The organism is Streptomyces sp. NPDC005151 (assembly GCF_053599875.1).
Genome location: NZ_JBSFYR010000013.1, coordinates 57,672 through 114,363 on the forward strand (window position 1 = coordinate 57,672; position 56,692 = coordinate 114,363).

Annotated in this window: 50 protein-coding genes, 6 pseudogenes and 1 riboswitch; of the genes and pseudogenes, 42 read left to right on the forward strand and 14 right to left on the reverse strand. The window is 69.8% G+C overall.

Going from position 1 to position 56,692, the window contains the following annotated elements; translation table 11 throughout:
* The first annotated feature begins 5 nt into the window (after window positions 1-5).
* The gene (locus ACWD6R_RS10270) at window positions 6-836 is read left to right on the forward strand and encodes a S1 family peptidase (protein WP_451818302.1); all 831 of its coding nucleotides are present in this window, start codon (window positions 6-8) and stop codon (window positions 834-836) included.
* Window positions 837-942: 106 nt separating this feature from the next.
* Here ACWD6R_RS10270 and ACWD6R_RS10275 read toward each other — a convergent pair whose 3' ends face one another.
* Window positions 943-1,176: a DUF7455 domain-containing protein gene (locus ACWD6R_RS10275; RefSeq protein ID WP_037701300.1), complete on the reverse strand. Its 234-nt coding sequence runs from the start codon at window positions 1,174-1,176 to the stop codon at window positions 943-945.
* A gap of 443 nt (window positions 1,177-1,619) precedes the next feature.
* On the opposite strand from ACWD6R_RS10275, the gene ACWD6R_RS10280 reads away from it, so the two are divergent.
* The 6 genes and pseudogenes from ACWD6R_RS10280 (at window position 1,620) to ACWD6R_RS10305 (ending at window position 7,069) form a co-directional block, all read left to right on the forward strand.
* Complete coding sequence (locus ACWD6R_RS10280) at window positions 1,620-3,740, forward strand: DNA gyrase/topoisomerase IV subunit B (RefSeq protein WP_451818303.1); 2,121 nt, start codon at window positions 1,620-1,622, stop codon at window positions 3,738-3,740.
* A 131-nt stretch (window positions 3,741-3,871) separates the two neighbouring features.
* On the forward strand, window positions 3,872-4,390 hold the full coding sequence (locus ACWD6R_RS10285; RefSeq protein ID WP_451818304.1) for a DUF1453 domain-containing protein: 519 nt from the start codon (window positions 3,872-3,874) through the stop codon (window positions 4,388-4,390).
* Window positions 4,391-4,663: 273 nt separating this feature from the next.
* Complete coding sequence (locus ACWD6R_RS10290) at window positions 4,664-4,792, forward strand: hypothetical protein (protein ID WP_451818354.1); 129 nt, start codon at window positions 4,664-4,666, stop codon at window positions 4,790-4,792.
* Window positions 4,771-4,905 (forward strand): annotated as a pseudogene (locus ACWD6R_RS10295) (response regulator transcription factor); the annotation flags it as partial. The gene ACWD6R_RS10290 and the pseudogene ACWD6R_RS10295, both read left to right, overlap by 22 nt.
* Window positions 4,906-5,036: 131 nt before the next feature.
* Window positions 5,037-5,480, forward strand: a complete 444-nt coding sequence (locus ACWD6R_RS10300; protein ID WP_451818348.1) for a DUF485 domain-containing protein — start codon at window positions 5,037-5,039, stop codon at window positions 5,478-5,480.
* Window positions 5,477-7,069, forward strand: coding sequence for a solute symporter family protein (locus tag ACWD6R_RS10305; RefSeq protein ID WP_451818305.1), 1,593 nt, complete (start codon window positions 5,477-5,479; stop codon window positions 7,067-7,069). Before ACWD6R_RS10300 ends, ACWD6R_RS10305 begins: the two co-directional genes overlap by 4 nt.
* Window positions 7,070-7,163: 94 nt before the next feature.
* On the opposite strand, the gene ACWD6R_RS10310 is transcribed toward ACWD6R_RS10305, so the two are convergent.
* Window positions 7,164-7,841 carry a DUF7342 family protein gene (locus tag ACWD6R_RS10310; RefSeq protein WP_451818306.1) on the reverse strand — a complete coding sequence of 226 codons (678 nt, stop codon included), beginning with the start codon at window positions 7,839-7,841 and terminating at the stop codon, window positions 7,164-7,166.
* Window positions 7,838-9,508 carry an ATP-binding protein gene (locus ACWD6R_RS10315; RefSeq protein WP_451818307.1) on the reverse strand — a complete coding sequence of 557 codons (1,671 nt, stop codon included), beginning with the start codon at window positions 9,506-9,508 and terminating at the stop codon, window positions 7,838-7,840. The genes ACWD6R_RS10310 and ACWD6R_RS10315 overlap by 4 nt, the downstream gene beginning before the upstream one ends.
* A gap of 96 nt (window positions 9,509-9,604) precedes the next feature.
* On the opposite strand from ACWD6R_RS10315, the pseudogene ACWD6R_RS10320 reads away from it, so the two are divergent.
* The 3 genes and pseudogenes from ACWD6R_RS10320 to ACWD6R_RS10330 all read left to right on the forward strand — a co-directional run.
* A pseudogene (locus ACWD6R_RS10320) lies at window positions 9,605-10,044 on the forward strand (LacI family DNA-binding transcriptional regulator); the annotation flags it as partial.
* A gap of 88 nt (window positions 10,045-10,132) precedes the next feature.
* Window positions 10,133-10,293 (forward strand): annotated as a pseudogene (locus ACWD6R_RS10325) (GTP-binding protein); the annotation flags it as partial.
* The gene (locus ACWD6R_RS10330; RefSeq protein WP_451818355.1) at window positions 10,294-10,467 is read left to right on the forward strand and encodes a hypothetical protein; all 174 of its coding nucleotides are present in this window, start codon (window positions 10,294-10,296) and stop codon (window positions 10,465-10,467) included.
* Between the two features lie 37 nt (window positions 10,468-10,504).
* Here ACWD6R_RS10330 and ACWD6R_RS10335 read toward each other — a convergent pair whose 3' ends face one another.
* The gene (locus tag ACWD6R_RS10335; protein WP_451818308.1) at window positions 10,505-12,955 is read right to left on the reverse strand and encodes a DNA gyrase/topoisomerase IV subunit A; all 2,451 of its coding nucleotides are present in this window, start codon (window positions 12,953-12,955) and stop codon (window positions 10,505-10,507) included.
* A 213-nt stretch (window positions 12,956-13,168) separates the two neighbouring features.
* Here ACWD6R_RS10335 and ACWD6R_RS10340 point away from each other — a divergent pair, with 213 nt between their 5' ends.
* The 4 genes and pseudogenes from ACWD6R_RS10340 (at window position 13,169) to ACWD6R_RS10355 (ending at window position 18,082) form a co-directional block, all read left to right on the forward strand.
* Entirely contained in the window at window positions 13,169-14,545 is a 1,377-nt protein-coding gene (locus ACWD6R_RS10340; RefSeq protein ID WP_451818309.1) for a M16 family metallopeptidase, read from the forward strand.
* A gap of 26 nt (window positions 14,546-14,571) precedes the next feature.
* On the forward strand, window positions 14,572-15,954 hold the full coding sequence (locus ACWD6R_RS10345) for a M16 family metallopeptidase (RefSeq protein WP_451818349.1): 1,383 nt from the start codon (window positions 14,572-14,574) through the stop codon (window positions 15,952-15,954).
* 208 nt (window positions 15,955-16,162) lie between these two features.
* A riboswitch (cyclic di-AMP (ydaO/yuaA leader) is annotated at window positions 16,163-16,329 on the forward strand.
* 13 nt (window positions 16,330-16,342) lie between these two features.
* Window positions 16,343-17,149 carry a M23 family metallopeptidase gene (locus tag ACWD6R_RS10350; RefSeq protein WP_451818310.1) on the forward strand — a complete coding sequence of 269 codons (807 nt, stop codon included), beginning with the start codon at window positions 16,343-16,345 and terminating at the stop codon, window positions 17,147-17,149.
* 214 nt (window positions 17,150-17,363) lie between these two features.
* Window positions 17,364-18,082, forward strand: a pseudogene (locus tag ACWD6R_RS10355) (GntR family transcriptional regulator).
* Between the two features lie 194 nt (window positions 18,083-18,276).
* On the opposite strand, the gene ACWD6R_RS10360 reads toward ACWD6R_RS10355, so the two are convergent.
* Window positions 18,277-18,558 (reverse strand): HPr family phosphocarrier protein, encoded by a 282-nt coding sequence (locus ACWD6R_RS10360; protein WP_451818311.1) that lies wholly within the window; start codon window positions 18,556-18,558, stop codon window positions 18,277-18,279.
* Between the two features lie 171 nt (window positions 18,559-18,729).
* Here ACWD6R_RS10360 and ACWD6R_RS10365 point away from each other — a divergent pair, with 171 nt between their 5' ends.
* The 7 genes and pseudogenes from ACWD6R_RS10365 to ACWD6R_RS10395 all read left to right on the forward strand — a co-directional run bounded on the left by ACWD6R_RS10365 (window position 18,730) and on the right by ACWD6R_RS10395 (window position 26,434).
* A complete protein-coding gene (locus tag ACWD6R_RS10365) occupies window positions 18,730-21,684 on the forward strand; it encodes a bifunctional acetate--CoA ligase family protein/GNAT family N-acetyltransferase (RefSeq protein ID WP_451818312.1) in 2,955 nt (984 codons plus the stop codon).
* Window positions 21,685-21,758: 74 nt separating this feature from the next.
* On the forward strand, window positions 21,759-22,355 hold the full coding sequence (locus ACWD6R_RS10370; RefSeq protein WP_037701269.1) for a DUF5998 family protein: 597 nt from the start codon (window positions 21,759-21,761) through the stop codon (window positions 22,353-22,355).
* Complete coding sequence (locus tag ACWD6R_RS10375) at window positions 22,355-23,542, forward strand: alkaline phosphatase family protein (protein ID WP_451818313.1); 1,188 nt, start codon at window positions 22,355-22,357, stop codon at window positions 23,540-23,542. The genes ACWD6R_RS10370 and ACWD6R_RS10375 overlap by 1 nt, the downstream gene beginning before the upstream one ends.
* A 193-nt stretch (window positions 23,543-23,735) precedes the next feature.
* A complete protein-coding gene (locus ACWD6R_RS10380) occupies window positions 23,736-24,386 on the forward strand; it encodes a thymidine kinase (protein ID WP_451818314.1) in 651 nt (216 codons plus the stop codon).
* Between the two features lie 192 nt (window positions 24,387-24,578).
* Complete coding sequence (locus tag ACWD6R_RS10385) at window positions 24,579-24,971, forward strand: hypothetical protein (RefSeq protein WP_451818315.1); 393 nt, start codon at window positions 24,579-24,581, stop codon at window positions 24,969-24,971.
* A gap of 111 nt (window positions 24,972-25,082) precedes the next feature.
* Window positions 25,083-25,496: pseudogene (locus ACWD6R_RS10390) on the forward strand (DUF6879 family protein); the annotation flags it as partial.
* Window positions 25,493-26,434 (forward strand): helix-turn-helix domain-containing protein, encoded by a 942-nt coding sequence (locus ACWD6R_RS10395; RefSeq protein ID WP_451818316.1) that lies wholly within the window; start codon window positions 25,493-25,495, stop codon window positions 26,432-26,434. The pseudogene ACWD6R_RS10390 and the gene ACWD6R_RS10395, both read left to right, overlap by 4 nt.
* 518 nt (window positions 26,435-26,952) lie before the next feature.
* Here the strand turns inward: ACWD6R_RS10395 and ACWD6R_RS10400 are convergent.
* Complete coding sequence (locus ACWD6R_RS10400; RefSeq protein ID WP_127357125.1) at window positions 26,953-27,381, reverse strand: VOC family protein; 429 nt, start codon at window positions 27,379-27,381, stop codon at window positions 26,953-26,955.
* Between the two features lie 34 nt (window positions 27,382-27,415).
* Between ACWD6R_RS10400 and ACWD6R_RS10405 the strand changes: the two are divergent.
* Window positions 27,416-27,610, forward strand: a pseudogene (locus ACWD6R_RS10405) (thymidine kinase); the annotation flags it as partial.
* Window positions 27,611-27,915: 305 nt separating this feature from the next.
* Here the strand turns inward: ACWD6R_RS10405 and ACWD6R_RS10410 are convergent.
* On the reverse strand, window positions 27,916-28,692 hold the full coding sequence (locus ACWD6R_RS10410) for a VOC family protein (protein WP_451818317.1): 777 nt from the start codon (window positions 28,690-28,692) through the stop codon (window positions 27,916-27,918).
* Between the two features lie 233 nt (window positions 28,693-28,925).
* Between ACWD6R_RS10410 and ACWD6R_RS10415 the strand changes: the two genes are divergently transcribed.
* On the forward strand, window positions 28,926-29,753 hold the full coding sequence (locus ACWD6R_RS10415; protein ID WP_451818318.1) for a sulfurtransferase: 828 nt from the start codon (window positions 28,926-28,928) through the stop codon (window positions 29,751-29,753).
* Between the two features lie 100 nt (window positions 29,754-29,853).
* On the opposite strand, the gene sepH is transcribed toward ACWD6R_RS10415, so the two are convergent.
* The gene (gene sepH, locus ACWD6R_RS10420) at window positions 29,854-30,909 is read right to left on the reverse strand and encodes a septation protein SepH (RefSeq protein ID WP_451818319.1); all 1,056 of its coding nucleotides are present in this window, start codon (window positions 30,907-30,909) and stop codon (window positions 29,854-29,856) included.
* A 495-nt stretch (window positions 30,910-31,404) separates the two neighbouring features.
* Here sepH and ACWD6R_RS10425 point away from each other — a divergent pair, with 495 nt between their 5' ends.
* Window positions 31,405-32,526: a hypothetical protein gene (locus ACWD6R_RS10425; protein WP_451818320.1), complete on the forward strand. Its 1,122-nt coding sequence runs from the start codon at window positions 31,405-31,407 to the stop codon at window positions 32,524-32,526.
* Between the two features lie 16 nt (window positions 32,527-32,542).
* Here ACWD6R_RS10425 and ACWD6R_RS10430 read toward each other — a convergent pair whose 3' ends face one another.
* Both ACWD6R_RS10430 and ACWD6R_RS10435 read right to left on the reverse strand, forming a co-directional pair.
* Complete coding sequence (locus tag ACWD6R_RS10430; RefSeq protein WP_451818321.1) at window positions 32,543-33,865, reverse strand: D-arabinono-1,4-lactone oxidase; 1,323 nt, start codon at window positions 33,863-33,865, stop codon at window positions 32,543-32,545.
* Window positions 33,822-35,069, reverse strand: coding sequence for an MFS transporter (locus tag ACWD6R_RS10435; protein WP_451818350.1), 1,248 nt, complete (start codon window positions 35,067-35,069; stop codon window positions 33,822-33,824). Before ACWD6R_RS10435 ends, ACWD6R_RS10430 begins: the two co-directional genes overlap by 44 nt.
* 179 nt (window positions 35,070-35,248) lie before the next feature.
* On the opposite strand from ACWD6R_RS10435, the gene ACWD6R_RS10440 reads away from it, so the two are divergent.
* Entirely contained in the window at window positions 35,249-36,376 is a 1,128-nt protein-coding gene (locus ACWD6R_RS10440; protein WP_451818322.1) for a ferrochelatase, read from the forward strand.
* Window positions 36,377-36,418: 42 nt separating this feature from the next.
* On the forward strand, window positions 36,419-37,237 hold the full coding sequence (locus tag ACWD6R_RS10445) for an inositol monophosphatase family protein (protein ID WP_451818323.1): 819 nt from the start codon (window positions 36,419-36,421) through the stop codon (window positions 37,235-37,237).
* Between the two features lie 103 nt (window positions 37,238-37,340).
* Here the strand turns inward: ACWD6R_RS10445 and ACWD6R_RS10450 are convergent, their stop codons facing one another.
* On the reverse strand, window positions 37,341-37,514 hold the full coding sequence (locus ACWD6R_RS10450; protein WP_398949305.1) for a hypothetical protein: 174 nt from the start codon (window positions 37,512-37,514) through the stop codon (window positions 37,341-37,343).
* A gap of 357 nt (window positions 37,515-37,871) precedes the next feature.
* On the opposite strand from ACWD6R_RS10450, the gene ACWD6R_RS10455 reads away from it, so the two are divergent.
* The 4 genes from ACWD6R_RS10455 (at window position 37,872) to ACWD6R_RS10470 (ending at window position 41,463) form a co-directional block, all read left to right on the forward strand.
* Window positions 37,872-38,525: a response regulator transcription factor gene (locus ACWD6R_RS10455; RefSeq protein ID WP_358860390.1), complete on the forward strand. Its 654-nt coding sequence runs from the start codon at window positions 37,872-37,874 to the stop codon at window positions 38,523-38,525.
* A 6-nt stretch (window positions 38,526-38,531) separates the two neighbouring features.
* Entirely contained in the window at window positions 38,532-39,767 is a 1,236-nt protein-coding gene (locus tag ACWD6R_RS10460; protein WP_451818324.1) for a sensor histidine kinase, read from the forward strand.
* A 406-nt stretch (window positions 39,768-40,173) separates the two neighbouring features.
* Window positions 40,174-40,470 carry a DUF4193 domain-containing protein gene (locus ACWD6R_RS10465; RefSeq protein WP_003965732.1) on the forward strand — a complete coding sequence of 99 codons (297 nt, stop codon included), beginning with the start codon at window positions 40,174-40,176 and terminating at the stop codon, window positions 40,468-40,470.
* Window positions 40,471-40,482: 12 nt separating this feature from the next.
* Window positions 40,483-41,463, forward strand: a complete 981-nt coding sequence (locus tag ACWD6R_RS10470; RefSeq protein ID WP_451818325.1) for a hypothetical protein — start codon at window positions 40,483-40,485, stop codon at window positions 41,461-41,463.
* 240 nt (window positions 41,464-41,703) lie between these two features.
* Here the strand turns inward: ACWD6R_RS10470 and ACWD6R_RS10475 are convergent, their stop codons facing one another.
* Entirely contained in the window at window positions 41,704-42,162 is a 459-nt protein-coding gene (locus tag ACWD6R_RS10475; RefSeq protein ID WP_451818326.1) for a DUF3093 domain-containing protein, read from the reverse strand.
* A gap of 58 nt (window positions 42,163-42,220) precedes the next feature.
* Between ACWD6R_RS10475 and ACWD6R_RS10480 the strand changes: the two genes are divergently transcribed.
* The 12 genes from ACWD6R_RS10480 (at window position 42,221) to ACWD6R_RS10535 (ending at window position 55,210) form a co-directional block, all read left to right on the forward strand.
* On the forward strand, window positions 42,221-42,805 hold the full coding sequence (locus tag ACWD6R_RS10480) for a PaaI family thioesterase (RefSeq protein WP_366133744.1): 585 nt from the start codon (window positions 42,221-42,223) through the stop codon (window positions 42,803-42,805).
* Window positions 42,805-43,338 carry a dUTP diphosphatase gene (gene dut, locus ACWD6R_RS10485; protein WP_358860385.1) on the forward strand — a complete coding sequence of 178 codons (534 nt, stop codon included), beginning with the start codon at window positions 42,805-42,807 and terminating at the stop codon, window positions 43,336-43,338. Before ACWD6R_RS10480 ends, dut begins: the two co-directional genes overlap by 1 nt.
* Before the next feature lies 1 nt (window position 43,339).
* Window positions 43,340-44,113 carry a DUF3710 domain-containing protein gene (locus ACWD6R_RS10490; protein WP_406422453.1) on the forward strand — a complete coding sequence of 258 codons (774 nt, stop codon included), beginning with the start codon at window positions 43,340-43,342 and terminating at the stop codon, window positions 44,111-44,113.
* Window positions 44,114-44,482: 369 nt separating this feature from the next.
* Entirely contained in the window at window positions 44,483-44,572 is a 90-nt protein-coding gene (gene kdpF / locus ACWD6R_RS10495; protein ID WP_037701211.1) for a K(+)-transporting ATPase subunit F, read from the forward strand.
* A 7-nt stretch (window positions 44,573-44,579) separates the two neighbouring features.
* Complete coding sequence (kdpA, locus tag ACWD6R_RS10500; protein ID WP_451818327.1) at window positions 44,580-46,244, forward strand: potassium-transporting ATPase subunit KdpA; 1,665 nt, start codon at window positions 44,580-44,582, stop codon at window positions 46,242-46,244.
* Window positions 46,245-46,288: 44 nt separating this feature from the next.
* Window positions 46,289-48,385 carry a potassium-transporting ATPase subunit KdpB gene (gene kdpB, locus ACWD6R_RS10505; protein ID WP_451818351.1) on the forward strand — a complete coding sequence of 699 codons (2,097 nt, stop codon included), beginning with the start codon at window positions 46,289-46,291 and terminating at the stop codon, window positions 48,383-48,385.
* A gap of 32 nt (window positions 48,386-48,417) precedes the next feature.
* Window positions 48,418-49,086, forward strand: coding sequence for a potassium-transporting ATPase subunit C (locus ACWD6R_RS10510; protein WP_451818352.1), 669 nt, complete (start codon window positions 48,418-48,420; stop codon window positions 49,084-49,086).
* Between the two features lie 363 nt (window positions 49,087-49,449).
* Window positions 49,450-50,199: an ABC transporter ATP-binding protein gene (locus tag ACWD6R_RS10515; protein ID WP_451818328.1), complete on the forward strand. Its 750-nt coding sequence runs from the start codon at window positions 49,450-49,452 to the stop codon at window positions 50,197-50,199.
* A 207-nt stretch (window positions 50,200-50,406) separates the two neighbouring features.
* Entirely contained in the window at window positions 50,407-52,950 is a 2,544-nt protein-coding gene (locus tag ACWD6R_RS10520) for a DUF4118 domain-containing protein (protein ID WP_451818329.1), read from the forward strand.
* Window positions 52,951-53,003: 53 nt separating this feature from the next.
* Window positions 53,004-53,696 (forward strand): response regulator, encoded by a 693-nt coding sequence (locus ACWD6R_RS10525; protein ID WP_451818330.1) that lies wholly within the window; start codon window positions 53,004-53,006, stop codon window positions 53,694-53,696.
* Window positions 53,697-54,037: 341 nt separating this feature from the next.
* Entirely contained in the window at window positions 54,038-54,445 is a 408-nt protein-coding gene (locus ACWD6R_RS10530; RefSeq protein WP_451818331.1) for an OB-fold nucleic acid binding domain-containing protein, read from the forward strand.
* 3 nt (window positions 54,446-54,448) lie between these two features.
* On the forward strand, window positions 54,449-55,210 hold the full coding sequence (locus ACWD6R_RS10535) for a DUF3159 domain-containing protein (protein ID WP_451818332.1): 762 nt from the start codon (window positions 54,449-54,451) through the stop codon (window positions 55,208-55,210).
* 85 nt (window positions 55,211-55,295) lie between these two features.
* Here ACWD6R_RS10535 and ACWD6R_RS10540 read toward each other — a convergent pair whose 3' ends face one another.
* Both ACWD6R_RS10540 and ACWD6R_RS10545 read right to left on the reverse strand, forming a co-directional pair.
* The gene (locus tag ACWD6R_RS10540; protein ID WP_451818333.1) at window positions 55,296-55,973 is read right to left on the reverse strand and encodes a potassium channel family protein; all 678 of its coding nucleotides are present in this window, start codon (window positions 55,971-55,973) and stop codon (window positions 55,296-55,298) included.
* Entirely contained in the window at window positions 55,973-56,641 is a 669-nt protein-coding gene (locus ACWD6R_RS10545; RefSeq protein WP_358860377.1) for a potassium channel family protein, read from the reverse strand. Before ACWD6R_RS10545 ends, ACWD6R_RS10540 begins: the two co-directional genes overlap by 1 nt.
* Between the last annotated feature and the right edge of the window lie 51 nt (window positions 56,642-56,692).

A 56,692-nucleotide genomic window follows, 5' to 3' on the forward strand; every position in this document is an offset into this window, starting at 1 on the left:
TACGCATGTCCCGTACCGTCGTCCGCGCCATGACCGGGCCGCTCGCCCTGGTTGCCGCGGCAGCCGTGATATCGCTCGGGTCCCCGGTTCCGGCGGCTGCCGACAGCATCGTCATCGGTGGGCAGCCGGCACATGTCAAGGACAGTCCGTGGGTCGTGGCACTGTCCAGCCGTAACCGATTCGGAGGTACCCGTGCGGGCCAGTTCTGCGGTGCCGTGCTGGTAGGGCCGACGAAGGTGCTGACCGCCGCCCACTGTTTGGGCCGGGAGGCGCTCGGCACCGACGTGGGCCAGGTGCGCGACCTGCGGATCATTGCCGGGCGGGATGAACTGACCGGCTCCGGCGGCCGGGAGGTCGCGGTCAAGGGGACATGGATCAACCCGGGGTACGACCCCACCACCAACTCCGGCGATCTGGCGGTGCTCACCCTGGCCGACGCGCTCCCAGGAGAGAGCGTGATCCCGATGGCCACAGCCGGTGACCAGGCCGATGAGCCGGGTAGCGCAGCCCTCGTCTACGGCTGGGGGGACATCTCCGGGAACGGTGACTACGTGACGTCGCTCCGCTCCGCCCAGGTGAGTGTTCTGCCGGACAGCACGTGCCAGCGGGTCTACCCGGGCGGCGGAGGCGCCGCGTACGAGGCCTCGACGATGCTCTGCGCGGGCGAACAGCGGGGCGGGCACGACGCATGCCAGGGGGACAGCGGAGGGCCGCTGGTGGCCGGTGGGCGGCTCATCGGCCTGGTGTCCTGGGGGAATGGCTGTGGGGTCGCGGGCAGCCCCGGCGTCTACACGAGGATCTCCGCGGCGGCGAGCTGGATGACAGGCAGTAGCTGACCGGCGCCGCTCCGTAGGTACGAGAACGGGCGGCTCCCCCCTCGGTGGGGGAGCCGCCCGTCGGCCGGTACGGAGCCGGACCCTGGCTCGTCGTGGATGCGAGGTGTCAGTGTTGTTCCTCTTCGACGGCATTGGCCTGCACGGCCGTCAGTCGGTCCGTCTCATCCTGTATTTCCGCGGCGATCTTCTTGAGTTCCGGCTCGAACTTGCGACCGTGGTGGGCGCAGAAGAGCAGTTCACCGCCGCTGATCAGGACGACGCGCAGATATGCCTGGGCGCCGCAACGGTCACAGCGGTCTGCTGCGGTCAGCGGGCTCGCGGGGGTCAGAACAGTAGTCACGTCGCCTCTTCTCTAGCTCGACGAGCTGTCGTACCAGGGTCAACATCCAACCAGGCCGAAAACGTTCCCGCTCGTGGCTTTTCTTCGAAACTTCTTCTCAAGATGGCTGTCTGTTGCCGGTTAGCGGCGAATGTGCCGTATTGCGTAGCGCTACGGTTTCGCGTTGCTTGTATTGGTCGGTCGGTCGGTCCGTCCGGCCGGCTTGCCGGTTTGTTCATGAGGACGTGCCCGGAGCCTAAATGGTTCATGCCTCGAAGGGAACGTGATGTGCGCGTCACTCCAACGAGGGATCGAACGCGTATGCGAGGCTGGTCTAGTGTGAGCATTCCCCGAGGGTGGCGGTACAACCGCTCTACCAGGCCTCGGTACGCTCTCAGCGGCAACCGAAGCCAAGCCCGTTACCCACCTGGACCCCAAATGAAATTCAGCGAGGAGCGAACCGCGTGACCGCCGATACGTCCGTGCCGTCCACTGCGCTGCTGACCGGAGCAGACCGAGACGGCTCCAACTACACCGCGCGGCACCTTCTCGTACTGGAGGGGCTTGAGGCGGTCCGCAAGCGCCCCGGGATGTACATCGGGTCGACCGACAGCCGTGGCCTCATGCACTGCCTCTGGGAGATCATCGACAACTCCGTCGACGAGGCCCTCGGCGGTTACTGCGACCACATCGAGGTCATCCTCCACGAGGACAACTCCGTCGAGGTCCGGGACAACGGCCGGGGCATCCCCGTCGACGTGGAGCCCAAGACCGGACTGTCCGGCGTCGAGGTCGTCATGACCAAGCTGCACGCCGGCGGCAAGTTCGGCGGCGGCTCGTACGCCGCGTCCGGTGGTCTGCACGGTGTGGGAGCCTCCGTGGTCAACGCGCTCTCGGCCCGCCTCGACGTCGAGGTCGACCGCAACAGCGCGACCCACTCGATCAGCTTCCGGCGCGGGGTGCCGGGCATCTTCACCGAGAAGGGGCCGGACAGCCCGTTCGACCCGGCCAACGGCCTCCGCAAGGGGAAGCGGGTCCCGAAGACGCGCACCGGCACCAGGGTGCGCTACTGGGCCGACCGGCAGATCTTCCTCAAGGACGCCAAGCTCGGCCTGGAGCCGCTCTACCAGCGGGCCCGGCAGACGGCATTCCTTGTCCCCGGACTCACGATCGTCGTACGCGACGAACGCGGTCTCGACGGTGAGGGCAAGACCGAGGAGACGTTCCGCTTCGACGGCGGAATCAGTGAATTCTGCGAGTACCTCGCCCAGGACAAGGCCGTCTGCGACGTGCTGCGGCTCACCGGGCAGGGCACCTTCAAGGAGACCGTGCCGGTCCTGGACGAGCGCGGGCACATGACGGCGACCGAGGTCACGCGTGAGCTGGCTGTCGACATCGCCATGCGCTGGGGCACGGGATACGACACCAACCTCAAGTCCTTCGTCAACATCATTGCCACCCCCAAGGGCGGCACACATGTGACCGGGTTCGAACGCTCCGTGACCAAGACGGTCAACGAGGTGCTCCGCTCCGCGAAGCTCCTGCGGGTCGCCGAGGACGACATCGTCAAGGACGACGCCCTGGAGGGCCTCACCGCAGTCGTCACCGTACGGCTGGCGGAGCCGCAGTTCGAGGGCCAGACCAAGGAGGTCCTCGGCACCTCGGCGGCCAACCGGATCGTCGCCAATGTCGTCGCCAAGGAGCTCAAGGCATTCCTCACCTCCACCAAGCGTGATGCCAAGGCGCAGGCCAGGGCGGTCCTGGACAAGGCGGTCGCCGCAGCGCGCACCCGCATCGCGGCCCGGCAGCACAAGGACGCGCAGCGCCGCAAGACGGCGCTGGAGTCCTCCTCGCTGCCCGCCAAGCTCGCGGACTGCCGCAGCGACGACGTGGACCGCAGCGAGCTCTTCATCGTGGAGGGGGACTCCGCGCTCGGCACGGCCAAGCTCGCCCGGAACAGTGAGTTCCAGGCGTTGCTGCCGATCCGGGGCAAGATCCTCAATGTCCAGAAGGCGTCCGTCTCGGACATGCTGAAGAACGCCGAGTGCGGCGCGATCATCCAGGTCATAGGGGCCGGGTCCGGGCGGACCTTCGACATCGACGCCGCCCGCTACGGCAAGATCGTCCTTCTGGTGGACGCCGATGTCGACGGTGCGCACATCCGCATCCTGCTGCTCACGCTCTTCCAGCGGTACATGCGGCCCATGGTCGAGGCGGGACGCGTCTTCGCCGCCGTGCCCCCGCTCCACCGGATCGAGCTGGTCCAGCCGAAGAAGGGCCAGGACAAGTACATCTACACGTACTCCGACGGCGAGCTGCGCCAGACGCTGCTGGAGCTGCAGCGCAAGCACGTCCGGTACAAGGACTCGATCCAGCGGTACAAGGGGCTGGGCGAGATGGACGCCGACCAGCTGGCCGAGACCACGATGGATCCGCGCCACCGCACATTGCGGCGGATCAACATCGGCGACCTCGAATCCTCCGAGCAGGTCTTCGATCTGCTGATGGGCAACGAGGTCGCGCCCCGCAAGGAATTCATCACCAGCTCGGCGGCCACACTGGACCGCTCGCGCATCGACGTGTGACCGGCAGCCGCCGTCTCCACCCGTGGGTGGAGACGGCGGCTCCACCCACGATCAACCCCTGAGCCGATCCTCTGACCTGGCATTTTCCGTAGCGTCGAAGGTGTTGAACCTTTCCGCACTTCGGAGGCGCCATGTCAGGGCTCATCAATGTCCTGGTGATCATTGCCGTCATCGCGCTTGTCGTGGTCCGCCAGTGCTCGGCACGACGGATCTCGGAAGACCGGCGCTGGTGGGTCCTGCCCGGCATTCTCATCTTCATGTCCCTGCACGAACCCGGCCTGACGGACCCGCGCCACGAAGCGCTGTCCGTGGTGGTCCTCGGCGCCGAACTGCTGGTCGGGCTGGTCATCGGCGTCGGCTGGGGCTGGACGACCCGGCTGTGGCGCGAGTCGGGCGGATCGCTGTGGAGCAGGGGCACCAAGGCCACCGTCCTGGTCTGGACGGGAGGTCTGGCGCTGAGAGCTGCGCTGTACGGGACGGCCGTGCTCATGGGCATACGTCAGGGCAGTGCCGCCCTCATGGCAGCTCTCGCGCTGACGCTGCTCGCGCGCAGCGGTGTGCTGACCTGGCGGGCCCGGGGGATGAGCCCGGCGTACGGTGATGCTGTCGGCGGCCCGTCGTCGCAGCCGGCGTGGAAGGGCCGTGTGTGACACGCGCTACCTGGACGAGTTGGCCGTCCCGGGAGGCACTCTCCCGGCAGGGAGGCACTCTCCCGGCAGGGGCGCACGCGCCCACGGGCGGTCATTGCCTGGTCCGTACGCGCGCTCCTGCTGGCCCTCGCGCTCTGGGGCAGCGTCACCGCCGGAAAGTTCGGCCCCTGGGAAGTCGCGGTCGGACTGCTGGGCGTACTGGGCTGCGCCTGGACCGCATGGGCGTTCTTCCGGACCAGTCTGGAACACCGGCTGTGGCCCTCCCTCGGGCTCATGGCGCTGCTGATGGCGGCGGCCTTCGGGGCGCAGCAAGCCGGTGCCGGTGTGGCGGCCGTGGTCCTGTGGTGCGGCTGCGCGGTGACCGCACTGGAGCGGTTGCCCACATCTCGCAGGCCACGGTGAAGAGCCACATCAACAATCTCTTCGCCAAGGCCGGGGTGCGCGACAGAGCGCAGGCCGTGCGCTATGCGTACGTTCGGGGTCTCGCACACCCGCCCGGGACATCCTTCACCTGAAGAGGTGAAGAGCGGCGAATGAAGTGCCCGGGATCTTCCTGATCTGCCCATTCTTGGGTACGCGGCCGAAGTGGTCCGTGGGCAAGGGGAGTTGTTCGGTGGAGAAGGAAGCAGGGCGCGACGCCGCAGCGATGCGAGTCGACGACCCGTGGTACGACGCTCTGGCCTCCGGATGGGGCGAGCTGGACGGTGCGGGGGGCTTCGTGCCCGTCAGGCCACCCGGGCCCGTGGCCCTGCAGCGCAGCCACAGCGCGGCCGACATCTATCTGGAGGTGCAGCGCAGCGCGGCCTTCCAGGAAGTGCGCCGTCGATACCGGCGGTTCGTCGGCCCCGCTACCCTGGCCTTCTTCGTCTGGTACCTCGCCTACGTTGTCACGGCGGTCACCGCACCCGGGCTGATGGCCCGTCCGGTCGCCGGGGCCGTCAACGTGGCGATGGTCGCGGGGCTCGGGCAGTTCCTCACCACGTTCCTGCTCACCGGGGCGTACACACGTCATGCGCGACTGCGCAGGGACCGGGCCGCGCTCGATCTGCGGTGGGAGACTCAGGAGATGACGCGGGGGATCGGGCGTTGAGCGGGAATCACCAGACCCTGGCCTTGCTTCTGTTCAGTGCATTCATCGCCGTGACGCTCGCCATCACCACCTGGGTGAGCCGCAACCGGCACGGCTCGGCGGAGGAGTTCTATGCCGGAGGTCGGTTGTTCTCCCCCATGGAGAACGGTTTCGCAATCGCCGGTGACTACATGTCGGCCGCATCCTTTCTCGGTATCTCCGGCCTGATCGCGCTGTTCGGATACGACGGCATGCTGTACTCGGTCGGCTTCCTCGTCGCCTGGCTCGTCGTCCTGCTGCTGGTGGCCGAACTCGTCCGTAACTGCGGCCGATTCACCCTCGCAGACGTGGTGGCCGCGCGGATGGCGGAACGTCCGGTACGGATCGCGGCGGGCACCTCCTCCGTCACCGTCTCCGTGCTCTACCTGGTGGCGCAGATGGTGGGTGCGGGCAGCCTGGTCGCCCTGCTCCTCGGCGGTACGAGCAACGCCGCCCGCTCCTGGACCGTCATCGGGGTCGGGGCGCTCATGGTGATCTATGTGTCCTTCGGAGGGATGCGCGCCACGACCTGGATCCAGATCGTCAAGGCCGTCCTGCTGATGGCGGGCGCGACTGTGCTCACCGTGCTCGTTCTGGTCCATTTCCACGGCAACGTCAACGCGCTCCTCACCTCCGCCGCCGAACGGAGCGGGCACGGACTGAAGTTCCTCTCGCCCGGACTCAAGTACGGCGGCAGCTGGACCGCCCGATTCGACTTCATCAGCCTCGGGCTGGCCCTGGTGCTCGGTACGGCCGGACTGCCCCACATCCTGTCGCGCTTCTACACCGTGCCCACCGCCCGCGCCGCCCGCCGCTCGGTCGTCTGGTCGATCGGCCTCATCGGCAGCTTCTACCTGATGACGATCGTGCTCGGGTTCGGTGCGGCAGCGCTGGTCGGTTCGGCGGACGTACGGGCGTCGAGTCCCGCCGGGAACACGGCCGTCCCGCTGCTGGCCCTGGTGCTCGGTGGCGGCGAAGGTTCCACCGGGGGAGCGATTCTGTTCGCCGTGGTCGCCGCCGTGGCCTTCGCGACCATCCTCGCCGTTGTCGCCGGGATCACGCTTGCCTCGTCCGCCTCCGTGGCCCATGACCTCTACGCCTCGCTCAGGCGCCCGGGCTCCAAGCAGCACAGCGAAGTCACCGTGGCCAGGGTCGCCGCGGCCGGGATCGGGGTGGCCGCCATCGGGCTGGGCCTGGTCGCCCAGGATCTGAATGTGGCGTTCCTGGTGGGGCTCGCCTTCGCCGTCGCCGCCTCGGCCAATCTGCCGGTGCTGCTCTACTCGCTGTTCTGGCGGAACTTCACCACGCGGGGAGCGGTCTGGTCGGTCTACGGCGGGCTGATCCCCGCGGTGCTGCTCGTCCTGCTTTCACCGGTCGTCTCCGGCAGCCCCACCTCGCTCTTCCCCGGCGTCGACTTCCAGTTCTTCCCACTGGAGAACCCCGGACTGGTCTCCGTCCCGCTCGGCTTCCTGGCCGGCTGGATCGGCACAGTCACGTCACCCGAGCCACCCGACGACGCCAAGCATGCGGAGACCGAGGTTCGCGCGCTGACCGGGGCGGGGGCGGTGTAGCCGGTCCGGGCAGCGGACGGCGGAGGAGCCGGTCCGGGAAAAGCGGGACTGGTTGTGGCTGCTGTGGGCCGGTGGTCCGTCACACAGGGATTCCCTAGGAGCTCGAGGCCCAGGTGTAGCGGTGTTCCGGGCGGCCTGTCTCGCCGTACCGCAGTGTCAGCCGCACCCGACCCATCCGCTCCAGCAGCTTCAGGTAGCGCTGCGCGGTCTGCCGGCTCATTCCGGCGCTCTCCGCGATCTCCTGCGCGGAGAGCGGCCCCTCGGCGCCCTTGAGTGCCTGGCGGACCAGTTCCGCAGTGGTGGGAGAGTGGCCCTTGGGAAGGTCGGGTTCACCCGCCGCCCACAGAGCGCCGAACAGCCGGTCCACGTCTCCCTGCTCGGTCTCGCCGCCGCCCTCCAGAGTGTGATGCAGCGCCGCGTACGCCTCCAGCTTGGTACGCAGCCCCGCGTACGTGAACGGCTTCACCAGGTACTGGAGCGCGCCGTGCCGCATGGCCTCCTGGACGGTGGCGACGTCACGCGCCGCAGTCACCATGATCACGTCGGTGTGGTGGCCGAGCCTGCGCAGCTCCCGCACCACGGCCAGGCCATTGCGGTCGGGCATGTAGTGGTCGAGCAGGACGAGGTCCACGTGCTGCGACTCGACCGCGGCCAGGGCCTCGGCGGCGCTGTGCGCCTGCGCGGTCACCCGGAAGCCGGGCACCTTGGAGACATACGCCGCGTTGATCCGCGCGACCCGGATGTCGTCGTCCACGACCAGGACCTGGATCACTGAACTCCTCCCGTGAGGTCCGGCTCCGGAAGCTGTGTTTCCGCGAGACCCGGTTCGGTGAGCGCCTCGGGCAGTACGACAGTGAACTCGGCGCCGCCTTCCGGCGCCCCGTCGACGGTGGCGCTGCCGCCCTGTCGTCCGGCCAGCCGCCGTACCATCGCGAGGCCCAGACCGCGCTTGCCGTGCGCCGGGAGTTCCTTGGTCGACCAGCCCTCCGTGAAGACCGATTCGCGATTCTCGGGAGGGACGCCGGGGCCGCTGTCGCGGACCCGCAGCACCACCGTACGGCCGTCCGCCCGCAGCCCCACCTCGATCAGGGCGTCGTCCGATCCGGCGGCCGCGTCCAGGGCGTTGTCGACGAGGTTGCCGACGACGGTGACCAGCCCGCGCGGGTCCACCAGCCGGTCAGGGAGCAGCGTGCCGGGCGCCATGCGCAGCGAGACGCCGCGCTCCGCGGCGACCGTCGCCTTGCCGACCAGCAGGGCGGCCAGCAGCGGATCATGGACCTTCTCGGTGACCTGCTCGGCGGTGGCCCGGTGGACGCCGACGACCTCGGTGACGAACTCCATCGCGTCCTCGTGCATCTCCAGCTCCAGCAGCCCCAGGAGGGTGTGCAGCCGGTTGGCGTGCTCGTGGTCCTGTGCGCGCAGGGCATCGATCAGACCACGGGTGGAGTCGAGCTCGCGGCCGAGGTGTTCGAGTTCGGTGCGGTCGCGGAGGGTGGCGACGGCGCCTCCGTCGGCGGTCGGCATCCGGTTGGCGAGCAGCACCCGGTTGCCGCGCACGGTCAGCAGATCGTCGCCCACCACCCGGCCGGCCAGTACGTCCGCGGTCCGCCCCCGGCCGAGCACGTCGTCGAGCGGGCGGCCCGCGGCGTCGGGGCCGAGCCCCAGCAGCCGCTGCGCCTCGTCGTTCAGCAGCCGGATGCGTCCCGTACGGTCCAGCGCGACGACCCCTTCGCGGATGCTGTGCAGCATCGCCTCGCGCTCGGTCAGCAGCGCGGAGATGTCGGAGAAGGCCAGGTCGTGGGTCTGTCGCTGGATGCGGCGGGAGATCAGGTAGGCAGCCAGCGCCCCGACAGCGAGCGCCCCGCCCGCGTAGGCGAGCAGCCCCGGGATCGCCGCCAGGAGCCGGGCGCGGACACTGTCGTACGCGATGCCGACCGAGACCGCTCCGACGATGTGGTCCGCGTTGTCGCGGAGCGGCACCTTGCCGCGTGCCGAGCGGCCGAGCGTACCGCTGTCGATCTCCATGATCTCTCCGCCCGCGAGCGCCTCACTGGGGTCGGTCGAGACGACCTTGCCGATCCGGCGGGTGTCGGTGTGCGACCAGCGCACCCCGTGCCGGTCCATGACGACGACGTACTCGGCGCCGGTGGACCACCTGATCCGCTCCGCGGCGGATTGCACGGGCCCCCCGGGTGCGGGGGCCGTGGTGAGCAGGGACTCGGCGATCTGCGGCTGGGCCGCCGTGCTCTGCGCGATGGCGAGCGCACGGCGCATCGCCTCGTCGTCGAGCTGCGTGCTGAGGGGTGCCAGGAAGAGGCCGGTGGCGAGTACGGTGACGCCGGTAGCGATGGCGAGCTGCATCAGCAGCACCTGGGAGAAGACCCGCTGCGGCCAGCCGAGCCGTCGCGGTCTCCGGGGGGTGGGCGGTGGTGCGCTCATCGTATGAAGGTAAAACGCAGCCCTGCGCTTCCTGAAATCTCTCTTCTTTCCAACTCCACACAATCCGCTTGCGTCTTTTTCGCCAATCTTGCGTGCATGACGCGACGACTTGCTCAGGTGGCACAGAAGGTGGGAGTCAGCGAGGCCACGGTCAGCCGGGTGCTCAACGGCAAGCCCGGAGTCTCCGACGCCACCCGGAAGGCCGTCCTCTCCGCGCTCGACGTCCTCGGTTACGAGCGTCCGACCCAGCTGCGCGGCGAGCGGGCCCGGCTGGTCGGACTGGTCCTGCCGGAGCTGCAGAACCCGATCTTCCCGGCCTTCGCCGAGGTCGTCGGCGGTGCGCTTGCCCAGCAGCGGCTGACCCCCGTCCTGTGCACCCAGACCAAGGGGGGGTCTCCGAGGCCGACTATGTGGAACTGCTCCTGCAGCAGCAGGTGTCGGGTGTGGTCTTCGCGGACGGGCTCTACCACCAGGCCGACGCCCCGCACGATCACTACAAGGTGCTGGCCGACCGCAGGATCCCGGTCGTCCTGATCGGGCGGCGAGACGCACGCCGGGCATCTGCACACCACGTACGAGAGTGTCTCGTTCAGCGCCGAAGTACCCATGAACCCCCGCCGAACGATGGAGTTTCTCGACTCCCGGCCGGAGGGCCTCTACCGGATCAAGGGGTACGTCGACTTCGGCGCGGGAGACCGCGGCAACACGTACGAGGTGCATGCGGTCGGCCGGTTCCTGTCGCCCCGCAGCCCTGGAAGCGCGACGAACCGCGCCTCACCCAGCTGGTGCTGATCGGCTCCGGCATCGACCCGGATGCCCTGCACAAGGAGCTGGCCGACTGCCGCCAGAGCACCGAACCGCCGGTGGAAGCAGGGCCGGCGCCGGACATGACACAGGACGCCGCACATGAGCAGAGCATGTGGGGCGTCCTGCGCTACGTACAACAGCCGGCCGACTGAAACCGACCGACGGATGCGGCCGACGGTATCCCGCCGGCTACACCGGTCCGGCGATCACCGCGACCGACTTGGCCAGCGGCGTCCCCGAACCGTCGCGCCGCGGATCCGGCTCCGGCAGTTCGGACGGGGTGCCGTTCTTCTGCGCCGCCCGAGCCGGGATCGCACCCGCCCAGGCGAACACCAGGACATCCTCGCCCTTGAGGAAGCGCTGACAGCGCACGCCGCCGGTGGCCCGGCCCTTGCGCGGGTACTGGTCGAACGGCGTGAGCTTCGCCGTCAGCACCGAGTCGTCCAGCGTGCCGTGCGAGCCCGCCACCGTGAACACCATCGCGTCCGCCGCCGGGTCCACCGCGCCGAACGAGAGCACCTCGGCGCCCTCCACCAGCTTCACGCCCGCCATGCCGCCCGCCGGCCGGCCCTGCGGCCGTACCTGGGCCGCCGGGTAGCGCAGCAGCTGTGCGTCGGACGTGATGAAGACGAGGTCCTCCTCGCCCGTACGCAGTTCGGCGGCGCCGACGATCCGGTCACCGTCCTTGAGGGTGATGACCTCCAGCTCGTCCTTGTTGGCCGGATAGTCCGGCACCACCCGCTTGACGACACCCTGCAGGGTGCCGATCGCCAGGCCGGGGGAGGACTCGTCGAGCGTGGTGAGGCAGATGACCTCCTCACCGGTCTCCAGCGTGAGGAACTCCGAGACCTGTGCCCCGCCCGAAAGATTGGGCGCGGCATGGGTGTCCGGCAGCTGGGGCAGGTCGATCACCGCGAGCCGCAGCAGCCGCCCTGTCGACGTCACCACGCCGACATCGCCACGCGCCGTCGCCGGCACGGCCGACACGATCACGTCGTGCTTGGCGCGCTTGGCGTCCTCGGTGACGACGATCGGGTCGCCGGTGGCCGTACGGGCCAGCAGACCGGTCGAGGACAGCAGCACCCGGCAGGGGTCGTCCGCGACCTCCAGCGGCACCGAGGCGACCTGCGAACCGGCCGACTCCAGCAGCACCGTACGCCGGTCGGTGCCGAACTTCTTCGCGACCGCGGCCAGTTCGGTGGAGACCAGCTTGCGCAGCTCGGCGTCCGATTCGAGGATCGTCGTCAGCTCGTCGATCTCGGCGTTGAGCCGGTCCCGCTCGCTCTCCAGCTCGATCCGGTCGAACCGGGTCAGCCGGCGCAGCGGGGTGTCCAGGATGTACTGCGTCTGGATCTCGCTCAGCGAGAAGTGCTCGATGAGCCGCTCCTTCGCCTGCGCGGAATTGTCGCTGGACCGGATGAGCCGGATGACCTCGTCGATGTCGATCAGCGCGACGAGCAGGCCCTCGACCAGGTGCAGCCGGTCCCGGCGCTTGGTCCGGCGGAACTCGCTGCGGCGGCGCACCACGTCGAAGCGGTGGTCGAGGTAGACCTCGAGGAGCTCCTTGAGACCCAGCGTGAGCGGCTGTCCGTCGACCAGCGCCACATTGTTGATGCCGAAGGACTCCTCCATCGGCGTCAGCTTGTAGAGCTGCTCCAGCACGGCCTCGGGCACGAAGCCGTTCTTGACCTCGATGACCAGGCGCAGGCCGTGCTCGCGGTCGGTGAGGTCCTTGACATCGGCGATGCCCTGGAGCTTCTTCGCCGAGACCAGGTCCTTGATCTTGGCGATCACCTTCTCCGGGCCGACGGAGAAGGGAAGTTCGGTGACGACCAGACCCTTGCGGCGGGCCGTCACGTTCTCCACGGCGACCGTCGCACGGATCTTGAACGTGCCACGTCCGGCCGCGTACGCGTCCTTGATCCCGCCGAGGCCCACGATCCGGCCACCGGTCGGCAGGTCGGGTCCGGGGACGAACCGCATCAGGGTCTCCAGGTCCGCGCCCGGATGTCTGATCAGATGGCGGGCGGCGGCGATGACCTCGCCCAGGTTGTGCGGCGGCATATTGGTCGCCATGCCGACCGCGATTCCGGACGACCCGTTGACCAGGAGGTTCGGATACGCGGCGGGGAGGACGACCGGTTCCTGCTCCTGGCCGTCGTAATTCGACTGGAAACCGACGGTGTCCTCGTCGATCGACTCCGTCATCAGGGACGTGGCGTCGGCCATCCGGCACTCGGTGTACCGCATGGCGGCCGGCGGGTCGTCGTTGCCGAGCGAGCCGAAGTTGCCGTGCCCGTCGACGAGGGGGAGCCGCATCGAGAACGGCTGCGCCATCCGGACCAGCGCGTCGTAGATCGACGCGTCGCCGTGCGGATGCAGCTTTCCCATGACCTCGCCGACGACGCGGGCACACTTCACATAGCCGCGGTCGGGGCGCAGCCCCATCTCGTTCATCTGGTACACGATGCGGCGGTGCACCGGCTTCATGCCGTCGCGGGCGTCCGGCAGGGCCCGTGAGTAGATCACCGAGTACGCGTACTCGAGGAAGGAGCCCTGCATTTCGTCGACGACGTCGATGTCGAGGATCTTCTCCTCGAAGTCGTCCGGCGGCGGGGTCTTCGTACTGCGGCGGGCCATCGCTGCTGCGACTCCTTCACAGATCTGTTCGGGCAACCTCTGGTTCTGACGCGGACCATTGTGGACCGCCGCACTGACAACGCCGACCTCGACCCGTCCCAAGCGCTCTTTCACGCGAACTTCCACGGCACGGGAACTTCGCCAGGTGTCGGTGCGCTTGCTTACAGTGGCAGGTCTCGCAAGAAATCCAGTATCGCGATCGAAGGGACGTACATGCCCATGGGTCACACGGCCACAGCCCAGGCCGGCTCCGGCGGCTTGACAGCGACCGAGCACCGTCTGGCCAACGGCCTGCGCGTGGTGCTCTCCGAGGACCATCTGACCCCGGTCGCCGCGGTGTGCCTCTGGTACGACGTCGGGTCGCGCCACGAGGTCAAGGGGCGCACGGGTCTGGCTCACCTCTTCGAGCACCTGATGTTCCAGGGCTCCGGACAGGTCAAGGGGAACGGACACTTCGAGCTGGTGCAGGGCGCCGGCGGCTCCCTCAACGGGACGACCAGCTTCGAACGCACCAATTATTTCGAGACGATGCCCACGCATCAGCTGGAACTGGCCCTGTGGCTCGAAGCCGACCGGATGGGCTCGCTGCTCGCCGCGCTCGACGACGAGTCCATGGAGAACCAGCGGGACGTCGTCAAGAACGAGCGCCGCCAGCGGTACGACAATGTTCCGTACGGCACGGCGTTCGAGAGGCTGACCGCCCTCGCCTACCCCGAGGGCCACCCGTACCACCACACCCCGATCGGCTCGATGACCGACCTGGACGCGGCGACACTCGAAGACGCGCGGACCTTCTTCCGTACGTACTACGCGCCCAACAACGCGGTGCTGTCGGTCGTCGGCGACATCGACCCCGAGCAGACGCTCGCCTGGATCGAGAAGTACTTCGGCTCCATCCCGTCCCACGACGGCAAGCAGCCGCCGCGCGACGGCACGCTCCCCGAGACCATCGGCGAGCAGCTGCGCGAAGAGGTCCACGAGGAGGTCCCGGCGCGGGCGCTGATGGCCGCCTACCGGCTGCCGCACGACGGCACCAGGGAGTGCGACGCCGCGGATCTCGCGCTGACCGTGCTCGGCGGAGGTGAGTCCTCCCGGCTGCACAACCGCCTGGTCCGCCGCGACCGCACAGCCGTTGCGGCAGGTTTCGGGCTGCTGCGGCTGGCCGGCGCGCCCTCGCTCGGCTGGCTGGACGTGAAGACGTCCGGCGGTGTCGAGGTGGCGCAGATCGAGGCCGCGGTCGACGAGGAGCTGGCCCGGTTCGCCGCCGAGGGCCCCACGCCCGAGGAAATGGAGCGCGCTCAGGCACAGTTGGAGCGCGAGTGGCTGGACCGGCTCGGTACGGTCGCGGGCCGCGCCGATGAACTCTGCCGGTTCGCCGTGCTGTTCGGCGACCCGCAGCTCGCGCTGACCGCCGTCCAGCGGGTCCTTGACGTCACCGCGGACGAGGTCCAGGCGGCGGCCAGGGCCCAGCTGCGCCCCGACAACCGGGCGGTGCTCGTCTACGAGCCGGTCGAGCCGGCCGAATCCGCCGACGCGGAAGCCGACGAGACGGACACCGACACCGACGCGCACGAAGGGGCGGACAAGTGACCGACGCTGCCGCGACTGGAGTATCGATGGAGTACCACCCGCAGCCGACCCCCGGCACGGCCAGGCCCTGGGCCTTTCCCGCACCCGAGCGCGGCGCCCTGCCCAATGGGCTGACGGTGCTGCGCTGCCACCGTCCCGGCCAGCAGGTCGTCGCGGTCGAGATCTTCCTCGACGCCCCGCTGGACGCCGAGCCCGAGGGCCTCGACGGCGTGGCCACGATCATGGCGCGAGCCCTTTCCGAGGGCACCGACAAGCACTCCGCCGAGGAGTTCGCCGCCGAGCTGGAGCGTTGCGGCGCCACCCTCGACGCGCACGCCGACCATCCCGGCATGCGGGTCTCCCTGGAGGTTCCGGCCTCCCGGCTGGCCAAGGCTCTCGGGCTGGTCGCCGAGGCGCTGCGGGCGCCCGCGTTCGCCGACAGCGAGATCGAGCGACTGGTGAACAACCGGCTCGACGAGATTCCGCACGAGCAGGCCAACCCGGCCCGGCGTGCCGCCAAGCAGCTCTCCAAGGAGCTCTTCCCGGCCACGTCGCGGATGTCACGCCCGCGCCAGGGCACCGAGGAGACGGTGGAGCGGATCGACTCCGCGGCCGTGCGAGCCTTCTACGAGGCCCATGTCCGGCCGTCCACCGCGACCGCCGTCGTCGTCGGCGACCTCACCGGTATCGACCTGGACGCCCTGCTCGCCGACACCATCGGCGACTGGACCGGGAACACCGTGGAGCCCCGTCCGGTCCCGCCGATCACTGCCGACGACACCGGCCGCGTGGTGATCGTCGACCGTCCGGGCGCCGTGCAGACACAGCTGCTGATCGGCCGCATCGGCGCCGACCGGCACGACAGCGTGTGGCCGGCCCAGGTCCTCGGCACCTACTGCCTGGGCGGCACACTCACCTCCCGGCTGGACCGGGTGCTGCGCGAGGAGAAGGGCTACACCTACGGCGTGCGGGCCTTCGGGCAGGTCCTGCGCTCGACGGCCCCGGACTCCGCCTCCGGGGCGACCGGCGCGGCGATGCTGGCGATCAGTGGCTCGGTGGACACGGAGTCCACCGGACCGGCGCTCGACGACCTGTGGAAGGTCCTGCGGACGCTGGTGGCCGAGGGGCTGACCGACGCCGAGCGCGAGACCGCTGTGCAGAACCTCGTGGGTGTCGCCCCGCTGAAGTTCGAGACGGCTGCCTCCGTCGCCGGCACGCTCGCCGACCAGGTCGAGCAGCACCTCCCGGACGACTACCAGGCGCAGCTGTACGCCCGCCTGGCCGAGACCGGCACGGTCGAGGCGACCGCAGCCGTGGTCAACGCCTTCCCCGTGGACCGGCTGGTCACGATTCTCGTCGGCGACGCCGCGCAGATCGAGGAGCGGGTCAGGGCGTTGGGCATCGGAGAGGTGTCGGTCGTCACCGGCTGATGCACCAAAGTCCCGCAAAGAGGGGCAAAGAGAGACCCTGGCGAGTCGCTTCTCGCCAGGGTCTTCCCTTTTGTCTGATTTGAGATGAAAACTTATTCCTTGCCCTGTGGGATGCGCTACAAAGCGCCCTGTCCGTTTGGTGAATGAAAGTGCCCCCGCCTAGCGTCGGCTCCACTGTCCGTCACTCGTATGCCGCATCCGTGGCGCCGGGCAGTGATCGCCGAGTCCCCGTCAGGCGCGAGCCTGGGGAGCCGGGGACCCACACAGTCCCTGGGGTGAATCGGATGCCGCGACCTCCTGTGAGGCCGGGGATCCGTAGGAGACCTTCCTGCTCCGAACCCGTCAGCTAACCCGGTAGGCGAGAAGGAAGGAAAGGACCAGCTACTTCATGGCGTTCACCCGCCCCACCGGGAAGCACCGTGCCCCGAGCCGCCTGAAGCGCGGGAGCGCACGCATCGCCGGAGTCGCGACGCTGGCGACCACCGGCGTCATCGGCGGACTGGCCTCTCCGGCCCTCGCCGCGGATGCCGAGGCCTCCTTCGTCAATGAAACCGGCCTGACCCAGATCATCGCCATCGAGGATGGCCTCGCCGACCAGGTGGCCACCCAGGCCAAGGTGCAGAAGCGCCAGGCCGACGTCGCCGCGAAGGTGAAGGCGAAGGCTGCCGCGGCAGCCAAGGCCGAAGCGAAGGCCAAGGCGGCGGCGAAGGCCGAGGCCGAGGCCCGCGCCAAGGCGGCCCGTGACGCGAAGGCCCGCGCCACCCGTTCCGCCGAGCGCACCCGCCTGGGCTCCTTCCAGCTCCCGGTCGCCGGTTCGTACGCCACCACCGGCTACAAGTCGAGCGGGTCCCTCTGGTCCTCCGGCCGCCACTCGGGCATCGACTTCCATGCCGCCTCCGGAAGCTCCGTCGTCGCCGTCGGCGCCGGCACGGTCGTCGAGGCGGGCTGGGGCGGCGCATACGGCAACAACATCGTGCTGCGGATGACGGACGGCACGTACACCCAGTACGGCCACCTCTCCTCGATCGGCGTCTCCGTCGGCCAGAGCGTCGGCGCGGGCCAGCAGATCGGCCTCTCCGGCTCGACCGGCAACTCCACCGGACCGCACCTCCACTTCGAGGCCCGCACCACGCCTTCGTACGGCTCCGACATGGACCCCGTGGCGTACCTGCGCGCCCATGGCGTGAACGTCTGACCGACGTCCCGTCCGCAACACCCCGAAGGCCTCGGTTTCCCGCCGGGGCCTTCGTCGTGTCCGCCCCTGCCGAACCGCCCCGCGGAACCGTCCCCGGGCCAGAAGATATTCATGGTTTTCGGCCCGGCGTCGGAAATGCAGTTGCATTGCAATAGAGTCACAGAACAGGCGTCGATCGGCCGCGTTTCGCGGGGATTAAGGCGGAGGTTCGGACATGCGCATTCCGGCGCAATCGGTATGCACGGCAATCCGTGACGACATCGTCTCCGGTGTCTTCGAACGCGGCAGCAGACTCACCGAGGAGCTGCTCGCGCGCCGTTACGGGGTCTCCCGTGTCCCGGTGCGGGAAGCGCTGCGCACCCTGGAATCCGAGGGCTTCGTGGTCACTCGCCGACATGCCGGTGCCTGTGTCGCCGAGCCCACCGAACAGGAGGCCGCCGACCTTCTGGAGGTACGGATGCTGCTGGAGCCGCTGGGTGCGGCCCGTGCCGCGCAACGTCGCACCGAGGCGCACCTCAAGGTGCTGCGCGGCCTGGTCAGGCTGGGTCAGGACAGGGCGCGGCGGGGCGAGGGGGAGGATCTGCGCTCCCTGGGCGGCTGGTTCCACGAGACGCTCGCCCAGGCGTCCGGCAGCCCCGGGCTCACCGCGCTGCTCACCCAGCTACGGCACAAGATCGCCTGGATGTACGCGGTCGAGCAGTCGGCCCGCCCCGCCGATTCCTGGGGCGAGCACGGAGCCATCGTGGACGCCGTGGCGCGCGGCGACGCGGAACGGGCCAGGGCGCTGGCCGCCCAGCACGCCGAGCGGGCCACCGCCGCGCACCGGCTGCGCCGCGCGGGCGGTGCCCCGGGCCGTGATGCCGGCGCCCCCGCTCCGGCGGCCGGGTGAGGACTTCGCAACATGCCGTAAACACCGCGAGCGGCCGGAATTAACACATGCGCCGTATACAAAGAGAAGTAGATGCGCGGGGCTTTCTTTGAGCTGCCTGAATTCGCTCCGAATGTATTGTCGGTATCCGAAAACGAAGGAGCCGCGGCCCCGGTTGGGGGGTACCGCGGCTCCGCCACAGAAATAGACCGGACAGGAATCGGCCGGAAAGGCTTCCCCCCTGATCGGAACCCTGGAATCAGACGGTCTCAGGGAGCTCCTCGAGCCCCTCGGTGACCAGCTTCGCCAGACGGTCGAGCGCGGCTTCCGCGTCGTCCGCCTCGGAGGCGAGCACGATCTCCTCGCCGCCGTGCGCGCCGAGACCGAGCACCGCGAGCATGGAGGCGGCGTTCACCGGGGGGCCGTCGGACTTGGCGATCGTCACGGGGACGCCGGACGCCGTGGCGGCACGGACGAAGATGGAAGCGGGGCGGGCGTGCAGGCCCTCGGCCCAACCGACATTTACGCGGCGCTCAGCCATGGTTCTGCCCTTCACGAATCAATGGTTGTCTAGACCAGTCTCTCACGCAGTCGCTGTCTTCCCGCCGACCCGCAACCCGGCCCCAGCCCGTGCCGCACGGCCGATCGGAGCTCTCAGACTGCCCCGGCCCCGGGCCCTACGCGACCGCTGACCGCGCCGTAGGCTTTGCCCATGCAGCCCGCGCCGGAGCAGAGTCCGCACCACGCGTACCCCGACCACTGGGAAGCGGACGTGGTGCTCCGCGACGGCGGTACGGCCCGCATCAGGCCCATCACCACGGACGATGCCGAGCGCCTGGTCAGCTTCTACGAGCAGGTCTCCGACGAGTCGAAGTACTACCGGTTCTTCGCTCCTTACCCCCGTCTGTCCGCCAAGGACGTCCACCGCTTCACCCATCACGACTACGTCGACCGGGTGGGGCTCGCCGTCACGGTCGGCGGTGAGTTCATCGCCACCGTCCGCTACGACCGGATCGACGCGGCCGGCCGGCCGGCCTCCGCCCCCGCCGACGAGGCCGAGGTCGCCTTTCTCGTCCAGGACGCGCACCAGGGCCGCGGCGTGGCATCGGCGCTCCTCGAACACATCGCCGCAGTGGCGCGTGAGCGCGGCATCCGGCGCTTCGCCGCCGAGGTGCTGCCCGCCAACAACAAGATGATCAAGGTGTTCCGTGACGCCGGGTACACCCAGCAGCGCAGCTTCGAGGACGGCGCCGTCCATCTCACCCTCGACCTCGAACCGACCGCCGAGTCCCTCGCCGTCCAGCGCGCCCGCGAGCAGCGGGCGGAGGCGCGGTCGGTGCAGCGGCTGATCACACCGGGGTCCGTCGCCGTCATCGGCACCGGCCGTAACCCCGGCGGGGTCGGCCGCACGGTTCTGCGCAACCTCCTCGGTGCGGGCTTCACCGGCCGTACGTACGCCGTGAACAGCTCGTTCGCCGCCGACCAGGGAACGATCGACGGCGTCCCCGCACACCGCTCCATCGGCGAGATCGGCGAACCGGTGGACCTCGCGGTCGTCGCTGTGCCCGCGGACCGGGTCCCGGAGGCCGTCGCCGACTGCGGCGAACACGGCGTCCAGGGCCTCGTGGTCCTCTCCGCCGGATATGCCGAATGGGGTGCCGAAGGCAGGGAAAGGCAGCGCGAACTGGTCCGCCAGGCCCGCTCGTACGGCATGCGCATCATCGGCCCGAACGCCTTCGGGATCATCAACAACGCGGACGGCGTACGGCTGAACGCCTCCCTCGCCCCCGAGCCGCCCACCCCGGGGCGGATCGGTCTGTTCACGCAGTCGGGCGCGATCGGCATCGCCCTGCTCTCCGGGCTCTACCGGCGCGGCGCGGGTCTGTCGACGTTCATCTCCGCGGGCAACCGCGCCGACATCTCGGGCAACGACTTTCTCCAGTACTGGTACGAGGACCCGAACACCGACGTCGCCCTGCTCTACCTCGAATCCCTCGGCAATCCGCGGAAGTTCACCCGCCTCGCGCGGCGCACCGCAGCGGTGAAGCCGGTCGTGGTGGTGAAGGGGGCCCGGCACAGCGGCAGCACCCCGCCCGGTCATGCGGTGCCGATCAGCCGGATCCCGGACGCGACGGTCTCGGCGCTCATGCGGCAGGCGGGCGTGATCCGCGTCGACACGGTGACGGAGATGGTCGACGCGGGCCTGCTCCTCGCCGACCAGCCCCTCCCCGCCGGTCCCCGGGTCGCGATCCTCGGCAACTCCGAGTCCCTGGGCCTCCTCACGTACGACGCCTGCCTGGCCGAGGGGCTGCGCCCGCGCCCGCCCCGCGACCTCACCACCGCGGCCACCCCGCAGGACTTCCGGGATGCGCTGGCGGAGGCACTCGCCGACCGGAGCTGCGACGCGGTGATCGTGACGGCGATCCCGTGGGTCGGCGAGAACGGCCAGGCGGAAACGGGGGACGGCGAGGTCCTGGCCGCCGCGCTGCGCATGGCGGCGGCCACGGGGCCGGCCAAGCCGGTGGCCGTGGTCCACGTCGAGATCGGCGGCCTGGCGGAGGCGCTCGCGGCCGCCAGCAGCACGGTCGCGGCGCCGCAGGTGGCCGCGACGGCTGCCCCGGGTGCTTCGGCCGCAGCGGACGGCAAGGGCACCCCGAGCGTCACAAGCACCACAGGCGCTTCAGCCACGCCGAGCACCACCGGCACCCCAGGCACCTCAGCTCCGCCGAATCCCCCGGCTCAGCCGAACGCCCCCGGCCCCGGTGCCCCCAAGCCGTCTGCTCCCTCCACCGGCCGGATCCCCGCCTACCCCGCCGCAGAGCGTGCCGTCCGTGCCCTCGCCGAGGCGGTGAAGTATGCGCAGTGGCGACGGCAGGCCGCGGTGCCCGGCAAGGTGCCCGAGTTCCTCGACGACACCATCGACGAGGCCTGCGCCGCCGACCGTATCGACGCCCTTCTCGGGCCCGACCCCGATCCCCGGGGCCGTCAGCTCAGCCACGACGAGGCGCGCGAACTCCTGGGCCGCTACGGCATCTCCGTACGGCCGACGCTCCCCGCCCCCGACCCGGACGCCGCCGTCGCCGCGGCTGCTCGGCTCGGCTATCCGGTGGCGCTCAAGACCACCGCACCTCATCTGCGCCACCGTGCCGACCTCGGCGGCGTCCGGCTCGACCTCGCCAACGAGACCGCGCTGCGCCGGGCGTACGGCGAGCTGACCGACCTGCTCGGGAAGCCCACCGAGTTGCAGCCGGTCGTCCAGTCCATGGCACCGCGCGGCGTGGACACCGTCGTGCAGGTCACGATCGACCCGGCGGCGGGCGCGGTCCTCTCCTTCGGTCTCGCAGGCGCGCCCTCCGAACTCCTCGGGGACACCGCCCACCGCCTCGTGCCGGCCACCGACCGCGACGCCGCCGAACTGATCCGGTCCATCCGGGCGGCCCCGGTCCTCTTCGGCTGGCGGGGCTCGGCGCCCGTCGACACCGCGGCGCTCGAGGAACTGCTGCTGAGGGTGTCCCGGCTCGTCGACGATCACCCCGAGGTGGTCTCCGTCGCACTGGAACCGGTCGTGGTCGCCACGCAGGGGCTGACCGTCCTCGGCGCGACCGTCCGGCTGGCACCGCCACCGGCCCGCACCGACCTCGGCCCCCGTCGCCTGCCCAACTACTGAATCCACGGACGATCCGCCGCAGGCTCTGTCCACAGCGTCCCCGGCAGTCATCCACCCCCCGTAGGATGGTCCGTATGGCGAAGACCGGTACGACGACCCAGGGGCTGCGCGCGGCGATCGAGCGCAGCGGCTACTACCCGGCCCTTGTGGCCGAGGCGGTGGAGGCCGCCGTCGGGGGTGAGCCGGTCGCTTCGTACCTGGTGCACCAGGAGACGACCTTCGACTCCAACGAGGTGCGCAGGCACGTCACGGTCCTGGTCCTGACGGACAACCGTTTCATCGTCAGCCACACCGACGAGCAGAACGCGGACACCAGCTCCCCGTCGCCGTACGCCACCACCTCCACCGAGTCCGTCAAGCTGGACCGGATCTCGTCCGTGGTGGTCAGTCGCGTCGTGGCCGACCCGGAGAAGTACGTCCCGGGCACACTGCCCCGCGAGGTCGTCCTGACCATCGGCTGGGGCGCGGTCTCCCGCATCGACCTGGAGCCCGCCGCCTGCGGCGACCCCAACTGCGAGGCGGACCACGGCTACACCGGCAGCTCCACCGCCGACGACTTGAGCCTGCGTGTCAGCGAGGCCGGTGACGGCCCGGACACGGTGCGGCAGACCCTTGCCTTCGCCCAGTCCCTCTCCGAGGCGACGGCCGCGACCGCGGCTACCGGCCGCTGATGGCCCAGCCGGCCTGGCAGGACCCCGTTCTGCTCCCTCTCGACACCGCTCCCGTCCCCGCGTACGGCAGCGGTTCGCTCGCCGATCTGCTGCCGACACTCGTCGCCGGACAGGGCGTGCCCGGCTTCACGGCGGCGATCCCGGAGCTCACCCCCGCCGACCGGAACTGCGTCTTCCTGATCGACGGACTCGGCTGGGAGCAGATCAAGGCCCATCCGGACGAGGCGCCGTATCTGCACTCGCTGCTCCCCACCTCTCGCGGTGGCACGGGCCGTCCCCTCACGGCGGGCTTCCCGGCCACCACCGCGACCTCGCTCGCCTCGGTCGGCACGGGGCTGCCGCCCGGCGCACACGGCCTGCCCGGCTACACCGCCCGTAATCCAGAGACCGGCGAGCTGATGAACCAGCTCCGCTGGAAGCCCTGGACCTCGCCGGCGGCCTGGCAGCCGTATCCCACCGTCTTCCGGCTCGCCGACGAGGCCGGTGTGGCGACCGCGCAGGTCTCCGCCCCGACCTTCCAGCACACCCCGCTCACCGAGGTCGCACTGAGCGGCGGCACGTTCCACGGCAGGCTCTCCGGCGAGGAGCGGATGGACCTGGCCGCGGACCGGCTCGCCGCCGGCGACCGGTCGCTCGTCTACACGTACTACAGCGAGGTCGACGGCAAGGGGCACCGCTTCGGCGTCGACTCCGACGCCTGGCGCGGCCAGCTGATGTACGTGGACGGTCTCGTGCAGCGCCTCGCCGAGCAGCTCCCGCCCCGCTCGGCGCTCTACATCACCGCCGACCACGGCATGATCGACATCCCGTTCGACGAACAGTCCCGGATCGATTTCGACGAGGACTGGGAGCTGCGCGCGGGCGTCGCCCTGCTCGGCGGCGAGGGCCGGGCCCGCCATGTGTATGCCGTCCCCGGCGCCGAGGCCGATGTGCTGACCGTCTGGCAGGAAGTGCTCGGCGAGCAGTTCTGGGTGGCGAGCCGGGACGAGGCGATCGCGGCCGGCTGGTTCGGTCCGAAGATCGACGAGCGGGTGTACGGCAGGATCGGCGACGTGGTGGCGGCCGCCCGCGACGACGTGGTGGTCACCGCGTCCGTCCAGGAGCCGCACGAATCGGCGATGGTGGGCATGCACGGCTCGATGACCCCCGTCGAGCAGCTCGTCCCGCTCCTCGAAGTACGCTCGTAACCCGTTTTTCTCCCTCTCCTGCCCTTGCTGAACCGAAAGGTGTTCACCCCCTCATGCCCGAGCTTGTGTTCTTCTCCGGAACGATGGACTGCGGAAAGAGCACCGACTTCCTTGGGAATCCGTCATCTCATACTGGGATCGCTGAGCGCTGCTGCCCCTCGGTCTGTCCGCCCCGAAAGGTCACCCTCTCCTGATGTCCGAATTGGTATTTTTCTCCGGAACTATGGATTGCGGGAAGAGTACTTTGGCGCTCCAAATTGGGCACAATCGGTCGGCGCGGGGTCTCCAGGGTGTGATCTTTACCCGGGATGACCGAGCGGGTGAGGGCAAGTTGTCATCACGGCTCGGCCTCGTAACGGAGGCGGTCGAGGCGGACGAGGGGATGGACTTGTACGCGTACCTGGTTGCTCAGCTGTCGAAGGGCGGCAGAGTCGACTACGTGATCGTGGACGAGGCGCAGTTCCTGGCTCCGGCGCAGATTGATCAGCTGGCTCGCGTCGTGGACGACTTGGAGATGGACGTCTTCGCCTTCGGTATCACCACAGACTTTCGTACGAGGCTGTTCCCCGGCTCGCAGAGGCTGATCGAGTTGGCGGACCGGATCGAGCAGCTCCAAGTCGAAGCTCTCTGCTGGTGCGGAGCCCGTGCCACGCACAATGCGCGGACCATAGAAGGTGAGATGGTCGTCGAGGGAGCTCAGGTCGTAGTCGGTGACGTGAATCGCCCGGCGGGCGAGGTCGGTTACGAGGTTCTCTGCCGCCGTCACCACCGGCGCCGCATGACCGCCGCATCCGCTAACGTGGGCGCACTATCTCCAGATGTTCTGCCGGTGCCATCTGCTTGACGCCAACTCATCGCAGTGGCCATGGAGTTGGGTGATGTGGTGGAGTTCCGCTTCAACGTGTAGTGCCTGATTCCTTGATCGGCCGAAGTGGCTGATCAGGATAGGAAACCTCAGGTCAGGGGCCAGATCTTCGGGTCTGGCCCTTCCTGTTTTCTCCGGCCGATTCAGGGCTTTTCCTGGTCCTGTGCGGACTTGGTGCTGACCCTGGAGAGCGGCCGGGAGAGCGCTCACCTGGAGCTTCGACGGGAGGAGAGAAGGCTGCTCGCGTGGGTGACGCGAGACGAGCGACGAGGGAGAGGTTTCCCGTTCCGGAAACTCGAACCCCTTGTGGCTCAGGCCAGCGGCTGGGAACGACGGACGGAACACCGGAGCACGGGAACGAGGGGGCACCGTATGAGGCTGACGAAGCTGGCCACGACCTGTGAGAACGGGGACTGTCCCACCCTGTACGCGACCGACAGGGGAACCCTGATCGTGCAGGGGGATGTGCCGGCGGGACACGGTCTCGACGTGCCGGAGGGCGAAGCCCTGGTGGAAATCCCGATGGACCTCATCCGGAAGGCAATCCGTGATCAGCGCATCTAACGACCTGGCCGCCCGCTTCTCCAACTTCCAGGAAGAGGCGTTCCGGCTGGGACTCTCGACGACTACAGCAACTCCGGAAACCCGGCCGCCTTTCATGCCTTCCTCGCCGGGGAGCCGAAGCCCGAGGACTACAACGCGGCCTGGCTTGAGACTGTGGGTAAGGCGACGAAGAGCGGAAGGCGCATGGTGCGCGTCCATGTCCTGTCACGCCCGCTCACGCCGTACCTCCGATACGAGCTGAGCTGGGGCTACCTGACGAACATGACCGCGGGCGAGGAGTTCCACATCCTCGACATCACCGACCGTGAGAATCCCTTGGAAGGTGTGCCGGACTTCTGGCTCTTCGACGGCCGGGAGCCGGTCGTCCTCAACTACGACGAGAACGGCGCGTTCACCGGTCCGACCTTCGTCCCCGCCCAGGGGGCGCTCCTGGTTCGCGAGGAATTCGCGTACACCACTTACCGCAGCATGGCTCTGGGGCTGTCGGAGCCGTTCACCGAGTGGTGGGCGAAGTACGGGGAGTGAACCGGACCGAACTCGGCGCGGCACTGCGGGCCCTGCGGCAGGCATCCGGCAAGGAAGTCAAGACCGTGGCCCGCAGTGCCGTCATGTCGACGGCCAAGCTGTCGAAGATCGAGAACGGCCGGGTGGCCGTCGCGACGGCGGACGTAGAACGCATTCTCACGGCCTTGGGCGTATCGCCGGAGAACAAGGCCGAGTACCTCGCCGTAGCCCGCGCACAGGCTACAGAGGCGACCGCATGGCGTCTCTTTCGGCGCATGGGCTACCACAAGAAGCAGGAGCAGATCAGGGCGCTTGAGTCCTCGATGACGCTCCTGCGCCTCTTCCAACCCTCCCTGGTTCCCGGCCTGCTCCAGACGCCGGAGTACATCCGGGCCGTGCTGGAACCGAAGGGGCTCACGGACGAACAGCTCTCGCGTACGGTGTCGGCCCGGATCGAGCGGCAAAGGGTCCTGTACGAAACGGGCAAGACCCTGCGCTTCGTGATCACGGAACCTGTCCTGCGCTGGCGTCTCCTCCTCCCCGCCGCGATGATGGCGGGGCAGCTGGACCGCATTGTGTCCGTGTCCCGCCTCCCCAACGTGGACGTGCGAGTGGTTTCCCTCGACACTCCGCAGCGCGACGTTCCCGGCCACTCCTTCGTCATCCGGGACGACCGAGTGGTGACCGTCGAGACCACCCACGCGGAAATGATCGTGACCGACCCGCGGGAGTTGGCCAATGCGCCGGAGCGGGACGCCGAGTGGGTTGCTGCCATGTTGCGTCGGTTCGGGATCTCCCCCGAGGGCGAGGCCCATGCGGCTCCGGCTTCTACCGTGAACGGGGTAGTGCGAGACGGCAGGGGGCAGGCTCCCAGCGGACACGAGACAGCCCCCGGCGAGGGCGAACCGCCCCAGAATGGTGGGTTGGGTGGTGTGGGACGCCTCTCGGCGGAGGATTAGCCGACCAGGGAGGCGCAGGCCAGGAACGGCCCAGCCGCCTTACTCCATGACTCGCCCCGCGCAAGAGCAGCCGCCCCCTCCGTGCGCAGTGACTCGATCACGGGCGCGAGGAAGTCTGTCCGCCAATGCTGCACGGTCTCCGGCTTCATGCCGCTTGCATCGACCACGGGCAGCGGCGAGGAACCGGGAGAGGCGAAGGGGTGGGGTATGACCCCCGGAGTCGTGTGCCCCGGGCCGCCACGTCTTAGCAGCTCGGATTCTGCCACGGTTCCGGGGTCGAAGAGGGGCTCGCACCCGCCGCACCAAGCCGCCGCATACGTGCAGGTCAGCGGCTGTGTGAGCGGCCTGCGCCGCATCCGCCGACACTGCACAGGATGGTGTCCCGCCGAATGGTGTAGCAGCGATCCCCTCTCATGGCCCGCGGGTACCAAGCCGCTGACCAGCGGGGGCGTCAGACGCTGCCGCGCCCCTACACCGCTCTGCGGGACATGACCGAACGAAGGCGCGTTCGCGGCCCCTCAGTCGATACAGAACTCGTTGCCCTCGATGTCCTGCATCGGAATGCACGAATCATTGCCGTCATACAGCGTTCGCACGTGTACCGCGCCGAGCGGGACCAGTCGTGCGCACTCGGCCTCAAGTGCGGCGAGGCGCTCTTCACCCACGAGTCCGGTGCCGACCCGCACGTCAAGATGCAGCCGGTTCTTGGCGGCCTTCCCTTCGGGGACGCGCTGGAAGTACAGTCGCGGGCCCACGCCTGAGGGATCACTGCAGGCAAACCATGCGTCCTGCTGCTCAGGTGGCAGCGAGCGCTTGAAATCGTCCCAAGTGGCAAACCCCTCCGGTGGCGGCGGTACGACGTACCCCAACACCTCGCACCAGAAACGAGCGAGGCGCTCAGGTTCTGCGCAGTCGAAGGTGACTTGGAACTTCTTGATCGACATCACCGGGCCACCATATTGGCGCGTGCTGCTCAGCGAAACCCCCAACGCCCGCACGGTGGGAGGCGAGATGGTCGTCGAAGGCGCCCAGGTCGTGGTGGGGGACGTCAACCAGCAGGCGGACGAGGTCGGTTACGAGGTGCTGTGCAGGCGCCACTACCAGCGCAGGATGACCAGTGCGACGGCCCGCGCGGGTGTGCTGTCGCCGGACGTCCTTCCGGTGACGTCCGGCTGAGCCGCCGCCGGACCCGCAGAGCCCCCTTCCAGGTCTCGTCTCCGCGTTGTCCCTGGCTCGCTGGACACCACCGTCACCTCGCGGCTTCACCCCGAGGGGACGGGCACCCGGCTGTTTCTGGAACATGCCGGGTTCGACGTCGACTCGCCCCTGGGCAAAGCGGCGTTCCACGGCATGGGCGACCGGTGGCCGGACGTCCTGCTGCGCATCGAACCGGCGCTCGCCGGTGGGGACCGGTAGCGGGCCCGCGCGAACGGAAGGGGCTCGGGCGGCGCGGCGGACGCGGCCGCCCACGGCGTAAGGGATCACCGTTCCTCGGACCGTACGATCGTGAAGGCGGCGCCCTCCGGATCCGCGACCGTCGCCACGCGCCCGCTCGACCCGTCCCGCGGGGGCTGCAGCACATGCCCGCCGAGATCCACCACCCGTGCGGCCGCCTCGTCGGTGTCGGCGACCTCGAAGTACGTCATCCAGTGCGGGCCCCGGTCGCGCGGCAGGGCGCGGCCGACGCCGTGCAGCGAGGCCACCGGGCGGCCGTTCAGGTGCAGGGTCTGGTAGTCGAAGTCGGCCGAGACCACCGCCTCTGCGTCGTAGCCGAAGACCGCCTGGTAGAACTTGGCGACCGTCGAGGTCTCGCGGGTCACCAGCTCGTTCCAGACCGGGGTGCCGGGGACCCGCGCCAGCGCCGTACCGAGATGCGCGGCGGCCTGCCAGATCCCGAAGACCGCACCGCTCGGGTCGGAGGCAATGGCGAGCCGGCCGGCCTCACCGGCGTCCAGCGGTCCCACGGCGACGGTGCCGCCGCAGGAGCGGATGGTCTCCGCCGTGACGTCGGCGTCGTCGGTGGCCAGATAGGTCGTCCAGGCGACCGGCAGGTGCCGTTCCGGCGGCAGCTGCCCGATGCCCGCGACCTCCATCCCGTCGATCAGCGCCCGCACGTACGGGCCCAGTTGCTGGGGGCCGGGACCGAACTCCCAGCCGAACAGCTCGGCGTAGAACTTCTGGGTCGTGGACAGGCCGTGCACGATCAGACTCACCCAGCAAGGTGTTCCGGGTGTGCGCCGAACGGCAGCCTCGGTCATCGTCACTCTCTCCTCGGACCATCGTGGTGGCCGTACGGGGGGAACGGGGCCGACGCGCCGACCGGCGGTGCGGGATGTGTACGCCCCGTGCAGATGCTTGCACCACCCGGCGCGCGATGCGCCCCGGCCGCGCCGCATGTTCCCGGATCTCGACAGAGGGAGTCCGTTTTGATGCGGTACATCCGTTTCGGCGTTGTTACCGGTGTGCAGGCTTCTGCGCGAGGATGGCACCCATGAAGCCCATCATCTCCGCATTCGAATGTGCGAGCGAGTCGGCGGGGCCACGTCCGCCGGTGCTCCTGGACGTGCGTTGGCAGCTCGGTGGACCGCACGGCCGTCCCGACTACGAGGCCGGGCACATCCCCGGTGCGGTCTTTGTCGATCTGGACGCGGAACTCGCCGGTCCGGCAGGCAGCGGCGGCCGTCATCCACTGCCCGACCCCGAGGAATTCGGCGCCGTGATGCGCCGCGCCGGGGTCTCCCGCGACACTCCGGTCGTGGTGTACGACGGCGGTCAGGGCTGGGCCGCGGCACGCGCCTGGTGGCTGCTGCGCTGGACGGGCCACCCGGACGTCCGCGTGCTGGACGGCGGTCTCGCCGCCTGGGACGGTGAGCTCTCCACCGAGTCGCCCACCCCGGCCGAGGGCGACTTCAGGCCCGAACCGGGTGCGCTGCCCCTGCTGGACGCGGAAGGCGCGGCGGCGCTGGCCCGCTCCGGACTGCTGCTCGACGCGCGGGCCGCGGAGCGCTACCGCGGCGACGTGGAGCCGATCGACCGGGTCGGCGGCCACATCCCCGGTGCGGTCTCGGCCCCGACGTCCGAGAACACGGGTGGTGACGGGCGGTTCCTGCCCGCGGAGGCGCTGGCCGCCCGCTTCAAGGAGCTCGGTACGGACGGGGCGCCGGAGGTCGGCGTCTACTGCGGCTCCGGGGTCTCCGGCGCGCACGAGGTGCTGGCCCTGGCCGTCGCGGGAATTCCCGCCGCGCTGTATGCGGGATCCTGGTCCGAGTGGTCCGCCGACGAGTCCCGGCCGGTGGCCACGGGCCCCGACCCCCGGTAGCGGCGCCATCCGGAACTGCGGCGACCGGTTCCGGAGGCAGACCGCACGAGGGCCCGTACGCAGCTGCGTACGGGCCCTCGTCATGCCACGGTCACCCGGGTCAGTCCTGCTTCTTGCGGCGGGTGCCGAAGACGATCTCGTCCCAGCTCGGCACCGCGGCCCGGCGGCCCGGACGGACACCGTCCGCCTCTGCCTGGCGGTCAGTCGTCCCGGTCAACCGGTCGCGGTGACCGGCCACCGCGCGCGGCATCAGCACATCCGCATAAGCGGAACCGGCGCCCGCGGAGGCTGCCGCGGCCGGCGGGTCGTCGGCCTCCGGCTCCTGCGCGGCGGGCTCGGTCGTCGGCGGCTCGGGCCGCTCCGGCACCACCATGTCGCCACGGAAGCTCGGCACGGCCTCCAGCAGGCTGGTCAGCGAGTCACGCTCACTGGCCGAGACTCCGACGATGCGCTCCTCCGGCTCGGGCGGAGGCGGCGGAGCGGGCCGTTCCATCTGACGGTCGAGCGCACGGTCCAGCGGCCGGTCGCGCGGCAGCCGGGCGATCCGGGGCACGAACGGGAAGCTCGGCTCGGGCGCGGCGACATCGTCGGTCTCGCCGATCAGTGAACGCGCCTCGTCGTCCACGGCCTGGACCAGCCGTCGCGGCGGGTCGTACGTCCAGCTCGCCGAGTGCGGCTCGCCCGCGACCCGGTACACCAGCAGAACCTCCCAGGTGCCGTCGTCACGACGCCAGGAGTCCCACTGGACGGTTTCCTTGTCGGCGCCGCGCAGCAGCAGACGCTCCTGCACCGCCTCGCCGAGCTGGGGGCCGGTGTTCTCGCCGGGACGGCGCACGGGAGTCTTCCGGGCCCGCTCGGCCATGAAGGCACGCTCCGCGAGCACGGGGCCCTCGAAGCGGCGGACGCGGTCGACCGGAATTCCGGCGAACTGAGCGACCTCCTCCGCGGAGGCACCGGCTCGTATCCGGGCCTGGATGTCGCGGGGGCGGAGGTGACTCTCCACCTCGATCTCGATCTGGCCGAGCCGCGCGCGGTCGTTGCGCACGGCGGCGCGCAGCCGCTCGTCGATCGGAAGCGTGTACTCCGTGCTGTCCGCAGCCTTGAGCACCAGTCGTGTGCCGTCGTTGGAGACGGCCACGACACGCAGTTCGGGCATGGGGACCTCCCGGGTGGTGCCTGCCGACGTCACGTGCGTCGCTGCTTCCGCTAGTCGAGTGTGGCCTGCCCGGGTGCAGCCTGCCACAACATTGCCGTGTTGCCCGGCGTGTCGGGCGTGAGCCCTGGATCGCCGGTATGACACGGTGACCATTGCGCAACGCTGAGTGACCAAATGTCACCCCGCGTAGCTGGCCCCCGTGTGATGCCGTGGCGCCGCCGGATAGAGTGCCTCCTTCGGCCCCGTCCCGAAGGTCTCGGACCCCACGTGGGAGTCCGGCCCCAGGGCTCGCCACAGTACTCCATTCGGGCCACGTGGGTGGACCGGCGCGCCGCCGAAGTTCTCGGCGGATGCGGGAGTCCAACTACCCAGCTGGACGCGAAATGCCCATGATGCGTGTCCTGCTTCACAGAATCACCTGAAGTGGAACTATTCACTTCGCCCAATTGTCCCTTCCTGTTGCATGGTGGGAGAGATGTCAATCAAGGGCTGGAAATGGTGCAGAAGCCGGAAAGTGACACAGAACCCAGAGAAAGGCGTATCGATCTGAGCCTTCCGCAGGTTGCCGGCAGTGCAGTGGCAGCGGTCGCGGCGGCAGTGGCGGCCTCGCAACTGGGTGTGTACGGAACGATTCTCGGCGCCGGAGTGATGAGCATCGTCGCCACCTGCGGCGGCTCGGTCTTCCAGCACTTCTTCCGTCGCACGGGCGAGCAGATCCGCGAGGTCACGGTCCAGGCGAAGTTCACGGGCCGGGAGACCCGCGGGGCGAGCGGGACGCGTGAGGTGCGGGACGCGTACGGCGCGCCGGATCCGCAGAAGGTACGCGCGGCACGCGAGGTGGCGGAGCGCGAGACGTGGGGTGCTCACCGGCCGCCCGACGGATCCGCGGACGCGACGGCGGTGCTGCGTACGGTCACGGCCGACCCGGACCGTACGCAGCTGCTGAAGCCGCTCGCCGATCACGAGTCCCGGCCGCTGAGGCCCCTCGGCACGGACAGGACCCAGCTGCTCACGTCTCCCGACACGGATGGGACCCGGCTGTTCGAGCCACGTGCCGGGGACGGGGCCCGGCGGCCGGTGCCGCACGGCGCGGCCCCGGACGAGGAGTTCTCCGCGTCGACCATCCACGGCACCCGCATCCGCGGCTGGAAGCGGTCGGCCGTCGGGGCCGCTGCGGTCTTCGCCGTGTCGATGGCCGGGATCACCACGTACGAGCTCGTCTCCGGCAGCGATCTGAGCGGTGGTCACGGAACGACCGTGGGATCCGTCGTACGCGGCGGGGAGCGGGGCTCAGGGCCCGCCGACCCGGCACCGTCCGTCAGCACGGACCCGGGTCAGGGGCGGACGCCAGGTCAGGAGAGCGGCGGGACGCCGGGCGCGGACTCGCAGGGCGGGCAGAGCCCGAGTCCGGGCACCGGCCAGGGCGACCGCCCCACAGCCGAGCCGACGCCCACGCCCACACCGTCGAACTCGGGCGGCGGCCCGACGACTCCGGCTCCCACGCCCACTCCGACGGCACCCGGCGACTCCAGCAGCGTCGCCCCGGACCCCACCGGTGCGGGCATCGCCCCGGGGCAGGAGGAACCGGCCACGACCGGCACGGGCGCCGGCCGGTGACCGGCCGGCGCGGCGGTCAGTCGCCCAGGACCCGGCGCAGATAGTCGTTGGTGAAGAGCCGGTCCGGGTCCAGCCGGTCGCGCACGGCGCTGAACTCGCCGAACCGCGGGTACACCCCGGCCAGGTACTCTGCATCGCGGGTGTTGACCTTGCCCCAGTGCGGGCGGCCGCCGTGCGCGGTCATGATCCGCTCGACCGCGGTGAAGTACGCCTGGTAGGGCGTGCCCTTGTACAGATGGACGGCGATGTACGCGCTCTCCCGGCCCGCGGCCGTGGAGAGCGCGATGTCGTCCGCGGGGGCTGTGCGGACCTCCACCGGGAAGCCGATCCGCAACGGCGAGCGGTCGACCATCGCCCTGACCTCGCGCAGCGCCTCCGTCGCGGCCTCGCGCGGCAGGGCGTATTCCATCTCCACGAAGCGGACCCGGCGCGGGCTGGTGAAGACCTTGTACGGGATGTCGGTGTAGGTACGGGCCGACAGGGCACGGCTGGAGAGCTTGGCGATCGACGGGATGGTGGCGGGGACCGCCCGGCCGAGCGAACAGGCCACCTGGAAGATTCCGTTGGAGAGGAGCTCGTCCTCGATCCAGCCGCTGACCTTTCCGGGCGGTGCGGCGGGGCCCGCGCTGCGGTTGTTGCGCTTGGTGTTGCAGTTGCCGGTGTGCGGGAACCAGTAGAACTCGAAGTGCTCGTTCTCGGCGACCAGTTCGTCGAAGTCGGACGTGACCTTGTCGAAGGTCATCGGCTCCTCGCGGGCCGTCAACAGGAAGACCGGCTCCACGGCGAACGTGATCGCCGTGATGACACCGAGTGCGCCGAGCCCGATCCGGGCGACGGCGAAGATGTCGGCGTTCTCCTTATCGGAGCAGGTCAGCACCGTGCCGTCCGCCGTGACCAGTTCGAGGGCGCGGATCTGGGCGGATATGGACGCCGAGTCGCGGCCGGTGCCGTGGGTGCCGGTCGAGGTGGCCCCGGCGACCGTCTGCTCCATGATGTCGCCCATGTTGGTGAGTGACAGGCCCTCCCGGGCGAGCGCGACGTTGAGCCGCTTCAGCGGGGTGCCGGCCTCGACGGTCACCGTCATCGCTGTGCGGTCGATCTCGCGGATGCCGGTGAGCAGATCGGGGCGGATCAACAGGCCGTCGGTGGCGGCGGTCGCGGTGAAGGAGTGCCCGGTGCCGACCGGCTTCACCTTCAGGCCGTCCTCGGACGCCCGGCGCAGCGCCTCGGCGAGCTCGTCCACGGAGGCGGGGGAGACGGCCCGTGCCGGACGCGCGGTTACATTCCCCGCCCAGTTACGCCACGCGCTCGTCGTCGTCCGTGCGTAGGTGTCGGTCATCTTCCCCGCGCCTTCCCGTAGGAACCGGCTCGGCAAGCCGGCGATACCCCAGGAACGCCACCGCGGCCGCGAGCGCTCCCGCCACGGTGGGCACCGCGTACCCCGCCTTCGCCCCGGACGCGTCGACGACCCAGCCGGCGGCCGAGGAGCCGAGCGCCACGCCGACCGCGAGCCCGGTACTGGTCCAGGTCATGCCCTCGGTCAGCTTGGTGCGCGGTACGTGCTGCTCGACGAGGGCCATGGTGGTGACCATCGTCGGTGCGATGGCGAGACCCGCGACAAAGAGCGCCACGGCCAGGAACAGCAGGCTCCCGGCCAGTTGGAGGGGGATCATACTCACGGCCATGGCGCACACCCCCACCAGCCACCTGGTGGATGCCCTCCCCTTGAGACGGAGCAGTCCGAAGACGGCTCCGGCGAGGCAGGACCCCAGCGCGTACACGGCCAGCACCAGGCTCGCCGCGGCCTTGTGCCCCTGGTCCTCGGCGAAGGCCACCGTCACCACATCGACCGCACCGAAGATCGCGCCGGTCGCCACGAAGGTGCCCACGAGCACCTGGAGACCGGGGGAGCGCAGCGCCGAGCCGTCGGTGTGCTGCTCGCGCGGATGCGGGACCGGCTCGGTGGCGCGCTGGGCGGTCAGCCAGACGACGCCGGCCAGCAGGAACCCGGCGGCCAGCAGTGGACCCGCCTCCGGGAACCAGGCAGTGGACAGACCGATCGAGATGATCGGCCCGAAGATGAAGCACGCCTCGTCGACGATCGACTCCCACGAGTACGCCGTGTGCAACTGCTGCGGCGAGCCCCGGTAGATCTCCGCCCAGCGGGCCCGGATCATCGACCCCACACTGGGCACGCAGCCGGCACCGGCGGCGAACACGAAGAGGGTCCAGTCCGGCAGCCGCTGCTGCGCGCAGATCAGCAGCCCGGCCACCGCCGCCAGCGCGACGAGGGTGACGGGGCGCAGGATGCGGCGCTGCCCGTGCCGGTCGACCAGCCGGGAGACCTGCGGTCCCAGCACCGCCGCCGACATCGCCAGCGTCGCGGAGAGCGCGCCCGCGAGACCGTAACGGCCGGTGATCTGGGAAACCATGGTCACCACACCGATGCCCATCATGGACAGCGGCATCCGGCCGAGGAATCCGGCAGCCGAGAACCCCTTGGTGCCGGGGGCGGCGAAGATCGCGCGGTAGGGACTGGGCAAGGAGGGCTCCGGTACGGCGAGGTCACACGGGGTGTCAGAGATGCGTGTCATGCGTGAAGGCGGCCGATACAGCTTACGGGCGGTGCACGGCGTCCGGCGCCGGGGCGGATACCGGGTCACGGGCACGCCGGTGGATGTCGGTTGGAGCGCCGTCACAGGCGGATGGCAGGATCGTTCCCATGTCCGATCTGCGTGCTCCCGCTCCCTACGACGCCCTGCTGCTGCTCTCCTTCGGCGGCCCCGAGGGCCCGGACGACGTGGTCCCGTTCCTGGCGAACGTGACCCGCGGCCGCGGCATCCCCGAGGAGCGGCTGAAGGAGGTCGGAAAGCACTACTTCCTGTTCGGCGGCGTCAGCCCGATCAACGCCCAGAACAGGGGCCTGCTGGACGCCCTGCGCAAGGACTTCGCGGACCACGGACTCGACCTGCCGGTGTACTGGGGCAACCGCAACTGGGCGCCCTGCCTCACCGACACCCTGCGCGAGATGGTTGCCGGCGGACACCGCCGCATCGCCGTCCTCGCCACCAGCGCCTACGCCTCGTACTCCGGCTGCCGCCAGTACCGTGAGAACCTCGCCGAGTCGCTGGCCGTGCTGGAGGCCGAGGGGCTGCCGGTGCCGCGCGTGGACAAGCTCCGGCACTACTTCAACCATCCGGGCTTCGTCCGGCCCATGGTGGAGGGTGTCCTCACGTCGCTGGCCGAGCTTCCCGAAGAGGACAGGGCCGGGGCGCACCTCGCCTTCACCACACACTCCATCCCCACCTCCGCCGCCGACACCTCCGGCCCCGAGGAGGCGCACGGCGACGGCGGCGCGTATGTCGCCGAGCATCTCGACGTCGCCCGGGTGATCGTCGACGCGGTGCGTGAGGAGACCGGCGTCGCGTATCCCTGGCAGCTCGTCTACCAGTCGCGCAGCGGCGCCCCGCACATCCCCTGGCTGGAGCCCGACATCTGCGACCACCTGGAGGCGCTCCACGGGGCGGGCGTGCCCGCTGTGGTGATGGCCCCCATCGGCTTCGTCTCGGACCACATGGAGGTCCTGTACGACCTCGACACCGAGGCCACCGCGAAGGCCGCCGAGCTCGGTCTGCCGGTGCGGCGGTCCGCGACGGCCGGTGCGGACCCGCGGTTCGCCGCGGCCGTGCGCGAGCTGGTCCTGGAGCGCGCCGCCACCGAGCGGGGACGCACGGTGGAGCGGTGCGCGCTCGGGGCGCTCGGTCCGAGCCACGATCTCTGCCCCGTCGGCTGCTGCCCGGCCCGTGCCCTCAAGCCCGCCGCGGCGGGCGCCGACAGTCCCTACGCCTAGGAGCGTTGTACCTCTGTGACCCCTGTGAGCCCTGTGCCCTCTGTGGCCGACCCCGTCCTGTCCGAACTGCTCGGCCTCGCCCTGGAGGCCGCCCGGCGCGCCGGTGCGCTGCTCCGCGACGGCCGCCCCGCCGATCTCGGGGTGGCCGCGACCAAGTCCAGCCCCATCGACGTCGTCACCGAGATGGACATCGCCGCCGAGAAGCTGATCACCGGCTTCCTCGCCGAGCGCCGCCCCCAGGACGGCTTCCTCGGCGAGGAGGGTGCCAGCTCCGCGGGCAGCAGCGGCATCCGCTGGGTCATCGATCCGCTCGACGGCACGGTGAACTACCTCTACGGGCTGCCGACCTGGGCCGTCTCCATCGCAGCGGAACGGGACGGCGAGCGTGTCGTGGGCGTGGTGGAGGCCCCGATGCGCCGTGAGACGTACCACGCGGTCCTCGGCGGCGGTGCGTACGCAAAGGGCGGCGCGTACGGCGACGGCACCGCGCTGCGCACCCGGCCCGCACCGCCGCTCGACCAGGCGCTGGTCTCGACCGGCTTCAACTACGTCACCGACGTCCGTACGCACCAGGCGGACGTCGCCCGGCAGCTGATCCCGAAACTCCGCGACATCCGGCGCAGCGGCTCCGCCGCCGTCGATCTCTGCGATGTCGCCGCGGGCCGGCTGGACGGCTACTACGAGCGCGGGCTCCACCCCTGGGACCTCGCCGCCGGTGACCTGATCGCCCGGGAGGCCGGCGCCCGCACCGGCGGCCGGCCCGGACTGCCCGCCGACGGCGACCTGACCGTGGCCGCGTCACCGGGCGTCTTCGAGCCCCTGCAGACCCTCCTGGAGGATCTGGGCGCCTGGCACGACTGACGCACCCGGCCGCAAAGCGCCTGGTGCGCGCTGTGGCGGGCGTTCACGGACAGCACAGGGCCCCCCGGCGTCATGGACGACGCCGGGGCCCTGTGCCGACTGCTCAGACGGCCGTGGCGCCGACTTCGACACCGTGCTCGGCGGCGAGGCGGTGCAGGTCGTCCAGCTCTCCCTGCTCGACATCCGCGAGGAAGTCGTCGCCCGTCTCGCGGGCCCTGGTGAGGTCGGACTCGGTGGTCTTGATTCGCTGCAGCAGACCTGCGGTGAAAGCGTCCATGGTGCGCCCCCTCATCGTGGGTCGGTGGCACGGGGGTGTGCCCGGGTTTCCCTCCGCCAGGGGCGGTAGGGCGGGTGATCACGCACTCTCCGGGGACGGAGCGGCCGTGGTGCGCCACATGCATGGCGTGATCGCGGGTGTGAATTCGTCCTCCCCAGGCTCTGGCTCAGAGAAACCTCAACTGGCCCGGAAATCCGGTGAATTCCCCGAAGCCGCAGGTCGCGCCGCGCCGCCTTACCGCCGGTTTATACGCGTTGCAGGCAGGATGGTGCCGCACAGACAGTGCTGCTGAGCCGGTCCGATCACGGTCCGTGGGCTCATTCGAACGTTCTGAAGTTTCTAAGGAAGGACAGCGCCGTGCGTGTACTCGTCGTGGAGGACGAGCAGTTGCTCGCCGATGCGGTGGCCACCGGACTGCGCCGGGAGGCCATGGCGGTCGACGTCGTGTACGACGGTGCGGCGGCCCTGGAGCGCATCGAGGTCAATGACTACGACGTCGTGGTGCTGGACCGGGACCTCCCCCTGGTGCACGGCGACGACGTCTGCCGCCGGATCGTCGAGCTGGGCATGCCGACCCGGGTGCTCATGCTCACGGCCTCCGGGGACGTCAGCGACCGGGTGGAGGGCCTGGAGCTCGGCGCCGACGACTACCTGCCGAAGCCGTTCGCCTTCAGTGAGCTGACCGCGCGGGTGCGGGCCCTGGGGCGCCGCACGACGGTCGCGCTGCCGCCCATCCTGGAGCGCGCCGGCATCAAGCTGGACCCCAACCGCCGCGAGGTCTTCCGCGACGCGCAGGAGATCCAGCTCGCGCCGAAGGAGTTCGCGGTGCTGGAGGTCCTGATGCGCAGCGAGGGCGCGGTCGTCTCCGCGGAGCAACTGCTGGAGAAGGCCTGGGACGAGAACACCGACCCGTTCACCAATGTGGTCCGGGTGACGGTCATGACCCTGCGCCGCAAGCTCGGGGAGCCACCCGTCATCGTCACCGTGCCCGGCTCCGGTTACCGGATCTGAGGCCCGGTGTCCACCATCCCGGCGCCCCCGACAGCGCCCCCGAAACCCACCTGGGACCCCAAACAGCTGGAGCCCCCGTACCCCTGGCTGCGCCCGACCATCCGGATACGGCTCACGCTTCTGTACGGCGGGATGTTCCTGATCGCCGGCATCCTGCTGCTCTCGATCATCTACATGCTGGCCGCACAGGCCCTGCACGTGGGCAGTGAGCTGCCGTTCAAGGTCGTCAGCGGCCAGGTCTCCAGCGATCTGTGCAACCTCTCCGGAGAGGGGTCGTCACCGGCTGCCGTCAACGCGGCCATGAGCGCGTGTGTCAACCATCAGCGCCAGGAGGCGCTCGACACCCTCCTGAACCGTTCACTGCTGGCCCTCGTCGGTCTGAGCGTCATCGCCTTCGCCTTCGGCTACGCCATGGCGGGCCGGGTGCTCTCCCCACTGGGCCGCATCACCCGCACCGCCCGCCGGGTGGCCGGGACGGACCTGTCCCGGCGGATCGAGCTGGATGGTCCCGACGACGAGCTCAAGGAGCTCGCCGACACCTTCGACGACATGCTCGACCGGCTGGAGCGGGCCTTCACCGCGCAGCAGCGGTTCGTCGGGAACGCCTCGCACGAGCTGCGTACCCCGCTCGCGATCAACCGCACCCTGCTGGAGGTCCACCTCTCCGACCCGCAGGCTCCGCCGGAGCTCCAGCAGCTCGGCAAGACCCTGCTGGCCACCAACGAGCGCAGCGAGCAGCTGGTCGAGGGGCTGCTGCTGCTCGCTCGCAGCGACAACCAGATCATCGAGCGCAAGCCGGTCGACCTCGCGGAGGTCGCCACGCGCGCGCTCGACCAGACCCGGGCCGAGGCCGAGCAGAAGGGCGTGGAGATCCGTGAGGAGATCGTGCCCGCCGTCGTCCAGGGCAACGGTGTCCTGCTGGAGCGGATCGCGCTGAACCTCGTACAGAACGCCGTGCGCTACAACATCCGGGAGGAGGGCTGGGTGGAAGTCACCACCGAGCTGCAGCCCGGCCAGGCGTTGCTGGTGGTCTCGAACACCGGCCCCGTGGTGCCGGCGTACGAGATCGACAACCTCTTCGAGCCCTTCAGACGGCTCCGTACGGAGCGAACGGGCAGCGACAAGGGGGTCGGGCTCGGCCTGTCGATCGCGCGGTCCGTGGCGCGTGCTCACGGCGGCCGTATCATCGCGGAACCCCGTGAGGGTGGTGGCCTCGTGATGCGCGTGACCCTGCCGGTCTGAGAGGCTGAGTCGAGCGATACACACAGGGATTACTTCGTTCGCTTTGAGCGGAATTTTCGGGACCCGTGCCCGTGGGATCCGTGTGTGATCGATCACAGGAGCGAATTTCGGGCGTTCCACGCTCCGTGACCAGGCCTCCTACCCAAAATCCGGCAAAAGTCGGGGTTTTCGAGGGCCGATATCACGGGAAGTACACGGGGTGGCGCCCGTGAAGCGCAGCACTCGGACCGTGTACGGTCCCCTTCGCCACCCAAGCCGACCACTTCAGAGAGGTCCGCTCGGGTGTCGATTGAGTAACAGACCTTGATGTGAGGCAAAATCTCCGCCTCGGGTCGGGCACAAGTCCGGCCTCTCACGCGTTACGAGCGCTGAGACACCGCAGACACCCAGAGGGGGAGAGCGACACATGGCAACGGATTACGACACCCCACGCAAGACCGATGACGACGTCGACCAGGACAGCCTTGAGGAACTCAAGGCCCGTCGGAGCGACAAGACGGCGTCCGCCGTCGACGTCGACGAGTTCGACGCGGCAGAAGGACTGGAGCTCCCCGGAGCAGACCTGTCCAATGAGGAACTCGCCGTCAGGGTCCTGCCCAAGCAGGCCGACGAGTTCACGTGCATGAGCTGCTTCCTCGTGCACCACCGCAGCCAGCTGGCCCGCGAGAAGAACGGCCAGCCGATCTGCCGCGACTGCGACTAGGTCCGGTCGGACGTGGCAGGCGACACACCGTTCCGGAAGCGGCGCTTGCGACGCAAGAAGCCGTCGGAGGCGGATCAGGGCGGTACAGGCCCGGCAGAAGGCGTAGCAGCCCTTGCCGAGCGGTCCGCCCTGCCACCCTCCGCGGGCGTATCTGACGACGAGCGAGGCCGTTCGGCCTCGCTCGAAGCAGTGGAAGCCGCCATTGCTGCGGAGACAGGACGAGCAGTACCAGCAGCCGGCACGGCCGATGGGGCCGAGCAGACCGGCAGGACGGAGCCCGTGACCGGGGCAGGCCGTCTGCAATCAGTCAAACGGGGCGTACGCAAGGGCGGGGAGAGCGCCAGGACAGCGATCGGTCATATCGCCGACCGGATCATCGAGACCGCTCCCCGCGTCCCTGTACGCGACCTCGCCACCCTGCGCAGGCAGTTCCCGGGCCTCGGCCCCGAGGAGCTCGTCGACAAGCTCGTCGCAGGCGCGAGCAAGGGCACTGCCACCGTCGGCGCCGGTATCGGCGCGGCGGCCATGCTGCCCGTACCGCCCGCCATGCTCGCCGAGCTGGCCGCGGAGATCACCGGCGTGGCCGCGATCGAGATGAAGCTCGTGGCCGAACTGCACGAGGTCTACGGCCTGCGCCCGCCGGGCGGCCTCACCCGGCGCAGCACCGCGTACCTCACGTCGTGGACGGAGGAGCGCGGCATCGATGTCACCCATCCGGCGACGATCGATGCGGCGCTCGGCGGCCGGATGAAGCGGGAGCTGCGCCAGCAGATCGTGAAGCGGATGATGCGCGATCTGCCGAACCTGATCCCGTTCATGGCCGGCGCCGCCATCGGCGCGATGATGAACCGGCGCGACACGAAGAAGCTTGCCGAACGGGTCAGGAAAGACCTGCGCAAGGCCCAGATCCCCTGGGACCGGCTCGCGGAGCTGCCGCCCCTGGAGCGGCCGCGGAATCGGCACAAGGACCTCCCGAAGGAGATCGAGGGCTGAGAGCCTGTCGGGTGACCTCTGATCGGGCGGCCACGCCCTGGCACGCACGCTTCCCGCGTTGCCGAAATGCCCTAGTAGCTCCTTCCCCAAGCTCTCAGCTTCGTTCGAGCAGGGGAGACCCCATCCGAGGGCCTTCCGGCGCCTTGGAATCGCACGCACCAGACCGCGTCCGCTATCCGATCGAAGGTCACCCGACAGGCCCTGGGGGCCGCCCCGGGGGCCCCCAGAGGCGCGAAACGGCTATGCGGCCCGTACCGCCGTGAGCGCCGCCACCAGGGCCTGCGGCTCGCGAGTCGACAGATAGATGTACGGAGTCGGGTCCTCCGGGTCGGTGACCTCCACCCGCACCGCCGTCTGGATGTAGCTGCGCTGCAGCATGAAGGCACGGGTGTCCGCCTTGTACGTGCGCCACGCGCGCGCCTCCTCGCCCTCCAGTGCCTCCGCCTCGCCGAGTGCCGTCACCGGGATCCGGGCGTCACCCGCGACTAGGGCGCCCGCCACCACCCGGATCCGGGCGGAGCCGTACGAGCTGACCGCGAGCGAGGCCAGCGCGGTGCCGCCGACCAGGCCGGCCAGCAGCGGCAGGGTGCCCAGCGGCAGCAGCATCAGGGCGCAGGCGACCCCCATCAGGAAGGCAAGGAGCCACCACGAACGGGGTGCGGTCAGGCGTTCGTCGAAAGGCAGGGTGGAAGGCTGCATGAACCCAAGCTTGGCACGGCGCGACCTGCGGCTACCCGCGCGGGTAAGGTCTGCGCCTGTGAGTGGAACATCTGCGGCTCTTCAGCCACCGGCCGACGCGGTGAAACCGGTCCGGCATCCCGACGCCCCGGTCCCCGGCGAGCTCCTCGGCGCGCACTACGAACACTGTTTCGGCTGCGGTGAAGGGCAGCCGCACGGGCTGCACCTCCAGGCGCGGGCCGGCGAGGGTGTCAGCGTCACCGCCGATTTCACGGTGAAGGCCGCCCACCAGGGCGCCCCGGGCCTGGCGCACGGCGGCATCCTGGCCACGGCGCTGGACGAGACGCTGGGCTCGCTGAACTGGCTGCTGCGGGTGATCGCGGTGACCGGGCGGCTGGAGACCGACTTTGTGCGCCCCGTGCCGGTCGACACCGTGCTGCACCTGGACGCCGAGGTCACCGCCGTGCACGGCCGGAAGATCTACTCCCGGGCGACCGGCCGGATCGGCGGCCCGGACGGGCCCGTCGCGGTCCGCGCCGAGGCCCTCTTCATCGAGGTCAAGGTCGACCACTTCATCGAGAACGGCCGCCCCGCCGAGATCCAGGCGGCGATGGCCGACCCGGACCAGGTCAGGCGCGCCCGTGCCTTCGAGGTGAACCCCTGATGCGCCGTCCCGTCGACGTACTGCTCCGCCGGGTCGATCCGGAAGTGCCGATTCCGGCGTACGGGCACCCGGGCGACGCCGGGGTCGATCTGGTGACCACCGAGGCCGCCGAACTCGCCCCGGGCGAACGCGCGATGCTGCCCACCGGTGTGTCGATCGCGCTGCCCGACGGGTACGCCGCGTTCGTGCATCCGCGGTCCGGCCTCGCGGCCCGCTGCGGAGTCGCCCTTGTCAATGCCCCGGGGACGGTTGATGCCGGGTACCGTGGAGAGATCAAGGTCATCGTCATCAATCTCGACCCGCGCGAGACCGTGCGGTTCGAGAGGTTCGACCGGATTGCCCAACTGGTCGTCCAGCAGGTCGAGAAGGTGCGCTTCCACGAGGTGTCGGAACTGCCCGGCTCGGCGCGGGGCGAGGGCGGCTTCGGTTCCACCGGAGGGCATGCCACGGGTGATGTTGACGGCGTCAGGGGCGGGATCACCCAGGGCGGGAACAGCTACGCTTCGGTCGTACCCGACCGGGAAGGACAGTGACGTGTTCGGACGTCGCAAGAAGAGTGGTTCCGCCGAGGACGTGGCGGACGAAGCGCGCGAGGCCGAGCAGGTCGTCGACGAGCTCGACGACACCGACGCCGCCGAGAGCGGAGCGCGCCGGGCGAACCTCCCGCCGGCGCCGCGGCCGGACGGGCCGTGGGACATCGACGAGGTCTCCCAGCCCGGCGAGGGCCGGGTCGACCTGGGCGGCATCTTCGTGCCCGGGGTCGACGGAATGGAGCTGCGCGTCGAGGTCGCCGGTGACGCGATCGTCGCCGCCACCGTCGTGCTGCGTGACAGCGCGATCCAGCTGCAGGCCTTCGCCGCCCCCAAGAAGGAGGGCATCTGGGGCGAGGTCCGCGAGGAGATCGCCGCCGGCATCACCCAGCAGGGCGGGATCATCGACGAGGTCGAGGGCCCGCTGGGCTGGGAGCTGCGGGCACAGGTCCCCGTGCAGCTTCCGGACGGGACGAACGGCGTGCAGCTGGTGCGCTTCGTCGGCGTCGACGGGCCGCGCTGGTTCCTGCGCGGAGTGATCTCCGGCCAGGGCGCCGTGCAGCCGCAGGCTGCCGGGCTGCTGGAGACGATCTTCCGGGACACCGTGGTCGTCCGTGGCGAGGGCCCGATGGCCCCGCGCGACCCGATCGTCCTCAAGCTCCCCGACGACGCCCAGATGGTGCCCGAGGGTGTGCAGCAGGAGGACCAGGAGAGCTCGAAGTTCTCCGGTGGCATGGGCCAGCTCCAGCGCGGGCCCGAGATCACCGAGGTGCGCTGAACCGCCTCCCGGGGCGTGTGACAGCTTCGGCCGGTGGGCCGTACCTCCCTTCGAGGGAGGTGCGGCCCACCGGCTTTTGCATGCCTGCAGAGCGCGTGTGCGGAGCGTGCGACGGAGCACGCTCACCGGCGTGTGTATGGGGCGCGTATGGGGCGCGTATGGGGCGCGTATGGGCGCCGTCAAGGGCGCGCCATTCCCCGTAAGGAAGCCATCAACGCAGGCCGCGGGGGCTTCGGACGGGGGTTTGCTCAGGAGGTCCGAGAATCCGAACCTCATCTAGGAGCACACGGTGGCCGATCTGGCCTTCGTCGTCACCACGATCGCGGTCTTCGCGCTGGTGGCTCTTGTCGCCAGGGGGGTGGCGAAGCTGTGACTGCCGAGAACATCGTCGGTCTGATAGTGGCCGTCGCCCTGCTGGGCTATCTCGTCCTCGCCCTTCTGTACCCGGAGAGGTTCTGAGCCCGATATGAGCCCCGTCCTCGCTGGTGTGCTCCAGCTGCTCGCGCTCGTCGTGGCGCTGGGTCTGGCGTACCGTCCGCTCGGCGACCACATGGCCGGCGTCTACTCCTCGAAGAAGCACCTCCGGGTCGAGAAGTGGATCTACAAGGCCATCGGCGCCAACCCCGACACGGAGATGCGCTGGCCCGCCTATCTCCGTGGCGTCCTCGCGTTCTCCGCGGTGAGCGTCCTCTTCCTCTACCTGCTGCAGCGGCTCCAGGGCAGCCTGCCCGGCTCGCTCGGCTTCTCCTCGATCGACCCCGATCAGGCGTTCAACACGGCGGCCTCCTTCGTTGCGAACACCAACTGGCAGTCGTACTACGGCGAGCAGGCCATGGGCCATGTCGTCCAGACCGGCGGCCTCGCGGTGCAGAACTTCGTCTCGGCCTCCGTCGGCATCGCCGTCGCGGTGGCGCTCGTACGGGGCTTCGCCCGCTCCCGCACCGGTGAGCTCGGCAACTTCTGGTCCGACCTGGTGCGCGGCACGATACGGATCCTGCTGCCGATCGCCGTGATCGCCGCGCTCGTGCTCGTGGCGTGCGGCGCCATCCAGAACTTCTCCGGCATCCACGGGGTCGGCCAGTTCATGGGCGGCTCGCAGCAGTGGAACGGCGGTGCGGTCGCCTCGCAGGAGGCCATCAAGGAGCTGGGCACCAACGGCGGCGGTTACTTCAACGCCAATGCGGCGCACCCCTTCGAGAACCCCAACGGGCTCTCCAACCTCCTTGAGATCTTCCTGATCCTGGTCGTCCCGTTCTCGCTGACCCGCACCTTCGGGCGGATGGTCGGCTCGCTGAAGCAGGGCTACGCGATCCTCGCGGCGATGGGCATCATCTGGCTCGGCTTCACCGCGCTGATGATGTGGACCGAGTTTGCCCACCACGGACCCGCGTTCGACATCGCGGGCGGGGCGATGGAGGGCAAGGAGACCCGCTTCGGGGTCGGCGGATCGTCGATCTTCGCCGTGGCCACCACGCTCACCTCGACCGGAGCGGTGAACTCCTTCCACTCCTCGTTCACCGGCTTCGGCGGCGGCATCACCCTGCTGGGCATGCAGCTCGGCGAGATCGCCCCCGGTGGTACCGGCTCCGGCCTCTACGGCATGCTGATCATGGCGATCATCGCGGTGTTCATCGCGGGTCTGATGGTCGGCCGCACGCCCGAGTACCTCGGCAAGAAGATCGGCACCCGCGAGATCAAGCTCGCGGCCTGCTACATCCTTATCACCCCGTCACTGGTGCTCTGCTTCACCGCGGCGGCGATGGCCCTGCCCACCCCGGTCCACTCGATGACCAACTCCGGTGCGCACGGCTTCTCCGAGATCCTGTACGCCTACACCTCCGGCGCCAACAACAACGGTTCGGCATTCGCCGGGCTGGGCGCGGACACCCAGTGGTTCAACACCACGATCGGGCTCGCGATGCTGCTGGGCCGGTTCCTGCCCATGGTCTTCGTCCTGGCCCTGGCCGGCTCGCTCGCCGAGCAGCGGCCCGTACCGGCGACCGCCGGCACGCTCGGCACCCACAAGCCGCTCTTCAGCGGACTGCTGGTAGGCACGATCATGATCGTCGCCGGTCTGACCTACTTCCCGGCCCTGGCACTGGGGCCGCTGGCCGAGGGGCTGGCGTCATGACCACCACACGTACGCAGCACGACGAATCGATGCATGAGGACGCGATGTCCACTGTCACCAAGGACCTGGCACCGCACCAGGACGCACCCACCGGTCACCGGACCGAGGGACGCGTCGGAGCGGGGCTGTTCGACCCCAAGCAGCTGCTCAAGTCCTTCCCCGACGCGGTCCGCAAGCTCGATCCGCGGGTGATGGTCAAGTCTCCGGTGATGTTCGTGGTCCTGGCCGGTTCGGTGCTCACCACCGTCCTCGCCGCCCTGGACCCGACCGACTGGTTCGGCTGGGCGATCGCCGCGTGGCTCTGGCTCACCACGATCTTCGCCAACCTGGCGGAGGCGGTCGCCGAGGGCCGCGGCAAGGCGCAGGCCGACACGCTGCGCAAGGCCAAGACCGACACGGTCGCGCGCCGGCTCGTCGGGAAGAACGAGGAGCGCGTACCCGGCACCGATCTGCGCATCGGTGACCTGGTGGTCTGCGAGGCCGGTGACATCGTCCCCGGCGACGGTGACGTCGTCGAGGGCGTCGCCAGCGTCGACGAGTCCGCCATCACGGGGGAGTCGGCACCGGTCATCCGGGAGTCGGGCGGCGACCGCTCGGCCGTCACCGGCGGTACAAAGGTGCTCTCCGACCGCATCGTCATCAAGATCACCACCAAGCCCGGTGAGACCTTCATCGACCGGATGATCAACCTGGTCGAGGGCGCCGCCCGGCAGAAGACGCCCAACGAGATCGCGCTGAACATCCTGCTCGCGTCCCTCACCATCGTCTTCCTGCTGGCCGTCGTCACCCTGCAGCCGTTCGCCATCTACGCCGGACAGCGGCAGTCGATGATCGTGCTGACCGCCCTGCTGGTCTGCCTCATCCCGACCACCATCGGCGCGCTGCTCTCCGCGATCGGCATCGCCGGCATGGACCGCCTCGTCCAGCGCAATGTCCTCGCCATGTCCGGACGCGCCGTCGAGGCCGCCGGCGACGTGTCGACCCTGCTGCTCGACAAGACCGGCACCATCACCCTCGGCAACCGGCAGGCCGCCGAGTTCGTCCCGGTCAAGGGCGTGACGGAGGCCGAACTGGCGGACGCCGCCCAGCTCTCCTCGCTGGCCGACGAGACGCCCGAGGGCCGCTCCGTCGTCGTCCTGGCGAAGGAGACGTACGGGCTGCGCGAGCGCCACCAGGGTCAGCTCGTCGGGGCCGAGTGGGTCGGCTTCACCGCACAGACCCGGATGTCCGGTGTGGACGTCGAAGGGCGCAGGATCCGCAAGGGTGCGACCGGCTCGGTCGTCGCCTGGGTCGAGGAGCGGGGCGGCACCGTCTCGCCGGACGCCCGCACGCTCACCGACCGGATCTCCCAGGCGGGCGGCACACCGCTGCTGGTCGCCGTCGACGACGAGCCGGGTTCCCGGATCCTCGGGGTCATCCACCTCAAGGACGTCGTCAAGGAAGGGATGCGGGAGCGGTTCGACGAGCTCCGCCGGATGGGCATCCGTACGGTGATGATCACCGGCGACAACCCGCTGACCGCGAAGGCGATCGCCGAGGAGGCAGGGGTCGACGACTTCCTCGCCGAGGCCACGCCCGAGGACAAGATGGCCCTCATCAAGCGTGAGCAGGCCGGCGGCAAGCTCGTCGCGATGACCGGCGACGGCACGAACGACGCGCCGGCGCTCGCCCAGGCCGATGTCGGCGTGGCCATGAACACCGGTACCTCGGCCGCCAAGGAGGCCGGGAACATGGTGGACCTGGACTCCAACCCGACGAAACTCATCGAGATCGTCGAGATCGGCAAGCAGTTGCTGATCACCCGCGGTGCGCTGACCACCTTCTCGATCGCCAACGACGTCGCGAAGTACTTCGCGATCATCCCGGCGATGTTCGCCGCGGTCTACCCGGGCCTGGACAAGCTGAACATCATGCAGCTGTCCTCGCCGGAGTCCGCGATCCTGTCCGCCGTCGTCTTCAACGCGCTGATCATCATCGCGCTGGTGCCGCTCGCCCTGAAGGGCGTGCGCTACCGGCCGAGCAGCGCCGACTCGATGCTCCGGCGGAACCTCGGGATCTACGGGCTCGGCGGCCTGATCGCCCCGTTCATCGGCATCAAGATCATCGACCTGATCCTCTCCCTCATTCCCGGGCTGCGTTAACCAGAAAGCGTGCTGATCGCGCCATGACCTCCATGAACAACTCCGCGGGAAACACCGTTCGGCTACTCTGGGCCGGGCTGCGCGCCCTGCTCGTCCTCACAATCGTCTGCGGCGTGATCTACCCGCTCGCCGTCACCGGCGTCGCCCAGGGCCTCTTCCCGGGCAGGGCGAACGGCTCCGAGATCACGGCGAACGGCAAGGTCGTCGGCTCCGAACTGATCGGCCAGCGCTACGACCTGCCGCTGAAGAAGGGCCAGGAGACCGCGGCCCCGGACCTCAAGTGGTTCCAGCCGCGCCCGTCCAACGGCCTCGGCACCAACAGCGTCAACACCCAGTACAAGCTGATCCTGTCCGGCGCGACCAACCGGTCCGGCGACAACAAGGATCTGATCGACTGGGTCACGGACGCCAAGGCCGCCGTCGTCAAGGACAACTCCGTACCCGGGCACCCGGTCAAGCCCTGGGACGTGCCGGCCGACGCCGTCACCTCCTCCGGGTCCGGTCTCGACCCGGACATCTCCCCGGCGTACGCACAGCTCCAGGTGCGCCGCGTCGCCGAGCGGAACCACCTCGGCGTCGACCAGGTCGAGAAGCTCGTGAAGCAGCACACCGACGGCCGGATCCTCGGCTTCGTGGGCGAGCCGCGGGTCAACGTCCTTCAGCTCAACATCGCGCTCAAGGAGCTGGTGAACGGGGGCTGATCCCTTCGTCGGCGGATGTGCCGGGTCGCCGTGGTCGTGCTGTAAGGACCACTGCGGCCCGGCGCCGTACCTGCCCCGGGGCCTAAGAGCCTGTCGGGTGACCTTCGATCGGAAAGCGGACGCGGTCTGGTGCGTGCGATTCCAAGGCGCCGGAAGGCCTTAGTGGCTCCTTCCCCAAGCTCTCAGCTTCGTTCGAGCAGGGGAGACCCCATCCGAGGACCTTCCGGCGCCTTGTGATCGCACGCACCAGACGCCGCGAGCTGATCGGACTCCCATTTTGTGAGCTCCTCTAAGCCATTGCCCAGCCGTGTGCCTCAGCACATACTGGCGGCCGACGAGGACCGGCCACGCATGGGGGAACGCATGACCGACAGCACCGGCGGAATGAGCACCGGCGGGCAGGGTGGCACGGCCGTCGCCGAGGACCCGGCCCGCGGGCCGATGGTCCGCGTCGAGGACCTGCACCGCTCGTACGGAACCGGCGCGGGAGCCGTCCACGCGCTGCGCGGGGTCTCCTTCGACGTGCCGCGTGGCGAGCTCGTCGCACTCAAGGGGCGCTCGGGCTCCGGCAAGACAACCCTGCTGAACCTGGTCGGCGGCCTCGACAGCCCCGACCGCGGCCGGATCACCGTCGACGGCACGGACCTCTCCGAGCTCGGCGAGAACGGGCTGCTGGAGCTGCGCCGGGACCGGATCGGCTTCATCTTCCAGTCGTTCGGTCTGATCCCGATCCTGACCGCCGCGGAGAACGTCGGCGTACCGATGCGGCTGCGCAAGGCGGATCCGCGTGAGCGGGAGGACCGGGTGGCCCTGCTGCTCTCCCTGGTCGGGCTCGGCGACCACGGTGCGCAGCGGCCCGGCGAACTCTCGGGCGGCCAGCAGCAGCGCGTCGCCATCGCCCGCGCGCTCGCCAACCGGCCCGCACTGCTGATCGCGGACGAACCGACGGGCCAGCTCGACGCGGAGACGGGACTCACCGTGATGGAGCTGTTGCGCACGGTGGTACGGAGCGAGGGGGTGACCGCGCTGGTGGCGACGCACGATGCGCAGCTGCTGGGACTGGCGGACCGGGTGCTGGAGCTGAGCGACGGGCACATCGCCGAGTACGCGTAGGGGCGGGGGAGACGGGTGCCCGGGTTCGCCCCGGGCACCTTTTGTTGCTCATTTTCGGAATATGTGCAATCTGCCCGGTTCGGTGCATCAGAATTCTGTCAATTCGGTCTTCTGTCCGACTCTCTGTCCCATTTGCCGTAAATTCTCGGGGTAACTTCGAGTTCGGCTGCCGCATCGGCCGCAGCCGTTCTGAAAGACAATGGGGCCATGGCACGCGGCAAGCTTCGGATCTACCTGGGTGCGGCACCGGGCGTAGGCAAGACGTACGCGATGCTCTCCGAGGCCCATCGCAGGGTGGAGAGGGGCACCGACTGCGTCGTGGCGTTCGTGGAACACCACGACCGGCCGCGCACCGAGGTCATGCTGCACGGCCTGGAACAGATCCGGCGCCGCGAGATCGAGTACCGGTCCGCCGACTTCACCGAGATGGACGTCGACGCGGTCCTGGAACGTGCCCCGGCCGTCGCCCTGGTGGACGAGCTGGCCCACACCAATGTGCCGGGCTCCCGCAACGCCAAGCGCTGGCAGGATGTCGAGGAACTCCTCCAGGCCGGTATCGACGTCATCTCCACCGTCAACATCCAGCACCTGGAGTCGCTCGGCGACGTCGTCGAGTCGATAACGGGGGTACGGCAGCGCGAGACCGTCCCCGACGAGGTCGTCCGGCGCGCCGACCAGCTCGAACTGGTCGACATGTCGCCCCAGGCGCTGCGCCGCCGGATGGCCCACGGCAACATCTACAAGCCGGACCGGATCGACGCGTCCCTGTCCAACTACTTCCGCCCGGGCAACCTCACCGCCCTGCGCGAGCTCGCCCTCCTCTGGGTCGCCGACCGGGTCGACGAGTACCTCCAGGCATACCGCGGCGAACACAACATCCGCTCCACCTGGCAGGCCCGCGAACGCATCGTCGTCGGACTCACCGGCGGCCCCGAGGGCCGTACGCTCATCCGCCGCGCAGCCCGTATGGCCGCCAAGGGCTCCGGCAGCGAGATCCTCGCCGTCTACATCGCCCGCAGTGACGGACTGACCTCCGCGTCGCCCAAGGAACTCACCGTCCAGCGCACCCTCGTCGAGGACCTCGGCGGTACGTTCCACCACGTCATCGGCGACGACATACCCTCGGCGCTCCTCGAATTCGCCCGTGGCGTCAACGCCACCCAGATCGTGCTCGGCTCCAGCCGCCGCAAGGCCTGGCAGTACATCTACGGACCCGGCGTCGGAGCCACCGTCGCCCGCGAGTCCGGCCCCGACCTCGATGTCCACATCGTCACGCACGAAGAGGTCGCCAAGGGCCGCGGACTGCCGATCGCCCGCGGCGCCCGGCTGGGCCGGGCCCGGATCGTCTGGGGCTGGCTGGTCGGGGTCGGCGGCCCGGCCCTCCTCACGGTGCTGCTCACCGGCCTGCACGACGGCCCGGGGCTCGCCAACGACGTCCTGCTCTTCCTCTTCATGACCGTCGCCGCAGCCCTGATCGGCGGGCTGCTGCCCGCCCTCGCCTCGGCGGCCGTCGGCTCCCTGCTGCTGAACTACTGGTTCACCCCACCGACTCACACCCTGACGGTTCAGGATCCGAGGAACTTCGTCGCCATCGTGATCTTCTTCGCGGTCGCGGTGGCGGTGGCCTCCGTCGTCGATCTGGCGGCCCGCCGTACCCATCAGGCGGCCCGGCTGCGCGCCGAGTCCGAGATCCTCTCGTTCCTCGCGGGCAGCGTCCTGCGCGGCGAGACGACGCTGGACGCCCTGCTGGAGCGGGTCCGCGAGACCTTCGCGATGGAGTCCGTGGCGCTGCTGGAGCGGCAGAGCGACGTCGACCCGTGGACCTGTGCAGGCAGCGTCGGCCCCGGGCCGGTCGCCCGCCCCGAGGACGCCGATGTGGACATGCCCGTCGGCGACCACATGGCGCTCGCGCTGTCCGGCCGGGTGCTGCCCGCCGAGGACCGTCGCGTGCTCGGCGCGTTCGCCGCACAGGCCGCCGTCGTACTCGACCGGCAGCGCCTGGTCGGGGAGGCGGAGGAGGCCCGCCGGCTCGCCGAGGGCAACCGGATACGGACCGCGCTGCTGGCCGCCGTCAGCCATGACCTGCGGACCCCGCTGGCCGCCATCAAAGCCGCCGTCAGCTCACTGCGCTCCGACGACGTCGCCTGGTCCGACGAGGACCAGGCGGAGCTCCTGGAAGGCATCGAGGCCGGCGCCGACCGCCTCGACCACCTGGTCGGCAACCTCCTCGACATGTCCCGGCTGCAGACCGGCACCGTCACCCCGCTGATCCGCGAGATCGACCTCGACGAGGTGGTCCCGATGGCACTCGGAGGCGTACCGGAGGACAGCGTCGACCTGGACATCCCGGAGTCGCTGCCGATGGTCGCCGTCGACCCGGGGCTGCTGGAGCGGGCCGTCGCCAACATCGTCGAGAACGCCGTCAAGTACAGCCCCGACGGGGAACGCGTCACGGTGGCCGCCAGCGCGCTGGGCCCCCGGGTCGAGCTACGGGTGGCCGACCGCGGGCCCGGCGTCCCCGACGAGGGCAAGGAGCGGATCTTCGAGCCGTTCCAGCGTTACGGCGACGCCCCGCGCGGCGCCGGGGTCGGCCTCGGACTCGCCGTCGCCCGCGGCTTCGTGGAGTCCATGGGTGGCACCCTCGGAGCCGAGGACACCCCCGGCGGTGGCATGACCATGGTCCTGACGCTCAAAGCGGTGTCGGGGTACGTTCCGGTCGGCCCCGACCTGTCGGCGCAGGTCGCCTCATGAATCTTCGTAACGCCTCAGTCAGCAGTTCCGTACAGCAGAAAGGCAGGTCCGCGATGACCCGGGTGCTTGTGGTCGACGACGAGCCGCAGATCGTACGCGCCCTCGTGATCAACCTGAAGGCGCGCAAGTACGAGGTGGACGCCGCGCCCGACGGCGCGACCGCCCTGCAGCTCGCCGCCGCGCGCCACCCCGATGTCGTCGTCCTCGACCTCGGGCTGCCGGACATGGACGGCGTCGAGGTGATCAAGGGGCTGCGCGGCTGGACCCGGGTGCCGATCCTGGTGCTCTCCGCCCGCCACACCTCCGACGAGAAGGTCGAGGCGCTGGACGCCGGGGCCGACGACTACGTCACCAAGCCGTTCGGCATGGACGAGCTGCTGGCCCGGCTGCGTGCCTCGGTACGGCGGGCCGAGCCGGTCGGCCAGGACGGCGCCGACGACGTCGTGATGGTCGAGACCGAGGGGTTCACCGTGGATCTGGCGGCGAAGAAGGTCCACCGCGAGGGACGCGACGTGCGGCTCACCCCGACCGAGTGGCATCTGCTGGAGGTCCTGGTCCGCAACAGCGGCCGGCTGGTCAGCCAGAAGCGGCTGCTGCAGGAGGTGTGGGGGCCCTCCTACGGTACCGAGACCAACTATCTGCGGGTCTACATGGCACAGCTCCGGCGCAAGCTCGAGGCGGATCCCTCGCACCCCCGGCACTTCGTCACCGAGCCGGGCATGGGCTACCGCTTCGAACGCGGCTGACGCCCGAGCGCACCGGATCGACGGCGGCCGGCGCGCCGCGCGTACCGGACGGGCGTCAAGACCGAGCCTTACGACCTCACCCACGATTGGCAGCGGCGTCGCAGCGCCTGGGACCTCCGCCTCCCGCGTTGTCGTCAGTCGCGATGTTCCCCAAGCTCTCGGCTCCGCTCGAGCAGGGGAGGCCCCATTCGCCATCGCTCCCTCCTCCGCCTTGGATTCGAAGGCCCCAGACACCGCTCCTTCTCCCACTGCCAATCGTGGGTGAGGTCGTTACCGGGGACCCCGTTCGAGTGAGAGAACGGACATCCGCCCGGACCGCCTTGGCCCGGTACCCTTCGGGTATGAGCGCTGTTCCACGTCCCGAGAAGGCGGAGAGGCCGTCAGGCCGCTTTCGCCGGATGCTCGACCGGCTGTCCAGCTCCCAGCAGGACCTGGAGTCGGAGGAGCTGCAGGAGGACTCGCAGGCATCGGGTTGCACGCGGATCTCCGACTGCACCGACCGCCAGATCGTCAAGGTGACTGGTACGTTGCGGACCGTCACCCTGCGGCCGCGCGCCGGAGTGCCCGCCCTGGAGGCGGAGCTCTTCGACGGCACCGCACCGCTCGACGTGGTCTGGCTGGGCCGGCGCTCCATCGTGGGCATCGAGCCCGGCCGCAAGCTCATCGCCTCGGGCCGGATCGCCATGAGTCACGGGCGCCGGGTGCTGTTCAACCCCACATACGAACTCCGACCGCTCGGCAAGGAGTAGCCGGTGACGTCTCTCGACAAGCCGACGTCCGACACGGACCGCACCAACCCGACCGCCCAGCAGGAGGCCGACGCCAAGGCGGTCACCGAAGCCGCCCTCTTCGAGGCATTCGGCGGCATCCGAGGGATGGTGGAGACAGTCCTTCCCGGGCTGCTCTTCGTCACGGTCTTCACCATCCACAAGGACCTGCACACCTCGGCCATCGCGGCGCTGGCCGTGTCCCTGGTCCTCGTCGCCGTACGGCTGATCCGCAGGGACACCGTCAAGCACGCCTTCAGCGGGGTCTTCGGCGTCGCCTTCGGTGTGGTCTTCGCGATGATGACGGGCAATGCCAAGGACTTCTACCTGCCCGGGATGCTCTACACGCTGGGTCTGGCCCTCGCGTACCTCGTCACGACCCTCGCAGGGGTGCCGCTGATCGGCCTGATACTGGGCCCGGTCTTCAAGGAGAACCTCTCCTGGCGTACCAGGAACCCCGGCCGCAAGAAGGCGTACGCCAAGGCCAGCTGGGCCTGGGGGCTGATCCTGCTCGCCAAGTGCGCGATCCTCTTCCCGCTCTACTGGTGGGCCGACACCGCGCAGCTCGGCTGGGTCCTGGTCGCCCTGAAGATCCCGCCGTTCCTGCTCGCGGTGTATCTGACCTGGGTCTTCCTCGCGAAGGCGCCGCCGCCGATCGACGTCTTCGCCGAGATGGAGGCGGAGGAGGAGGCCGAGAAGGCCCGCAAGGCGGAAGCCGCCGCGGCCGTCCGTCACCACGAGGTCTGACCGGTCCGCGACAGCCGAAGGGGCCCGGAACCGTTACGCACGGTTCCGGGCCCCTTCGGCGTACAGGAATACGGGACGGCAGCCGTCAGTCGCCGCTGATCTCGCGGCGCACCGAGAGGAGGTCCTCCAGCTGCTCCTCGCGCGCCTGGGCGGCCACGAACAGCAGCTCGTCACCAGCCTCCAGCGTCTCCTCGGAGCTCGGCGTCAGCACCCGCGTACCGCGGATGATGGTGACCAGCGAGGTGTCCTCCGGCCACGCCACATCGCCGACCTGGGTACCGGCCAGGGCCGACTCCGGGGGCAGCGTCAGCTCGACCAGGTTGGCGTCGCCGTGGCTGAAGCGCAGCAGCCGGACCAGATCGCCGACGCTCACCGCTTCCTCGACCAGCGCGGACATCAGACGCGGCGTGGAGACCGCGACATCGACGCCCCACGACTCGTTGAACAACCACTCGTTCTTCGGGTTGTTGACCCGGGCGACGACCCGCGGCACGCCGTACTCCGTCTTGGCGAGCAGCGAGACGACCAGGTTCACCTTGTCGTCGCCGGTCGCGGCGATCACGACATTGCACCGTTGGAGCGCCGCCTCGTCCAGCGAGGTGATCTCGCAGGCGTCCGCGAGCAGCCACTCGGCCATCGGCACCCGCTCCACCGAGATGGCGGTCGGCGCCTTGTCCACGAGCAGCACCTCGTGGCCGTTCTCCAGCAGCTCGCCCGCGATGGAACGGCCCACCGCACCGGCCCCGGCAATCGCGACACGCATCAGTGACCGCCCTCCTCAGGACCCTCGGCGAAGGCCGCCTCGACCTTCGCGACCTCGTCCGTTCGCATCATCACGTGGACCAGGTCGCCCTCCTGCAGCACCGTCTGCGACGAAGGCAGTATGGCTTCACCCAGTCGGGTGAGGAACGCCACGCGGACGCCCGTCTCCTCCTGCAGCGTGCTGATCTTGTGCCCGATCCACGACGGCGTGGTGTGCACCTCGGCGAGCTGGACACCACCGCTCGGGTCCCGCCACAGCGGCTCGGCGCCCGACGGCAGCAGCCGCCGCAGCATCTGGTCCGCGGTCCAGCGCACGGTGGCGACCGTGGGGATGCCGAGGCGCTGGTAGACCTCGGCGCGCCGCGGGTCGTAGATCCGCGCCGCGACGTTCTCGATGCCGAACATCTCGCGGGCAACCCGGGCGGCGATGATGTTCGAGTTGTCGCCGCTGCTCACCGCGGCGAACGCACCGGCTTCCTCGATCCCCGCCTCACGGAGGGTGTCCTGGTCGAAACCGACGCCGGTGACCCGCCGTCCGCCGAATCCGGACCCGAGGCGTCGGAACGCCGTGGGGTCCCGGTCGATCACGGCGACCGTGTGCCCCTGCTGCTCCAGGGTCTGCGCGAGAGCGGCTCCTACTCGCCCGCAGCCCATGATGACGATGTGCACTTGCGCCTACCTCGCAGTCCTGGTCGTCCGGCTGACCTGCGAAAACACCCT

Bases quoted from the DNA above. Each gene is read 5' to 3' on its own strand.
- ACWD6R_RS10375 (WP_451818313.1), top strand. From the start codon at position 22,355: ATGGCCCAGCCGGCCTGGCAGGACCCCGTTCTGCTCCCTCTCGACACC.
- ACWD6R_RS10415 (WP_451818318.1), top strand. From the start codon at position 28,926: ATGAAGCCCATCATCTCCGCATTCGAATGTGCGAGCGAGTCGGCGGGG.
- ACWD6R_RS10475 (WP_451818326.1), bottom strand. From the start codon at position 42,162: ATGCAGCCTTCCACCCTGCCTTTCGACGAACGCCTGACCGCACCCCGT.
- dut (WP_358860385.1), top strand. From the start codon at position 42,805: ATGCGCCGTCCCGTCGACGTACTGCTCCGCCGGGTCGATCCGGAAGTG.
- ACWD6R_RS10290 (WP_451818354.1), top strand. From the start codon at position 4,664: ATGGCGCTGCTGATGGCGGCGGCCTTCGGGGCGCAGCAAGCCGGTGCC.
- ACWD6R_RS10425 (WP_451818320.1), top strand. From the start codon at position 31,405: ATGGTGCAGAAGCCGGAAAGTGACACAGAACCCAGAGAAAGGCGTATC.
- ACWD6R_RS10365 (WP_451818312.1), top strand. From the start codon at position 18,730: ATGCAGCCCGCGCCGGAGCAGAGTCCGCACCACGCGTACCCCGACCAC.
- ACWD6R_RS10300 (WP_451818348.1), top strand. From the start codon at position 5,037: ATGCGAGTCGACGACCCGTGGTACGACGCTCTGGCCTCCGGATGGGGC.
- ACWD6R_RS10380 (WP_451818314.1), top strand. From the start codon at position 23,736: ATGTCCGAATTGGTATTTTTCTCCGGAACTATGGATTGCGGGAAGAGT.
- ACWD6R_RS10540 (WP_451818333.1), bottom strand. From the start codon at position 55,973: ATGCGTGTCGCGATTGCCGGGGCCGGTGCGGTGGGCCGTTCCATCGCG.
- ACWD6R_RS10410 (WP_451818317.1), bottom strand. From the start codon at position 28,692: ATGACCGAGGCTGCCGTTCGGCGCACACCCGGAACACCTTGCTGGGTG.
- ACWD6R_RS10530 (WP_451818331.1), top strand. From the start codon at position 54,038: ATGAGCGCTGTTCCACGTCCCGAGAAGGCGGAGAGGCCGTCAGGCCGC.
- ACWD6R_RS10450 (WP_398949305.1), bottom strand. From the start codon at position 37,514: ATGGACGCTTTCACCGCAGGTCTGCTGCAGCGAATCAAGACCACCGAG.
- ACWD6R_RS10285 (WP_451818304.1), top strand. From the start codon at position 3,872: ATGTCAGGGCTCATCAATGTCCTGGTGATCATTGCCGTCATCGCGCTT.
- kdpB (WP_451818351.1), top strand. From the start codon at position 46,289: ATGTCCACTGTCACCAAGGACCTGGCACCGCACCAGGACGCACCCACC.
- kdpA (WP_451818327.1), top strand. From the start codon at position 44,580: ATGAGCCCCGTCCTCGCTGGTGTGCTCCAGCTGCTCGCGCTCGTCGTG.
- ACWD6R_RS10525 (WP_451818330.1), top strand. From the start codon at position 53,004: ATGACCCGGGTGCTTGTGGTCGACGACGAGCCGCAGATCGTACGCGCC.
- ACWD6R_RS10315 (WP_451818307.1), bottom strand. From the start codon at position 9,508: ATGAGCGCACCACCGCCCACCCCCCGGAGACCGCGACGGCTCGGCTGG.
- ACWD6R_RS10340 (WP_451818309.1), top strand. From the start codon at position 13,169: ATGCCCATGGGTCACACGGCCACAGCCCAGGCCGGCTCCGGCGGCTTG.
- ACWD6R_RS10350 (WP_451818310.1), top strand. From the start codon at position 16,343: ATGGCGTTCACCCGCCCCACCGGGAAGCACCGTGCCCCGAGCCGCCTG.
- ACWD6R_RS10440 (WP_451818322.1), top strand. From the start codon at position 35,249: ATGTCCGATCTGCGTGCTCCCGCTCCCTACGACGCCCTGCTGCTGCTC.
- ACWD6R_RS10510 (WP_451818352.1), top strand. From the start codon at position 48,418: ATGAACAACTCCGCGGGAAACACCGTTCGGCTACTCTGGGCCGGGCTG.
- ACWD6R_RS10515 (WP_451818328.1), top strand. From the start codon at position 49,450: ATGACCGACAGCACCGGCGGAATGAGCACCGGCGGGCAGGGTGGCACG.
- ACWD6R_RS10430 (WP_451818321.1), bottom strand. From the start codon at position 33,865: ATGACCGACACCTACGCACGGACGACGACGAGCGCGTGGCGTAACTGG.
- ACWD6R_RS10270 (WP_451818302.1), top strand. From the start codon at position 6: ATGTCCCGTACCGTCGTCCGCGCCATGACCGGGCCGCTCGCCCTGGTT.
- ACWD6R_RS10360 (WP_451818311.1), bottom strand. From the start codon at position 18,558: ATGGCTGAGCGCCGCGTAAATGTCGGTTGGGCCGAGGGCCTGCACGCC.
- ACWD6R_RS10465 (WP_003965732.1), top strand. From the start codon at position 40,174: ATGGCAACGGATTACGACACCCCACGCAAGACCGATGACGACGTCGAC.
- ACWD6R_RS10335 (WP_451818308.1), bottom strand. From the start codon at position 12,955: ATGGCCCGCCGCAGTACGAAGACCCCGCCGCCGGACGACTTCGAGGAG.
- sepH (WP_451818319.1), bottom strand. From the start codon at position 30,909: ATGCCCGAACTGCGTGTCGTGGCCGTCTCCAACGACGGCACACGACTG.
- ACWD6R_RS10345 (WP_451818349.1), top strand. From the start codon at position 14,572: ATGGAGTACCACCCGCAGCCGACCCCCGGCACGGCCAGGCCCTGGGCC.
- ACWD6R_RS10520 (WP_451818329.1), top strand. From the start codon at position 50,407: ATGGCACGCGGCAAGCTTCGGATCTACCTGGGTGCGGCACCGGGCGTA.
- ACWD6R_RS10370 (WP_037701269.1), top strand. From the start codon at position 21,759: ATGGCGAAGACCGGTACGACGACCCAGGGGCTGCGCGCGGCGATCGAG.